The sequence below is a fragment of the Lacipirellula sp. genome (assembly GCF_965279485.1).
In the GTDB taxonomy this organism is placed as follows: Bacteria; Planctomycetota; Planctomycetia; order Pirellulales; family Lacipirellulaceae; genus Lacipirellula.
In genome coordinates this window covers 3508345-3566015 of sequence record NZ_CBDIIC010000002.1, presented here as the reverse complement: position 1 = coordinate 3566015, position 57671 = coordinate 3508345, and the positions used below count along the sequence as shown (strand labels likewise).

Here is a 57671-nt window from a genome sequence, read left to right as displayed (position 1 = left end):
CGCCGGCGCCGTGCTGGACGCCGTCGGCTTCGACGCGTCCGACCCGCCGCAACCAACCGAAAAACCAACCGCGGCCAGCGCCGCCCACATCGCAATACGCATCACTCAACTCCCATCCGTGGGTGCGAGCGCCTTCGCGGCGCTCGACGAAGATTCAGCAAGGGGGCGGGAGTGTGGCAAATGGGCCAGAACGGGTCAAGACTCGTTAGTAGCCACTGTAGCCGCGGCTCAACGAGCCGCCGGAGCGAATACAAATGGGGAATGCTGAATGGGGAATGGGGGTGATGGGCACTTCCCCATTCCACACTCCACATTCCCCATTCTTTATCGATCACCGCTCCGGCCGGTCGTTGACCGGCGGCTACGCGCCCAGGCCGCGGTCGACCGTGTGTTGGTCTTTGCGGTAGACGGCGAGCTGCGCTTCGAACGTGCTGGGCGAGATCTTCCACGACGGCGACGCGTCGGTGAACTGCTGGCAGTGGGCTGCTAGCAATCGGTAGAGGAACTTGAACAGATGCCGCGGGACGCGGAGGCCGGCGAAGGCGTCCACCAAGCGCTGATCTGTGATTGAGTCATCGAACAAGCTCCGCAGCCGGGCTGTTTTCCCCGCGGCTCCGCACGCAGCGACGCGGGCATCCGCCAGGTCGTAGAGCGATTGGCCGGTCCATTCGAGCGACGGCACCATGTTCTGCTTGTCGAGCCGAGCCCGTTGGTAGAAGTCGCGATCTTCCTTCTCAATATGCTCGGCCAGCTCGATCGGCAGCAGCAGTTTCATGCCGACGCCGGGCTGCTTAAGGAACTTGTTGTCGAGCATCGGCCAGACGAGGCCGCGCATGTTATCGACGGCGCCGTTGACCAAATGGGGCTCGTCGACGCGGTCGACGAGCACCACAATCCCCGTAAATCCTAGGGCCCGCAGCACTCCTTGGAACTTGTAGAGGAGCTCGTAGCGGTCGTCGGTCCGTTGCTTATTTGGCAGCGGTTGGTTGCGAATATCGCGGGCGAGGAACTTCGTGAAGACCTTACGCAGCGGGTTCGCATTTCGAGTGACGGACCGCAAATTCTTCGCGACGCCCCAGCCGCGGAACCACCAGGTCCAGGCCTGGGCAAGCCACGGCGCCCAGCCAAGGGCGATGATCAACCAGGGCCAAACGGTTTGCAGCCACTCGTATTTCTTGTTGTAGAGAATGACGCCCGCGACGGCCGTGGTGACGGCGACGCCGAGCAGCGCGATGCCCCAGCTGAGCCACGGCCAGTAGCCGACTTTGCGGCGGAGCTTGTACCAACGGGTGTGGAAGGTTTCGGTCAGCGAGCTGTCGTAGCAGGCCGCGAGCAGGAGCAGGTCGCGTTTTTGAAAGCGGTCGAGTTTCTTCGCAGCGTCGGCCGGGAGGCTGTTTGCTGCGGGACCGCTTGGCTGCGTAACGCCGATGAGCCGATCGACGACGCTGGTGACGCCGAGTGCGAGGATCGCGTCGATATGATCCCACAGTTTCCATTCCGCCAGCACCTTGCCGGCGTCGCGACGTTTGCGGCTGCTGAGGCGATCGGCGAAGCGGTCGAGAAACGGGTTGAAGTCATCGTATTCGATAACGAACACCCGGCCGGCGGGGTTTTTCGCGTTGTGTTCGTCGATTTGACCGGCGATCTGCAGACGGAGGGCCGTTTTGCCGGCGCCCTTTTCGCCGAAGACGATCGAAGTCGCCGGGCTGCTCGGGTCGCCGTAGATCTTGTCCCACTGCGGGTGGAAGGTGCTCGCGCGGCAACGGCCCTGGAAGACGGGGTCGGTTTGCGCGTCTTCGTCGGCGAAGGGATTGGCGGCGATGCCGTGATGGGACAGCAGATCGTGAAGTTTCATCGCAGCTCTACTTCTTTACTGTTCGTTAATACTGTTCGCTTTAATATCGGTTGACGTCCAACTATTAACCGTTGCTGGCAGCCGGACCGCCACGCGGTCCGGGCGGCGGCGGATTGGACTGGGCCATGCCGAGCGGTGCTTCAGCCCGGAGGGGGTGGCCCTCCGGCTAACAGGCTAGGGCGAGCGTGGTTCGTAACGGGAAGGTGGTTCTTGGTTGGCCGCTGGCAGCATCGCGAGGCTGGTGTGGCGCGCGGGTTGCACAATCGGTCTCCAAGTATAGGTCGTGCGGGGCCGGAGCAGCAGCCGGCGTTTGGCAGGCAAACCACAGCGGCCGGGTGAGTTTTTTGACCCGGCTTTGTCCGGCAGTTTACGATAGCGAGGTTCGCAGCGGGCGCTCGGCGGAAACGGAATCATGGATCTCCTCAAACTCAAGACCGATCCAAAGTACGGCTTCTATCCTTGGTGGCCCGAGGATGGGGATGATTGGGTCCATCCCGAAGACGTGCCGACGGCGCATGAGACGATCCCCAGCCCGCGGGTCTTTCGCCGCGATGGCGAGCATGGGCCCTTTGTCACTCTGCACTACGGCCAGCTGCAGTTGCGGGTGAAGCGGACGATGTGGCAGGAAGTGCCGTGGGAAGGGTACGAAGTCGGCGACTGGGTTGAAGTCCTCTCGCGCGGCCAGAAGAACACGCCGCGGACCGGCACGATCCGTGAAATGGAGTGGGAGCCCCGCGCGCGATCGATGCGATACTTCATCGAAGAAGCCGGCAACCCGATCCCGAACGCCTACGCAGCGGATGACTTGCGGCATGTCGAGCCGGTGCTGCCCGTTGACGATCCGGCGGCAATTACGCCGACGATCCCCGTGCCCGCTGAAGACGCGGACTCGCGCGCCCAGCTCTAGCGTGGAATGTCACGCACATTTTGTTGGCGCCAATTCGATTGCGGTCGACCGCAACGCCGGTATACTAACCCCCGAACACTGCCTGTTCGTTTCGGGTTCTCACTTGGAAGTTGTCTCTGGTCGCCGGTGCTGAGGCTGGACCGCCTCGCCGGGGGGAACACTGCGCTCGTCCCCATCCGATGAGTCTGCGATGCGAGCCTAATTTCTTAGGCGTCGACATGGACTCCGCTAGAGAGTGACTCGGCTAGAAAGTTTCGCCGCTCCCCCTACGTCGGAATCCCCGCTCTCGGTACGCGCACCGCTGGCGTCGCCTTCGCGATACGCCGGCAGGTCAGCGTCCACCATTCAACAGGACACCGCACCATGTCGCTCCGTTCTCAGTCGCTTCGTTCTCGCCTCGTTCGCTGGTCGTTGGGTTCGCTCGGTTCCGCCTCGCTACTGCTCGCCGCTCCGGCGGCGGCCGTCAACATCACCTGGATCGGCGGCAACACGCAGTGGGACGATGGCGGCACGACCGCCAGCTGGAATCCCGCCGACGAGCCCGATTCCAACGACGCGGCGATCTTCAATACGAACAACACGATCACCATGGGAACCAACAACGTGATCAACGGGCTGACGATGTCGGCAAGCTCGGAGTTGTTGCTGAACGGTCACGCGCTGACCGTCGACGGCCCCACGACGCTGAGCGGCTCCGGCACGCGGCTCGATTTGACGGGGGCGTTGTCCACGCTCGACGCCGCCGACGTGACGATCAACAGCGGGGCCACGCTATTCGTCGACGAAGGAGCGATTCAATCGCTGGCCACGGGCGTCGCGAACTCGACGGTGACAATCAACGCCGGGGGAACGTTCTCGGGCAACGGCGAGTTGTCGATGGCCGATTCCATCGCCGCGGTGACGACGCTGATCAACAACAACGGCACGATCACCGCGCTGAATCCAGCCGTCGTTTTCATTGCCCCGGGCCAGGCGACGCTGCGAATTTCGGCCGTCGACGCCGATGCTCGCATCGATCTCGACGGCTCGCTCGAAGGAGGCGTGGTCAACGTCAACCGCAATCAGACGCTCGATATCGATATGCCGCTGGCCGACATCTTTAACGGCAACATCACGATGGCGCACGAAACGAAGCTCGATATTGCGAGCGCGTGGATTCTCGGCGCCGGCGCGGTTATGAACGTCGACAATGGCGCCGTGGGCGGCATCCCGGGCGTCGCGGCGGGCAAAGCGACGATCGCCGGGGCGTCGTTCTCGCAGAACAGCGGCGCGATCAACGTGCTCGACGACGACGGCACGCTGCAGTTCGATGCGCCGCTGACGATCAACGGCGGGACGCTGGTGAACAATGGGCTGGTGATCTTCAACTCGTCGACGGTGCTCGGCGCCGCGGCGGGGATGACGCTGCCGACCGCGTCGTCGAGTTTCACCGTCGCCGCGAATCGCAACGTCGTGATCAATCAGAACAACTTTAACCTCGACGGCTTCGGGGTGCTTACGAACACGATCACGGTTGAAAGCGGCGGCGACTTGACGGTGAACACAACCGACTACGATCCCGACTCCGCTACGAACGCCTTCAACGGCACGATCAACCTCAATCGCGGCAACATCGAGGTGATTACCAGTGACGCGGAGTTCGTGATGGACGGCGTGCTCAACATGAACTCCACCGGCGCCGTCGGCGCGGAGTGGGACGGCGAATCGATCGACATCGGCAATAACGCCGGCGCCCTCAGCGCGCATCTCAACGTCACCGGCGACGGCAATATCAATTCGCAGGCGAGGTTCTTCACCAACATCGACTTCAACTCCGACGCCGACGTCAACGTCGCCGCCGGCGCTTCGCTCGCGTTCAACGAGGCCGTCAGCTTCGACACGGTCAACGGCGGCAACAATGCGAGCTTCACGGGCGGCGGTTCGATGTTCTTCAGCGGGCTGATCAACGTCAACGAAGCGGTGACGCTCAACATGGTCGGCGGCCTGGTCGATCTCGACGGCGCCGACGCCTTCGGCGAGTTCATCAACATCGATGCTCCCATGACAATCAACGTCGCGACGTTCGCCAACTTCGGCCGGGTCAACGCCGGCGGCGGCGTGAACACGCTCGACGTGAACAACAACGCCGGAACGGGCGTGCTGACCGTGAATCTGGACAACGCCAACGACGAGTGGACGCTCAACGCCCCCGGCGTCATGAACCTCGCCAACGACAACGCACCCGCGACGCTCCTCGCTGGCAGCGACGTGAACGTCAACGGCACGGTGAACGTCACCGGCGACGTGCGGACGACGGCTCGGCTCGACATCGCGGGGACCGTCAACATCAGCACGGCTGCTGAGCCTTTCCGGCTCGCGGGAGGCGACGGCGCGAGCGACATGAACACGCTTGCGGGGGGGACGATTAGCGGCAGCGGCATTCTTGCCGCGGACGCCGGCAAGGGCCTCACGGGACACGGCACGATCAACACCGCCATCGACTTCGATGGCTCCGCAGACCTTGTTGCCTCTGGCGGCACCCTGACGCTCACCAACTTCATCACGGACGTCAACACGATCCGCACCAGCGGGGCTGCGGCTGTCTTCAACTTCACGCAGCCCGTGACGACGAACGTCACCGACGACGGCATCCTGATGGAGGGGGGACTCATTCAAGGCGCCCAACTCACCGTCGCCGCCAACAGCAAGCCGCTGCGGGGAGCGGGAATCGTGACCAACCAGGTGGTTAACAACGGCTTGATCGAAGCGGTTGGCGCCAACCTCATGCTGCAAACAGCCGGCAACGACAACGACTGGGACGGCGCTGCGAACAGCGGCCAGCTGAACGCGCTCAGCGGCGACCTCGAAGTCCGCGACAACGCCACGTTCACCTTCGGCGGCACGGTAACCGCCGTCGGCGATCACAAGGTCTACACGAAGGGATTCGGATTTAATTTCAACTCCAGTTCGACCCTCAACCTCACGCAGGGAACATTGCAGGCTGACGAAACCACGACGATCAGCGGGACGGTAGTCGTCGGCGCTGGAACGGCTTCGACCATCAACGTGCAGAACAACCGCTTCCTAGATATCCAAACCGGATCCAGCACAACGCTCAACGGCAACCTGCAACTCAAGAACAATAACATCAACATCGAGGCCGGCGCGACGTTCAGCGGCGCCGGGGCGATCATTATTCCCAGCGGCAGCCACATGATCGCCGACAATCTGGCGGACATTGGGGTGTTGCTCGACATGCAGGGAACCTTCCGGCCGGGAGGCTTCAATACCATCGGCCGCGTCAATCTGTTTGATTACCAGCAAGCGAGCACAGGCCTGGTCGAAGTCGAGCTGACCGGCACGGCGCTCAACGCTTTCGATCGCCTCGTCGCCAGCGGCGACGTGTTGCTCGACGGCAGCTTGGTCATCGACATCGACGGCGCCTTCGTGCCGGCGCTGGGCAACACGTTCAACATCATCACCGGCAACACAGTGACTGGCGTTTTTGACACGATCGACGTCTCCGGCATGCCGGCGGGATTGGCGTTTCATCTGAACTACCTCGGGAACGCCGTGCAGTTGCAGGTGGTGAACAAGCCAATCTTCTCCGCCGACTTCGACGAAGACGGCGACGTCGATTCGACTGATCTCGCGATTTGGAAGAACGCCTTCAACCTCAACCAACTCGGCGACGCCGACGGCGACAACGACAGCGATGGCGCCGACTTCCTGGTTTGGCAGCAGCAGTTTGGCGGCAAGCCGGCCGTGGCGGTCAGCACGCCGGCGGCCGCAGCGGTGCCGGAACCTAGTGGATTCGCCCTGTTGGCGTTCGCGGCCGCGGGAATCGCGGCCGCCCGGCGACGGGAACTCGCCAAGTTGCTGTAATGATCGCCCCCGCGCCGCCGGGGAATTAAGATGGCTCCGGCGGCGCAGGCTCTCGTTTTCGCCTACTTGGATCGACCTCTCATGATTCAGCACTCCCTCTTGCAGGCGGGGCGTCGTCGACGCTCGGCGCTGGCGGCTGTTCTCGCGATCGGTTTTGGCGGCGGCGTTCAAGGGACGGCTTACGCGGCGGTAGCGACCATTGGCGCCGTAACGCCCGTGCCGCCGGCCGGCGGCGGTGCGATCGGCGGACCGTTCACCATCGGCGACGGAGCCTATGGATCGGTGACCGTCACGGCGAGCACTGGGCTAACGAACACGGGAACCACGACCATCGGCAACGGCGTTGCCGGAATCGGCGTGTTCAGCCTGAACGGCTACGGCGCCAACTACGAGATCCTCAACGCCGGGCTCGATTTGGTGATCGGCGACGAGGGGATCGGTTCTGTCTCCGTAGCCAATCTGGCGAAGATCATCGTCCCCGACGACACGACCATCGGCGTACAAAGCACCTCGACAGGCAAGCTTGTCGTCTCCGGGCTGGGAACGACGTACTTCAACGGCGACGACATGACGGTCGGCGTCAGCGGCACGGGGTCGGTCGAGATCCTGTCCGGCGGATCAATCGATTGCAACGAGTTGATCATCGGTGACAACGCCACAGCGGACGGATCGGTGTTGGTGAACGGCGATCTCTCGATCTGGCAAGCTGACGGCGTCGCCGTCGCTGATGCCGGGACGGGCCGACTGGAAGTCACCGGCGGCGGGCGTTTCAACGCGTTGCAGCCGATGCTGATCGGTACGCAAGCGACGTCGCATGGTACGGTGATCGTTGACGGAATCGGCTCGCGGCTGATGATTACCGGCAACCTGAGCACTGGCCTAGGCGACTCGCTGATCACGCTTTCCAACGGGGGAACCCTCACGACAACAGCGCCATCGCAACTCTCGACGACAAGCCGCGTCACGCTGGCCGGCGGGAGATGGGCCTCCTCGACGACGACTACGGTTGCCGGACTGCTACAAGGCTTTGGGACGCTCGACGTGCAAGGCGTCACCGTGAGCGGCGGGGCGTCGCCTGGCCGCCTGCAGACCAAGACAGGCGATCATTTGCTGCTCACCGGCTCGCTAACGAACTCAGGCCTCGTCGATCTCGCCGGCGGCGAACTCGAAGTCCGTGGCGTCATTACCAATAACGGCGATATCGACGCCCGCAACGGCGCGACGCTGCGCGTCGGCGGGGCTGGGCTCGACAACAACTCCGGCTCGCAGCTTGCGATCACCGGCGGCACAGTCGACGTGTTTGGGGCCGTCGACAACAACCTGGGAGCGGAGATCGCCGTTGCTGGCGGCGCGACCGGCGTCTTTCATGATGCGGTAGCGAACAGCGGCAAGATTTACGTCTCGGCATCGAGCGAAATCGTAATGCTTGAGAACCTCAGCTTCGTGCCATCGTCGTCGCTGGCCCTGCAGGTGGCAAACCTCGAAGCGGGCGACGGCCCGACCGATGCGTTTGGCATGGTGAGCGTCGGTGGCTCGTCGACGCTGGCCGGGGCGCTCGCCGTCTCGCTGGCGCCAGGCTTCGCGCCGACGCTGGGCGAAACGTTCACCATCCTCACCGCGGCCAACGGCATCAGCGGGACTTTCGCGTCGGAGTCGCTGCCGGCGCTCAGCGGCGGGCTGTCGTTCGACGTGCAGTACACGCCCAACGCGGTGATGCTCGCGGTGGTCGGCGGCAGCTTCTTGGCGGCCGACTTTGACAAGGACGGCGACGTCGATTCGCAGGACCTCACGATCTGGAAGGGAGCGTTCGGCGCGACCGCGCTCGGCGACGCCAACGGCGACGCGAAGACCGACGGCGCCGACTACCTCGTGTGGCAACGTCAGTACGGCAAGTTCCCCGCCGTCGCATCAGCAGCCGCCGTCCCCGAGCCAGCCGCCGCACTGCTCGCCCTCCTCGCCGCCCCGATAGCGCTAAAGCGCCGCAAGTAGCCGCCGGTCAACGACCGGCCGGAGCGGCACAGCAAACGGCCGCAATTTCAATCGCGCAACAGTGCGGCTGAACATGTCGGCGCTCCGCGACGACATGCCACCCTCCTGAGTGCTCCTAGCCCTGGGCTCCGCCCGGGGGTGGCCCACCGTACGACTGCGCCCAACGGTCTGGAAACTCACCCCCGGGCAGAGCCCGGGGCTAGGAAGACATCGTGCTGCGCTCGAAAAATTCTCTTGACGCGCCCGCCGCGTTTTGTATTATTGAATTAATACAAGACACCAACTGACTGCTCCGGCGGTTTCCAGTCGCAGCCCTCGTCATGCAACTCCACATCACCACCGCCGACGGCGTGCCGATCTACCAGCAGATCGTCAATCAGGTGAAGTACCTAGTCGCCTCGGGGCGGTTGTCGCCGGGCGACGAGATGCCGCCGATTCGCGTGCTGGCGGAGCAGCTCATCGTCAATCCGAACACCGTCGCCCGCGCGTATCGCGAACTCGAAACGGCCGGCATCGTTGAGAAACGCCGCACGGCCGGCACGTATGTTTCCGAACAAGGCTCGCCGCTGGCGCGGAAGGAGCGAATGAAGATTCTTACCGAGCGCGTCGATGCGCTGCTCGCCGAAGCTCGGCAGATGGATGTTTCTTTCCATGATTTGGCGAAGTTGTTGGAAAAACGGAATGAGTCAATGACTCCTCCGAGTGGGTGACGCGATTCACCCTCGGTTTGAAGAACCGGGGGGCTAAAACGTTGTTTGCGTTGATGCCAAATTTAAAACTCGTTCGAGAACTCCCCATGAACGACGCTTATCCTTCCTCGGCGCCGCCGTGCATTGAAGTCAACCGCCTCACGCGGATGTTCGGCGCCAAGACGGCGCTCAACGACGTTTCGCTCACCGTGCCCACCGGCGGCGTGTTCGGCCTCATCGGCGGCAACGGCGCCGGCAAGACGACGCTCATTAAGCACCTGCTCGGCATGTTGCGAGCGGAGCAGGGAAGCGTCCGGGTTTTTGGGCAAGACCCGATCGCGAACCCTGTCGGCGTGCTCGGCCGCATCGGCTATCTGTCCGAAGATCGCGACCTGCCCGACTGGATGCGGGTCCGCGAACTGATGAACTACACGCAGGCGTTCTTCCCCAACTGGGACGAGCATTACGCCGAGGAATTGCGCGAGGCGTTCGACCTCAATTCCGACGCACGCATCAAAACGTTGTCGCGCGGTCAGCGAGCGCGAGCCGGGTTACTGGCGGCGCTCGCTCATCGGCCGCCGCTGCTGGTACTCGATGAACCGTCGTCGGGGCTCGATCCGGTGGTGCGTCGCGACATCTTGAGCGCGATCATCCGCACGATCGCCGACGAGGGACGCACCGTGCTGTTCTCATCGCATCTACTCGATGAAGTGGAAAGAGTAGCTGACCGCGTCGCGATCATCCATCAAGGGCGCGTGGTGCTAACGGCGTCGATGGAAGACATGAAAGATCGGCATCGTCGCGTGACGCTGCGGTTCAACGAACCGCACGAACGACCGCCGGCGCTGGTGGGAGCGTTTTCGCACTCGGGGGGCGGGTTCGAGTGGACCTATCTCTGCAATGGCGACAGCGACCAACTGCGGAGCGCCGCAGCGACGCTGGGGGCGACGGTCGTGGGGGATGCGGCGCTGTCGCTCGACGAGATTTTTGTGTCGCAGGTGAGCGGGTGACGTTAAGTGGATGCAGCGCGGTGCAACCCCCGGCTTAAAAAACCGGCGGCTAAAAAAAGACTCGTGCAAGTGGAGGGTGCGATGCGATCGATTGCCGGGGCAATGGCTTGGGAACTGGTGACTCGTGGGCGCTGGCAAATCTTGGGCTCGGCACTCGGGATGTTTGCGTTTCCGATACTCATCCTGGCATCGATAGGCCCGGTCGGATCTCAACTGGGCAAGAACGGCGACATGTCCAATCAAGTGCTCGGCTTCTGCCTCGTGCAGGCGAACATCTTGGCCATCGTGATTCCGTTGCTCGCTCTCTGCCTGTCGTTGCGGGGGCGGGTCTACGCATACCCGGCGACGACACCCACGCTAGTCTACGGATGGACGCTGCCAGCAGCGGCGATCGCCGCGATTGACCTCATCGTCTGGACCGCCGCAATGAATGCGATGTTTCGTTTGCAGTGGCCAGTGCTCGAACCGGCGATGTTCGCTGCGGCGATTACCATCGTCACCTTTTCAGCGGTGTGGCTGACATTTCAATCGCGTTGGATGGTGGTCGCGCTGTCGGTCGTCGCCGGGACGTTCTGCTTTTGGTTAAAATCGCACTTCGGTCCGATATTCGGCGAGATGACTCATCCCTGGCAGCCGATGACGGGGATTGAAGTCGGTTTGCTGCTAGCCGTTACGACAATCTCCTATCGGATTGGCATCCGCGGGTTCGCGCGGAGCCGTCGCGGCGAGCGGCCGTTCTCCACTGGCCTAGTCAACTGGCTTGAAGCATTCAGCGAGCGTCGCAGGAAAACCACGGTGAAGTTCGCCACGCCGCTGGCGGCGCAAACGTGGTACTTCCAGCAACGAAGCTGGGTGGCGCCGGCCATCGTGCTGTCGGTGAGCGCGTTCTCAATCATCCTTTGGATGTTCGTGAATCGCGACGTGGGCGATTTGGTTGAAGCATATGCATTCAGTGGCGGCGCGGTCTCGATCGCGACGGCCATCGGAGGACTCTTCTTGGGGTCGTTGGGCTCGAAAGACCAAACAAGCATCGGACAGTTTCTGGCGACTCGGCCAATTACTTCCGTAGATCTGGCGCGTCGACTGCTCGTAGTAGCCGCGAAGAGCTTTCTGCAGACTTGGACCTGCTGGGGCGTGATTTTTCTGCTGATATTCCTCCTCGCCCAAGTAACGGGAAACGCGCCAATGGAGCGTCTTCCTAATGCTCACCGATGGGAGCTGCTCATCGGCGCCGTGCTACTTTCGTGGGCTGCGATGGCGACGACCATTGTCTTGGCGCTGGCAGATCGTGGACGACTAATCTTCCGCGTCATCACTGGCGTCAGCTTCAGCTGCATCGGTTTGATTTTGCTGAACGATCTCCTCATCCACCGCTTCGGCAGGGATGAAATCGTGCACACGTTCGGCGCGCTCTTCGGCGTGGCCGCGACGGCGGCGACGGTCGCCGCGTTTTACTATGCCTTCCATCAGGGACTGCTGCAGATTCGCGTTGCGATGGCGGCGGTTGGCGTGTGGGTGATTCTACTAGCGGCGGGAGCGAGCATGCTTCCTGCAATGGAGCCGCAGGATCGCACGATTCCTAGGATGACATTTCTTGACGTGACAAGCAGAGCGCTTGTCCTCGGCTCGCTGTCGCTGGTAGTGGCGCCGATTGCGGCGACGCCGTTGGCGCTGGCTTGGAATCGAACTCGGTAGGGGCGGCGTTTTGGCGGTTGGGCATTACGGCGATCGGCGATCGCCGCTTTATACGCGGTGAACGGGCGTCCGTGCCGTTAGCTTGTTGAACATCGATTGCTGCACGAATTTGGCGGCGGTGCGCATCTTCATGTCGCTGCCTTCTAACTGACGTTCAAGACGCTCGCTTCCTAGTGCTCCGTGAAGTTCTGTCAGGAGAAACGAATGATTCTGCGCCCATGCTATGCGCTCATTGTGACGGCGATCGTCGCCTCCGCCGCACCAGCCCATGCCGCCAATATCGCTGACTTTGTCGACTTTTCACTGCGCACGCCGCGAGGAAATGTTGTCATGCCTGGGCGGCTGTATGCTCCGCCCGAGGCGTCGCCCGCCCATCCGGTTCCGCTAGTCGTTTACCTCCACGGCAGCGGGGCCAGCGGGACGAACAATACGTTGCAGATCGAGCAAACGCCCGACATGCTCGCCGCCGAGGCGAAGCGCCGCGGTGCGATGCTCTACGTGCCGCAAACAAACCTGGGTTGGACGGGGACAAGCGTCACCGACTGGGTGATGACGATGATCGACCGCGCCGTGAACGAGCTGCGCGCCGATCCTCACCGTTTGTATGTCACCGGCTATTCGATGGGAGGCGGCGGGACGTGGAACATGCTGAGTCGCTACCCCGGGCGCTTCGCGGCAGGCCTAGTGGTTAGTCCAGCGTTGCAAGGAACCGACTTCAAAGCGGCGAACCTCACGGACACGCCCATCATCGCGGTCCACGCTCGCGATGATGCGACGACGCCGGTTTCGAACAGCCGCAACGTCGTGAATCAGATTCTCGCCGCCGCCGGCGAACCGGCGCCAACTTACCCTACTGCACAGAGCTCGAAATATTTCCTGGCCGCGAATCTTGCCGTGCCGTTTCATCAAGAGATCGTCTACTCGGAGCCGCCGGGGAGCACGACCAACTATTTCATCTCGCGGCCTGATCTCGACCTCATGTACTACGAGCAACCGACGGGCGACCATACCGGAGTGCTGGGGGTTTACTACTCGGAGGGGATTTACGATTGGATGTTCTCGCACGCGTTGCCAGCGCCCGAACCTTCGAGTTTCGTATTGCTGGCGTTCTGCGGAGCGGCAATTGGCGGGCGGCGACGCGGCTGGATTTCGCAAGCGTAACGGCGTGCGCTGGCAATTTTGCGCGACCGTGCCATCTGCCGGCCGCCGCCAATTGGCACTGCCCAATCCTTGGGCATTTGCAGCCGCGAGCGCGTGGTCGCGATCGCGGCGTCGCGCTAAAAACGAGTCGATTCGCGCAACGCTGTGAAGATGGGGTGAAGTTGGCCGCGTGCGTATCGACGTTTCCCCGCAATTTGCGCTGCTGTCACTTCACGCAACGTGGGTTCGGCACGCCCATTGCTCCAGTATGCTTTCGATGAAGTTGCGTCGATGCGACGAAGCTTCACATCCCCCTCACCGTCGGTCGTCATACTTCACTCGCCCCGTGCGAGCGAAGCGCTGTCGATCACACGGCCCGCCTACCAAAAGCCGGCGACTCACCCCGAGAGCCTGCCGCTTTCCCGCCTACAAATCGGCAAGTCTTACCCGCGCGGCGCATGATGCGATCGCCGTCGGCTTGCCTTCACGTTTTTTCGACTACGGAGCAATCCCATGACTATCGGTACGCGCAAAGGCTTCCTCATCGACATGGATGGGGTCATTTATCGCAGCCACGAACTTATCCCCGGCGCCGCGGAATTCATCGCCGGGCTACGGCGATCGAAGATTCCGTTCATGTTCCTCACAAACAACAGCCAGCGGACCCGCCGCGACGTGGCGATGAAGCTCACTCGCATGGGCATCCCGGTCGAAGACAAGCACATCTTCACCTGTGCGATGGCGACGGCGCGGTTCCTCGCCTCGCAAAAGCCGCATGGCACGGCCTACGTCATCGGCGAAGGGGGTCTGCTGAACGCCCTCCACTCGAACGGCTATGCCATCGTCGACCGCTCGCCCGATTACGTCGTCGTCGGCGAAGGGCGGACGCTATCGTTCGAAATGCTCGAACAAGCGGTGCAAATGGTGCTCGACGGAGCGAAGCTGATCGCCACGAATCTCGACCCCAATTGCCCGACAAATAGCGGCACGCGGCCCGGCTGCGGGGCGATCGTCTCGCTCATTGAGAAAGCAACCGGCATCCAGGCCTTCAGCGTCGGCAAGCCGAGCCCCGTGATGATGCGAATGGCCCGCAAGGAACTCGGCATGGCCACCAGCGAAACGATCATGATCGGCGACACGATGGAGACCGATATCCAGGGCGGCGTCCAGATGGGCTATAAGACGATCCTAGTCTTGAGCGGCGGATCGAAGCGCGAGGATCTCACGAAGTTCGCGTACCAGCCCGACTTGGTGATCGATTCGGTGGCCGACCTCGATGCCGAGGCCGGCCTGCTGCATAGCATCCTGCCGACAATGAACCGCGAAGACGACACGCCGCACGATTTGCGCGAGTGGGCAATGGCACACGCGTAAGCCGTAGCCGAGGGTCAACGACCCGCCGGAGCGTCACTCGAACATCGTCAACTTGAAACCTCACACGGCCCGCGTCCATGGTTCGCCATGCACGCGGGCCGTCGTCGTTCCAAATGACAGCACCAACTTTTTGAAAGTCATCCTTCGCGACAAAGCGGATACGAATTGCGCACATTTCGCATCGCGAAGGCGCCTGCAAGCCCCACTAAGTGATATTCCTTAAAGGAATGACAATCCATTGCATGCCATTTTGATAGAATTGCCCCCAGTCGACGAGACATTCACTTTTCTACTCTCGGGCGACGTTCTTATTTCAAGACTTCACATCAGCAATCGGCGGTTTGCGGTGGGGCAGGGGGCGGAATGATCTTCCGCCCAGGCGAGGCCGATTGCGTCGCACTCGCTAGTTGGTAGGACATCTTATGAGACGCAAGTTGCTCCTCTGGAGCTGGGCGGCGATCGCGCTGTACGGTACGCCCGCCTCGGCTGCTACTACGACCGAAGCTACGCGCGGCGCTGGCGCCGCCGAGCTCGATGGGCTCATCGCCACGAACGATCTCCTTACTGGACTGATCGCGACGGAACTCCCTGGCGATCATGGTTGGCATCCCGGCAACCCGGCGTCGGGCAACTCGGCGAACCCCAACGGACTCGCCGCATTCACCGACGGCGACGGCTACCTCTCCGGCGTCACCGGGCTCCTCAACGACTTCCCGCCAACGGGCACGCCGACGAAAAAGCTGCAATACAATCTGCCCGGGCCGACCAACATCCAGCAGATCGGCATCCTCTCGGGCAATCTCAACAACGCCGACGGGCGGATCTTCAGCACCTCCGTCATCCGCTACTCAACAAACGGCGGTTCGAGCTTCTCGCTCCTCGGCTATTTTGAGTCGACGCCACTCGGCTCGATCAACAACGAAACGGGCGTCCCAGGTGCGACCGAAGACCACGCCATCTACCTAAAGATCTTTGACGACGCTTCCGAGGTGCTCGTCGCGGGCGTCACGAACTTGCAGGTTGATCTCTACGCCGTCGACAACACCGGCGGGCAGTATCGCGACCCGTTCGACGGGGTGAATCCGTTCACTTCAATTAACGACGGACTCACTGCCGCGTTCGTCGCGCCGCTGATCTGGGAAATCGACGTCATCGGCGCCGCGGCCACGGTGAACTCGGCCGACTTCGACGGCAACAACGTCGTCGACGGCAAAGATTTTCTTGTCTGGCAGCGCGGGTTCGGCGCTGTGGGAACCGGCTCGCTCGCCACCGGCGATGCGAACGGCGATCACGACGTCGACGGCGACGACCTCATGGTTTGGAAGAACCAGTTCGGAACGGCGGGGATTGCCGCGGTTCCGGAGCCTTCGGCGTTGGCGCTCACTTGTTGCGGGTTGTTAGCGCCGATCTCGCGACGGAGAAATCGAGCACGGGCATCAGTCTAAAAAGACTTGCAAGTTGCCCGCGTTCACGCGAAGCAACTTGCGTACTTAACACGCCTCGCCCCTGGAGGGAGAGGCTCGGTGCGGGGTGGAGGATTCGTTAATCCCTCCCCTAGCCCCTCCCTTCCAGGGAGGGGGAGATAGCAACTCTTCTTGAACTCTTTTTCAACAATGGAGAGCGACTAATGAAGATCGCAACTTGGTTTCTTGCTGCAGCGGCGACCACGTTCCTCGGCATGCCGGCCTGGGGAGCGCCAACGGCAGTGACGACGCATGGCCCGGCGAACACCAGCCTCGCGGCGCTGATCTCAACCAACGACCTCATCGCGGGGCAAATCGGCGTCGAGCTCGCCGGCGACATGGGTTGGCATCCGGCGAATCCCGCGGCGCCTAACTCGCTGCTACCTGAGGGATTGCCGACGTTCACCGATGGCGTCAACAACACCGGCCTCTACGGCTTGCTCAACGATCTTCCCGCGGCGGGAACTCCGGTAAAGCGCGTGCAGTACACGCTCGGCGGCGCGAAGACGATCAACGAGATCCAAATCCTCACCGGCAACAACGGTAAGGATGGCCGCGTCTTCTCGACGACGGTGATCAGCACGTCGACCAACGGCGGCGGCAGCTTCTCGACGCTTGGTTACTTTCAATCCGATCTCTCCGGCACGATCAACACGGGGCAATGGGGTTCGACGCTGGTGGAGATCACCAACGGCGGCGGCGGGCCGCTCGCGAGCGGCGTGACGAACGTCATTTTCGATTTCTACGCGGTAGACAACACCCAAGGCGAGTTGCGTGATCCGTTCGTGGGCGTGAACCCGTTCACGGGCATCGACGATGGTTTCAATGCACCGATCGCGTCGCCGCTCGTTTGGGAAATCGACGTCATCGGCGTGCCCGAACCGGCGACGGGGCTGTTGGCGGCAGTGGCTGCGATCGGCATCGTCGTACAACGCCGACGCCAACGCCGAACTTAGTGCGGTAGGTCAATTGGGGTGCCACTGGCATCTTGCCAGTGAGAAGTGGCAAACGAGCTCTCCACTTCAGCACTGGCAAGATGCCAGTGGCACCCCCACTTTCCATACATAGGACGGAAGCAGGCAAAACCATGAGTCGTCGCATCACCTTCGCACGAGCCAGCGGATTCACGCTCGTCGAATTGCTCGTCGTGATCGCCATCATCGGCGTCTTGGTGGCGCTGCTGTTGCCGGCCGTACAGGCGGCGCGCGAAGCGAGCCGTATGTCTTCTTGTCGCAACAACATCAAGCAGTTGTCGCTAGCGATGGCGATGCATGAAAGCGCCCATAATACGCTTCCCTCTGCGGGTTGGATGGGCGATTGGACCGGCGACCCCAATCGAGGGGCCGGCACGGGACAACCGGGCGGCTGGGTCTACAATATCTTGCCGTACATTGAGCAGAGCGCGATCCATCAAATCGGCAAGGGGATGACTGGAGTCGATCTTAAGAAGGAACTCGCGCGACGCGACGCGATGCCGATCGCGTTTCTCAACTGCCCCACGCGGCGTCCGTCGATCGCGTATCCCAATCCCACCCCGACCAACGTCGCCCTCAACGGACGCTACGCCGAGTTCCACGCCCGCTCCGACTACGCTGCGAACGGCGGCGATATTCGCGAACTAGAAACTTGGTGCAAGTTGCACGCCCCGAGAGACGAAAAACTCGCTCAGCAATCTTACTGGCGGCCGAACATCGATTGGCATAGCGGCATCGGTTACTGCGGGGCGATCATCCAGTTCCGCCACATCACTGACGGCACGTCGAACACCTACGCCGTCGGCGAGCGTTTTCTCGAACCCGAGGCTTCGCTCCGCGGCGAAGCGAAGGCGGATGATTGGCCGATGTATAACGGCTTTCAGGACGACCTGATGCGCAGCGTTTACTACGACCCGGCATTCCCCGATGACGCGCAAATTCCGAAGCCCGACGTCGATGGCGTAAAGGATTCGTACCGCTTCGGCAGTTCGCACCCGAGCGGCCTCAACATGGGGATGTGCGACGGTTCAGTGACGACGATCTCGTTCGACATCGATCCGGAAGTTCATCGCCGCAACGGGCACCGCTCCGACGAAGGAGGTGCACGGCAGCCGGACCACGACCCCAACCTGCCGTAGCGAAACTTCATACAATGCAAAAACGGCCGTCGCTGATCGAGACCAGCGACGGCCGTTTGGTTTGTCACTCAAGGCAGCGGGCGCCTTGCGTTACTTCGTGCAGTTGCCGCCGATGCAGGGGCAATCGCCCGATTCGGGGCACTCGCCGGTGCATTCGGGAGCGGTTTCAGCGGCGTCGATCGTCGTGCTGACGGGCGACTTGCTGCATTGGCCGCTCGGGCACTTCGCTGCCTTGCAACCGCCTTGGCTGCACTTGGCTGCGGGCTTTGCTTCCGTCGAAACCGGTTCAACGGCTGACGCGGGCACCACGCCCGCTTCGCTCTGCTCGCGAGCCTCAGTCTTCTTCAGTCCCGCGATCCGCATCTCTTGGATCAGCGTCGCAATTTTGTCATGATTCTTCTTCGTCTGAGCGATGACGAGCGAGCCGTTGCGCTCGAAGGGCCGAATCTGCGCACTCTCTTCGCCTTGCGAGTCCGCTAACCACGAGTCGCAGTCGACCGACGACTTGAGGTAGTCGACCAATAGGTCGGCGTCGAATTCCACGCCATCCGGGCGGACCTTCCAAACTTGCAGATCGGCCACTGGGTAAACTTGCACGACAATCGGTTCGTCAACCACGTCGGCCAGCAACTCTTCTTCGTACACGCGTTGCTGTTCACTCTCGAAAGCAGCGCGATGGACTTTCGCAGTTTCGACGGCCGGCGATTCGACCGCAGTCACCGTGACGACGGCGAAGACTTGGATGTCCTCGACGACTTCGGTGGTCGTTTCCTTCTCGCCGCCGACTACCGCGGGGGTCGTGCGGCGAACGGCTTGCACGCGTTGCTCGCAGGCGCTCGACAGCACGAACGGCGTGCCGAGTTCGGCCACCAGGCTCGAATCCCATTGATTGGCTGACAGGGCAGGGCACGGGGCAGGGCCGCAATTGCCGGTCACTTTGCTGATTTCAGAGCGGATATCGACTTGAACTTTGCCATTGCCGATGGTCTTCGCGAGCAGGTCGATCTTCGTGCCAAATTCTTTGAAGTGGGTCCGCCCGTCAGCGTCAGTCACGGGGAATTCGCCGCCGGTACGAAATCCCGCCATGCGGCCGCTGGGGCACACGATTGTTGGATTCGCAATGACTTTCGCCAAATTATTCTTCTGCAGCGACGTCAGGAAGTCGGGCGACTTCTCGATCGTCTCGTTCAAGTCGGTCACCATGTGCGGCGACGTGACGTCGAACGAGAACCCGAGCTTGCGGCACTTCGAAATGTTGACCTCCACTAGCTTGACGTTGACCGTCAGCTGTTCCGGCGTGCCAGCGCTCTGACGAAGTTCTTCGACTTCACGCTGCAATTCAGCGAGGGCGGCAAGCTTCGCATCGAGTTCGCTCTGCTTGGTTCCGCATTTTTCGATCTTGCAAACCTTCGTGCAGGTTGCGGCGGAGCTCGCTTGCGTGGTGCACTCAACGGCGACGCCGCTATCGCTCTGGCAACTATCGGCGGTGCACTTCTCGGCTGAACAGGCGAGCGTGCCGCAGGTTGATTCGCTGCACTCGGCGACGCATTCCTGACTGCACTCGCCGGCGCACTTCGCGGAGCACTCGCTGCCGCACGACTTCGTGCACGTCGAAACCTGCGTGCACTCTTCAGCCGCGACGGCGACTTCCACGGGCGTGCCGGGCCAAGTCTTCGAGGTGGTGATCGTGAACTCACCGCCGTTGAGGGTGAGGCAAGCTTCGACGGCGCACTTCAGGCCGTCGCAGACTTCGGTCGAGCAGGCAGCGCTGCATTCGCCGGCAGAGCAGTTGCCTTCGAAGCAGAACGATGTGTCGCACGGTTCAGCAGCGCTGACAACCGTCGAGCACTCGCTGCCGCACGACTTGCCGGAGCAGGCCGTCTTGCTGCAGGTCTTACCGCTGCATTCGCTCTTGTTCTTCGAGCAAGTTCCGCCGCTGCATGTGGCGGTGAATTCCTGCTTCGCAGCGTCGACGATCGCGCACTTCAGCGTCTCGCACATCGAGCCGACGCCGGCAGTCAAACTACAAGCGCCGTCGCCGCAGCTGCCCGCGGTGCATTGGCTGAGGTTGCACGCGCCGGCAGTGCAGGCCGTCTTGCTGCAGGCAGAACCTTTGCAAGCCGAGCCCGAGCACTTTTCGGCCGAGCACGCCGAGCACTTCTTCTTCTCGCAGCATTCTTCATCCTTGACGAGCGCGACCTTGAGTTCATCGCTCGCGGCCGACTTGTCGCACTTGCACGCGCTGCATTTCTCTGCACTGCACTTCGCATCTTGGCAGGTTGCCGCCGTACACTTTTCAACGGAGCATTCTCCGGTCGAGCATTTTTTCTTTTCGCAGCACTCTTCGTCTTTCACCACGGCGACTTTCAGATCGTCGCTGGTCGACTTTTGGCACTTGCACGCGGTGCACTCTTCGCCGCTGCATTCTTCGCAGCCGCAAGTTTCGGCGCTGCATTTTTCTGCGTTCGACGCCGTCGAGCACTTGCCCGACTTGTCACACTTGCCGTCAGGGCATTCGCCCTGCAGCGTCGTGCCGCAGCAAATCAGAATCGCCGCTGCTGCCAAGAAAACCTTCGCGACCATCGCAACGCCTCCAGTGCGTGAAATTATCGTAGGGCCGCTCGAGAGTGAGCGCGAGACCCATCACGGGCCGCGGACAGTACGCGGGTATGATGGCGGCGGTCAAGAGAAACCAGGCAGGCGCCAGCACCGCAGCAGCCGCGGGTCAACGACCCGCCGGAGCGGCGCTCAAACGATTTTAGTCGATGTTTCGCTGGCAATTCGTGCAATTACGACGAGTGATTACCGCTGGCATGAAGTCAGCGGCTCGCCTTTTCCATTGCGAACGCGAGCCTTGTTGCTATCGCCGGGGTTAGAAGGTGAACCTCGCGATAACACTCGCGCGGCTTCCCGCCCGCCTCCCGCCGACGCGCCCTACCCAAATGACCAATACTTCCCGTCGTGCCGCGTTCACCCTGGTCGAACTGCTGGTCGTCATTGCGATCATCGGCGTCCTCGTCGCGTTGATCTTGCCCGCGGTTCAGGCCGCGCGCGAAGCGGCCCGTCGCACGCAGTGCCAGAACAACCTCCGCCAGATCGGGCTCGCCTTGCAGCTTCACCACGATGCAAAGAGTCGTTTCCCCGCCGCCAGCCACGGCTCGACCGCTCACCCGTCGGGAACTGATCAATACGCCGTCTCGTGGGCGTTCGAGTTGCTGCCGTATATGGAACAGCAGGCGAGCTACGCCGCTCACAATCCTGCAGCCCGCGCTGACGACGACGTGAACAGCACGGCCATGCGGACGCCGGTGTCGGCCTTCTACTGCCCCACGCGTCGCGGCCCCGTTGCTGATCGCGACTTCGACAATGACGACGCCCCGTCGACGAAACGCGGCGTCGCGGCCGGCAGCGACTACGCCGCCAACTCGGGCACCAGCACGCAGCATGGCATGCCGGGGCGCGACGAATTCGATACGACCGAACTCGGCCCCATCTATGTGATGTCGAAAATTTCGGCCCGGCAGGTGACCGACGGGCTATCGATGACGTATGCAGTGGGCGAGAAGTACCTGCCGCCGATCGACGAGTCAGCCGATCCCGCGCTGCAACATGTGCGGCAGGGCGATGCGGCGATCTTCAGCGGCGACGCGCGGCACTCGATCGTCCGTCGCAGTTCCGCCGGCTTCCCAGAGAGCGAGACCGACGACTACCCCGGCAAGTTCGGCAGCCTCCACAACGGCGTCAGCCACTTCGCGTTCCTCGACGGCAGCGTGCACACGATTGAGCACTCGCTCGACGTGGCTACGCTGGTGATGCTGTCGGCCATCGGCGACGGCGGCGACGTGCCAGACGGGGTGTTTGCGGATTAGCGGGCCATGCGTCGATCAACGTCGAAAGAATGCGCCGCGGCGAGCGAGCATCGGCGCTACCGCTAGCGCCAGTAGCACAGCCGCAGCCGGTTCTGGGATGGCGACGGCGTTCGAGACGAAGATCCCTTCGGAACCATCGGTGAATCGTGCATGAAAAGCGATCTGCCCCCGATCATTCAGCGACCATTTTCGATCGCCGAACAAATCGACGTACGACACCATTCTAAGATCCGGATTCGAGGCGTCGTCGCTGACATCAAGCATGTCGCCTAGGCGGACGATCAGTTTCAAGTTCTGGTTGACGTCCTGAGCCCAAATCCCGGCATTATTCGACGAATCGACGCCCGGCCCGGCGAGTCGTGAATAGAACGCCGTTTGACCACGCTCGTTGAAAGCCAATCCCCAAAACGTTTGCAGGCCGGCAAACACAATCGACGGCCCTGTCCCTGGCGCCAGGTCGCCAGTCCTGGTGATTTTTTGCAGCCCATTGCCGCCGACATCACTGTAGACGCCGACTTGATTGGTTTCAGTGACTCCCGTCCCTTCGAGCGCTCCAATGAACGCAACCTGGCCCGCGTCATTGAACGACACCGAACCGGTTCCGCCGCTGGGGAGGTAGCCAAACACAACGCCCGGAAGGGCGCCTGGAACCTGCTGACCATCCCGCATGATGAGTTCCAAACCAGAACCGTTACGGTCGGACCAGATGGCGCCTCGGTTGTTGTCCATTCCGGCTTGAATCAGCGACTTCCCTGCATTGTTGATGTAAGTCGCCGAGAAATTCTTAAAAACGCGTCCTGGCAAGCCTGGAGCCGGGTCTCCGCCGCGTGCGAACAGTGAGAGACCGTTCGCATCGTATCGCCACAGCGAGTTTTCGTTGACCGCCGTGATTCCGCTTCCGGCAAGCCGTGCGCTAATGAAGCCTTCGCTGAAGTCGTTGATATCGGCGCTGCCGATGCCTTGAACGGTAATCCCCGCGCCAAGCGGCGTCACGCCGTCATTATAGATGGGTATTGCCACTTTTGCGGCGTCCTCGATCCATGGACCGATCGCATAGGGGGAAACGCCATCGCCCGTCACCATCGCGAGGAACGATGCATGCCCGAGCGAATTGATGCCACTCAGGGCGAGAACATATCCGACGTTCCGGTTCGACGGCCCCTTCGGCGCCGGCTCGTTCTGAAGGGCGATCAGTTGGAAACTACCATCTGCGAGGTTGCGTCCGACGATCGAGCGTGATGCGAGGGCTTCGTCTAGGACAAAGGTGGAGAAAACGGTCGCTGCATTGACTGCGTAAGCCCGCGTATAGCCGACGTCCGCGTAAGCGAGGTTAGGTTGCGCGGCGATCGGGGCGGCGCCCTCACGCGCGACCACTCGCAAACCCGCGCCGCCCACTTCGCTGAAGATCGCCGTGTCATCGCCGTCACTAACGCCAGCCCCTTGAAGGGTAGCAGGGAAAGCGGTCCAACCTTGGCTGGCGTTAATCGTTGCGTTCTGGAACGACTGGAACGTCACGCCGGCGCTTAACCCTGGGACTGGCTTGCCTGACAACGCCACCGTGCGCAACGTCCCAGAACCGTGTACGACGCCAGACCACGTCCAAGAGCCAACCATCGCGAGCATCAGTAGACCAATGCGCACACAATTTAGATGGCTCCCAATCCATCTTGGAGATGAATGGAAACGACAATCTCCGTTGGCCATTAGCGATCTCTTAGTATGTACTTCAGAGTTGCGACGCGAGTTATTCACGATCGCCAGGGTAGCCAAAGGCTAAAAAGAACGAAGGCGATCTGAATTGCATACTGTAAGAGCAGCCCGACGCCAATTCAAGCATTTTCAGAGAGTGGTTCTCGACGAGACGCCAAAACTGCTGTGATGCAGCGTTAGCAAATCGTCGGCCAGCGGACCTTGCATAGTCCCGCGGTCGGGAAATTAAATTGCCCGCGTCCCAATGAGTTCGCCCAGCGCCTCGCGGTGCACTTCCTCGCCCGCCTCGCGCATCACGCCCCACTTGCTTGCTTGCCAGATCTCGCCGGTCGTGCGGTCAAGCGCCGTTAGCCAGCCGTAGCGCCAGCAGGCGGTGTCGATGCAGGCGGCGAAGCCGAGGTCGAGAATTTCGCCGTTACGCTGTTCGGTATGGCCAACCGTCACGCGCTTGCCCGAGAAGTGGGGCCGAACCTCTTGCGGCTCGAACAGGGTCCACCGCAGTTCGTGCGGCGGCTGCTCGCTCATCGGGAGTTCGGGTAGGTAGTTCGCGTGAGTGAAGATGTCGTCGGCCGTCTCGTAGTACGGCACGCACGACTCGATGAGTTGCCAGTGAGCGTCGGGAATGTCTTTCAGCCGACCGGGAAAGTGATACGACGTCAGCGTCACCGCGCCGCCGCAGTTCATCCAGTAGTTGAGGTCGGCCTCGTTCGCGCGGGCTCGCAGCATCATCTCTTCGTGGTTCCCCTCGATGAGAACCACGCGGCACTGCTGCTGGAGCTTGAGAATGCGGTCGAGGACTTCCTTCGACTCGCGGCCATTGTCGATCATGTCGCCGAGCAGCACGATCTGGTCGGCGGCGGTCGGCGCGATCGCGTCGAGCACGGCGTCAAGCGCATGGACGCAGCCATGGACGTCGCCAATGGCGATCACCCGGCCTGTGGAAGAACTCATCGTTGCGCTGCCCCGGCTGCCGTTCTAGAGGTGAGACAAGGACGCCAGTTGGCGTCTGGTCTCTGTAGGATAGGCGGCGGCGCATGAAGACGCCATCGCTGCGCGAACGCGGCGATGGCGTGGTGGTCGATTGAGCTCGAAGAGTAGGCAGCATGGAGGCTGCATTGGACGGGTCGCTTAAGCGACCAGTCCGAAGTAGCGTGCGGTTTCCACTCCGTGGGCGAAACCTTACTTCACGACGCCAGCTTCGATGTAGATCGCTTGTTGAGCGCCTTGGCCTGCGGCCGCGGCGTCCATCGTCCCCATCGGGCTCACCACGTGGCCGCCCACTGGCACAACGGCGCTGGCTTGCTGAATGTAGCGCGACGGCTGCAACGACGCCGGAGCGGCGGACGGTTTTGCTTGGACGCTGCTGGGCTGAACCATCGCAGTGCGCGTCGGCGCGAGTGCCGGCGGCAGGGCCGGAGCAGCGACGACTGCTTGGCCGACCGGCGAGCGAATGCCCGACAGCCGTTGGAGCGCCGGCGGTAGCGCCGGCGGTGCGTCTTCGCCGCGGAGGTTCGGGCCGTCGAGCACCGGTTCGATATTGTCGACCGGTTGCACGACCTCGCTGCCCGCATGGCCTCCGGCCTGCTGAACGTACGGTAGTTGCACGAGCTCACCCGCCGCCGGATTGGTCATCGTTTGCGACAACCACGGCGGCGCCGGCGGCGCGGCGCCGAACGGATCAAGCATGTTGGACCCGCCACCTTCTGGTTGGGTGCCGGCAGGAGCCGGCTGACCAGCCGGGCCGATCGGCAATCCACCCGCAGGCGCGGGAGCTGGCCCGCCAACTGGCCCGGCAGGCGCCGGCGCGGCGTCCCCCGGTCCTGGCAGCGGCGGCAGACCAGGCAGGTTGCGGATGTCTTCATTAGGATCGGGAACAGGCCCCCCTTCAGCGGCCGGTTGCCCAGCGCGCTTCGGCCGTTCCCGAGTAATGGTTCCTTCCTGTGCGGGCGTTGGCGTCCGCGGACCGGTCATCGACTCCGCCTGCTCGTCCTTCTCTTCTTGCTTCTTCATTTCATCGGGAGTTACTCCCTTGGCATCGCCCGGGAACGTCCGCCACCGCGTTTGGTACCAGCCGTACGTGGGGATGTTCGGCACGCACACCCCGTCTGGTCCGCACGGCGGCGGCGTTTGCGGACGGCCTGCGCCATTCCCGACATGCCCGACGGCGCCAACGGGAGTCGCAAGACCGGCACTCCACAGAGCGCCAGCCAGGAGCAACGGCTTGGCGGCAGATTGAAGGTTCAACCGAGGAGACATGGCGTCGCTTCCTGTGGATCACGGAGAAAACGTTGAGCAGCGAGTTGCCGCTTCCCGTCAGACTCTCCGCTAGTCGATTGCCGTAGTGATGAGTTCAGTTCAAACAGTGCAGGGCTCAGAGCCTGTCGTCCCCTCGCGGGGCGGCAGCTTAGAACGTGTTGCCCAAGCCGAAGCGGACAATGCGGTTCAACATCGAGGTGCCGAGTGAGACGAAGCCGAAGATACGTTCAAACGGATTGAGCACCTTGTTGACGACCGTGTTGAAGTTCGTCAGGCGGTCTTGAGCGATAAACAACCGGTCGCCAGGCATGAGCTGGTAGTTCGTCGCGGTCGAGGCGCCCTGAGCAATGTCGTTCCACTGAATCGGCAAGATCTGTTCGCAGCCGACGCCGTTGGGGGCGGGGCGGGCAATCCACATCTTGGTCGAAGAGACCTGCGAAATACCGCCCAGGGCAGCCACGGCGTCGATCACCGTTTCATTGCCGGTGATCGGCTGCCGGGTGACGTCGTCGCCCAAACCGGCGCCTTGCGTGATGATGTAGTAGACCTTGCTGTTGTAGGCGAGCACGTCGACGAAGACTTCCGGAGCTTCCAAACGTTCGCCAAGCTTCAGCTCGATCGCGGCGCGGGCTTCTTCCAGAGTCATCCCCGCGACGTAAACCGAACCGTAAGTGCCTAGGTTGATGCGGCCATCCATCGCGACCAGATGCTGGCCGGTGATTGCCTGAGCACCCGCGGAGGCGACGAGCGACACGGAGACGTCGACGTCGGTAAGGACTTTCGACAGTTGGTCGCGTATTTCGTCTTCGGCTTCCTCGATCGTCTGACCGACGACGGCGATGCGCCCGTAGGTGGGACCGAGGTTGACGGTGCCGTCGGCGTCGACGTTGTACGTGTTATCGATCGGCTGTTCCGGGAAGGCGCCGATCACGCGGATCAGCAGCACGTCGAAGGTTTCAATGCGATGCGGCGACTTCGGCACGAGCTTGACGCCTTCGACCAATAGAATGTCCGGCGGTTCGATGACGTAGCGCGGGAGAGTGACTTTCTCAAGTTCGCGCGGCACGGGGCTCGTCGGCGGAGCCTCGGGCGCGGTCACCGGAATCGGGTTGCGGGGCTCCATGAACGCCGTGCAGCCGGTGAGGGCCGCCTGGTAGGCGATCAGCAGCCAAGCGATGCCGCGTCGAGTTCGGTGGCAAGCCATCATTGGTCGGTTCCCGCAAAGAAAAGATCGCTGGCGGCGACGGCTCCCGCGGTCGTCCACGCAAAGGACGAACCGCGGCACGGCGCCGCTTACGTGACAGTTACAATGCATATAATCGGAAGAGCTTCACACCGACTTTGCCCTCATTGGCGGAAATCTGGCAGGAAGTAGCGATTTTGCCGATTGCGGGGTGACAGCAGTGCCAGCAAAGAACGCCGAAACCACGATGAACGCGGATAAGAAGTGGGCGCTAAACGTCTTTCCTGTTCACCTGCGTCGCTCCGCGGTTCTATCTCAGCGACCGCGGCGACAGGTGAATCAGTCCCGAAATCGGAGCCGTCGCGCCGCTGCGAACGGCACGATCGGCGCGACCCACACCGCGTCGTAAGTCCCTTATATTTCAAGGGGATAACGAGCGAGAGCAGAGGCGCCGGAGATTTGACACTTCTGCAGAACCCGCGTATTTTGGGTTCTAGAGCGCGAACTTATTTTCGATGCAGTTCACGACCGGCGGGCGACGTTCGTCGCAAGGATGGGGCAAGTTTCCAGCCGGTTTTCGCGTCGATTGCGTCGCTCATTCTGAAGCCCGGACTTTCCAGCGGTCGCTGAGAAGTCTCCTTATTACACGAATCAATCCAGCGACATTTTGGCTATGAGCACCGCTGCTTCGCGAAACCTGAATCCCCGCGGCAATTTCAGCGAATTCGACTACGACGACGCACAGCCCCTGTCGTCGAGCGACGCCCAGACCGCCTGGATCACTTTCGGCGTCTTGGTAGTCGCGTTGGTCGCCGCTTACGAGAACATGCTCCGCTTCACCGCAACGTTCTGGGTGAAGGACATGTACTCGCACGGGTACATCATTCCGTTCTTCGCCGCGTACTTGTTTTGGATTCGCAAGCGGCCGCTGAAGGAAGCGGCCCCGCTGGAACGCTGGATTGGCGTCGGCGTGCTCGCCGCCAGCCTGGGACTTCGGGTTTTCTCGGCGTACTTCGACTTCAATAACTTCGAGCGGCTCAGCTTTATCTGTGCTTTGCTCGGCGTTTGCCTGATTATCGGCGGTAAATCGATGTTCCGCTGGGCGTGGCTGCCGATTGCGTTCCTGCTGTTCATGTACCCGCTGCCGTCGATCGTGGAAAACACGCTGCTGATGAAGTTGCAGACCTGGGCGTCGATTCTCAGCACTTGGACGCTGCAAACGCTCGGCGTCAGCGCTTCGCGGATGGGCAACACCATTTCGGTCGACACGCTGAAAGAACCGCTGGAAGTGGCCGAAGCGTGCAGCGGCCTGCGGATGCTGACGATCTTCCTAGCGATGAGCGTGGCTCTGGTCATGATCATTGATCGGCCCTGGTGGGATAAAGGGCTTATGCTGCTGAGCGCGATTCCGATTGCACTCGCTAGCAACGTCATCCGCATCGTCTCGACCGCGCTGCTGTACATCGCCTTCGGGCAAGACACCCCCTGGCTGAGCAATATCATTCACGATTGGGCCGGTCTGGCGATGATGCCAATCGGGTTGGGATTGTTGTGGATTGAATTGACCATCCTCTCGCACATTACTATCCCGATCGATGACGACGCTTTCGCCTCGTACGGAGCGGCGACCGCGTAGCACGGCTCGGGCGGAACGTTGCATTTGGGCAACTTCGCGTTGCCCGGAAACAACTGCCGACGTTCCCCAACACGCGAGAACTGGCTGATTTCCCGGAAGAGAATCGTTTTCGTCCTCAGTGGTCCGCCGATTGCTTCAGCGGTGAGGACGCAACGCAGTGACGCAAGCAAACGCCGCCGAACAATATTCCGGTTCGTGGCGTTGGTTGAATGACGGCTTTTCTGCATCGCCCCCGAATCTTCGCTCAACGTCGGTATCGTTTTTAGAGAGGCACTCGATGGCTAGAGATGGCGCAGATATTTCCGAGTCCGAGGTGATCTATCCTCCCGCCGCCGAGGCTTCGCCGTCGCGGGCCTTGGTCGCGTCGCCGGTCCCCAGCAACGTCCCGGCGACGTTCGGCGGTTTTGCCCCGCGCGGCCCGGAGATCCTCACCGGCGGGTTCAACCAAACCTGGATGACCCACTGCCTTCGCCGGCGGTGGCTCATGGCCATCCTGATGGGCCTCATCGTCGGCGCCGGCGCCGCGGGCGCGCTGTGGTGGGCCTTCCCAGAAACCTCGACCATCACGGCCTACTTGAAGGTCCGTTCGAAGCTCGGCAGCGACGTCTTCGACAATCAATCCGAGCGATTGACGCCGCAGGACGTGCAACGCCAAGCGATGAACCATCTCACGCTGCTCAAAAGTCCGCTCGTCCTCGACGCCGTGCTGCAGCAGGCCGACATCGCCAATCTCGACGCCGTTCGCGCTCACCAGGGCCAGGAAATCAACTGGCTCACCGACGAACTTCGCGTGACGTTCCCGGGCGACGGCGAAATTCTCGAAGTCCGTTACGCGGGCGAAGAGAACGCCGACCAGATGGTTAAGGTGGTCGACGCCGTCGTGAAGGCGTATCAGGAGAAGGTTCTGTTGCAGGATCGCCTGCTTTCAGCCAGCACGCAGGCGGACTTGCGTCAGGTGCTCAGCGACACGAACAAGCGGCTGGAAACGCGGCTCAACGACCTCAAAGAGCAATCCGCGAAAATGGGCACGCTGCGGGAAGACGTCGAAATTCCGCAGCTGATGAACGAGATCAAGAATCTCGAGAATCTCCTCGTGAAAGCGCAAGACGACAAGGTCAACCTGGAAGTCTTCAAGCAGCTCGCCGTTGAAGGCGCTAACAGCCGGACGCTCGTCGATCAGGCGGTCGCCATGGAGCTGGAGAAGGATCCTTCGATCAATATGTACAAGGAGAAGCTGTTCCAATTGCAGTCGGACCTGCAATCGAAGCTTTCGACTTCCAAGAATCCGGCTAGCTCGCAAATCAAACAGCTACGGGCCAATATCCAGCAGATCGAAGCCCAGATGGCTCAACAGCAAGCCGAAGCGGAGCGCGTGCTGCGAGACAAGATCTCGAAGATGCCCAACGAAGCGCTGCGGTCGGCCATCGTTGAGTACAACATTCGCTCGAAGTCGATCGAAACCAGCCTCGCCAAATACCAGAAAGACCTGGATGCGGCTCGCACCAAGCTCCTCGCTCTGGGTGTTCGCGACCCCCAACATGAAATGCTCGAAGCGAACATCGACAGTGAAAAGCTAATCGCCGGCAACCTGCAAGAGAGAGTTCTGCAGTGGCAAGTCATGAACGAAGCTCGCGAACGCCAAGAACGGGCGGGCGGCGTTTCCGATTTCGACAAAGTGACGGTCATGCAGAAGGCGACTCGTCTCCCCAGCGGTAACAAGCTGCAACGCGTGGCGATCGCCGGCATGGGCGGATTGGTCGCCATGGCGCTGACTTGCTACGGCGTCGCACTGCTCGACTTCCGCCATCGCCGCCTGAACGGCGCCGCTGACATCGACGAAGGTCTCGGCGTCCGCGTCCTCGGTATCCTGCCAACGACCTCGCTGAAGGCCCTCACCGGCTCCAGCCTCGTTGCCACGCAAGTCGCTGAAGCAATTGACAACGTTCGCGCCACGCTCATGCATGACGCCGCGGCCGTTGGCCGACAGGTGATCATGGTGACGAGTTCCGGGACGATGGAAGGCAACACGGTTGTCGCCAGCAGCCTCGCCTTGAGCTTTGCTCGGGCCGGACGCCGGACGCTGCTTGTTGACGGCGACCTGCGGGCGCCGGCTCTTCACAAGCTGTTCGGCATGCCGATCGAAGACGGCTTTAGCGAAGTCCTTCGCTCGGAAATCGACTTGGTCGATGCCATCAAGCCGACGAACAACGAAGGCCTGTACCTGCTGACTGCGGGCGTCTGCAACGCCGACGCAATCCACGCCTTGGCGACCGAACAGCCGCAAGCGATCTTCGAGAAGCTTCGCGACCAGTTCGATTTCATCGTCATCGACGCCCCGCCGGTCCTGGGCATCAGCGACGCCTTGTCGCTTGGCCAGTACATCGACGGAGCGATTCTCACCGTGCTGCGTGACCACAGCGAGATTCGCAAGGTCTATAAGGCGGTCGAGATGCTCAAGGGGATGGGGGTGCGGGTCCTCGGTTCGGTGGTCAATGGTGTGCCGCTGAAGGCCGACCGCCGCGTAGTTCGCCTCCACCAAACCGGCGCCTACAGCTCGGCTCCGCGGTTGACGGTCAAGAACGAGATTTAAAGCTCAGACGCCAACCGTCGCAGGATAATTTTCGAGGCGCCGAGTCGATTCAGTTCGACTCGGCGCCTTTTTTCGTTGCGATACGCTGCGAGATTTCTAGCCCCGGGCTCCGAAGCTTACCCAAGGGCGAGCTCTACTATCTTAAAAGTTCCGGCTCCCTCCCCCCTTGAGGGGAGGGCTGGGGAGGGGGGGAACGCTGGTACACGCTCCTATCACCCCTCCCTAACCCTCCCCCTCAAGGGTAGGGAACCTGAGAATTTCATTTTCCTCATGCTTCCGGCCAATCGCTGCAGAACGAAACGCTCCGCCAAAAACTGCAGCAGGAGCGAGAAGCGCCAACTTACTATTGAGGAAAGCGCACCCGAATCACTTCCGCATACTCACGCCCAAATTCGTCTTCCAGGTGATCGCGCAAGAAGCCCTGCACCGCGCGAGCATTAAAGGGCCGCTGCTGAGGATCCTTGGCCAACAGCTGCATCATCAGGTGCTCCAGCCACTCGGGACACTCGATCCCTTGCTCACGCAGGCTCGCCGGCACGGCGCGTAAGTGCTGATCCCAAATCTGCGCGAAGTTCGCCCCCTTGAACGGCGGCTTGCCCGACAGCATTTCGTAGAGCACGCAACCGAGCGCGTAGAGATCAGCCTTGCCCGTGATTTCGCCGTCGGCGCAAATCTGCTCGGGCGACATGTAAGCGTAGGTGCCGACGGTGCGGCCGGGATCGGTCCCGTCGGCGTCATGGGTATCGCGGGCGATGCCGAAGTCGCCCAAGATCACGCGACCGTCGTCGCCGAAGAAGAGGTTTGTCGGCTTGAGGTCGCGGTGAATGATCCCGTGGTTGTGGGCGTGCTGCAGGGCCGAGGCGATCTGCGCCGTGTACAGCGCTGCGAGCGGCCAGGGGAGGGGACCGGTGCGTTTGATGAGGTCGCTGAGCGAACCGTTCTTCAGTAACTCCATCGCGTAAAAGAACCGACCATCCATCATGCCGCCGCCGTAGTGGCGGACGATGTGGGGGTGGTTCAGCCGCTCCATGATGACAATTTCACGCTGAAAGCGGTCAACGACCGTGTCGTCGTGGGCGATATGAGGGTGCAGCACCTTCACAGCCGCCGGGGAGGGGACGTCGTCGCTTTCGGCCCGATAGACGGTCCCTACGGCGCCCACGCCCAAGGGCTCGCCAAGCCGGAAGGTGGCGGCAGTCGGTATGAACTTCAGGCGGCGGGGTTCTGGAGCCGACATGAGGCGTCTGCAGCGAGCGAATGAACAACGATTAATGTTTGAATTGACGGAATAGCCATCCGCCCCGCCAGCCGGCGATGCCTAGTGCCAGGGCACCGATTGCCGCCCGGCTGGGCAAAGCGACCTTCGGCCAATCCACCTGCCCGCGGAAGCAATCATCCTAACCGATTCTGAACCATTACTTTACGTCGAACAGCCAGGGGAAGGCAAGAATTGGCGCAGCGCTTGCTTTAGCCCCCTTCGGCTAAATACCGCGCATGCCGCGGTTCGGCCGAGATGCGATAGGCGGACCATCCATTCTGTAAATGTTTCCCCACCCGCTTGGCCGGGTTTAGGGGTGCAGCGCGGTCGTGTTTGCTTGTCGAGCCGTGCGTTGTTCACGACCTGTTTCGTGGGCGCTTCGCTGCTGGAAAATCGCGATCTACCTAACGGGGAACCCCTCGTTCGGCGCCTAGCGAGCCGCAGTTGAACGCCGTACGATGTTGAGTCTTGGCAGCGACGGCGCGGTCGCTCTCGAAGCAGATTCCCGAGTCAAAATGCCGTCGTCAGCGCAAACGCCTTCGGGCGTTCGGATGGATGACGCTTACTTTTAGTGGATGGATGCCCGTCAGAAGTCCCCAGTCATCGTGAGGAGCGAGTTTAGGAAATGGCCTACAAACTTGAGTACCTGTGGTTGGACGGTTACAAGCCCGAGCCGAACCTGCGCAGCAAGACGAAGATCGTCGACAGCGAGCCGAAGACCCCCGAGGAATGCCCGGGTTGGAACTTCGACGGCTCCAGCACCCAACAAGCTGAAGGCCGCTCCTCCGACTGCCTGCTGAAGCCAGTCCGCATCGTCAAGGATCCGCTCCGCAAGAACGCTTCGCTCGTGATGTGCGAAGTCCTCTCGCCGGATGGCTCGATTCACCCGAGCAACCTCCGCGGCAGCTTCGAAGACGACAGCGACCTGTGGCTCGGCTTCGAGCAAGAATACACGCTGACCAAGGACGGCAAGCCCCTCGGCTTCCCCAAGGACGGCTACCCGGCCCCCCAAGGTCCGTACTACTGCTCGGTCGGCATCAAGAACTGCGTCGGCCGCGACCTGGTCGAAGAGCACCTCGACGCCTGCCTGGAAGCGGGCCTGTCGGTCACCGGCATCAACGCCGAAGTGATGAAGGGTCAGTGGGAATACCAGCTGTTCGGCAAGGGCGCCAAGAAGGCCTGCGACGACGCCTGGATTGCTCGCTACCTGCTCCAACGCATTGCCGAGAAGTACGACATCGTCGTTGAACTTCACCCGAAGCCCGTCAAGGGCGACTGGAACGGCAGCGGCATGCACACCAACTTCTCGAACACCCCGATCCGCGAACAAGGCGGCGAGGAGTTCATCAAGAGCATCTGCGAGAAGTTCCGCGGTCAACACGAATCGCACATCGCTTCGTACGGTTCGGACAACGACCAACGCCTCACCGGTCTGCACGAAACGCAGTCGATCAACAAGTTCAGCTACGGCGTGAGCGATCGCGGCTCGTCGATCCGCATTCCGATCGTCACGGCCCAGAATGGCTGGAAGGGTTACCTCGAAGATCGTCGTCCGGCCTCGAACGCCGACCCGTACAAGGTCACGGCCCGCATCCTGGCGACGCTCCGCTCGTAAATGGCCGTCGGCTGTCAGCTAACGGCTGTTGGCCATGCCCATGACCTTAACGTTTTGAAATGATCGGCCCCGCTTCGCCCTAGTGGCGAAGCGGGGTTTATTTTTTATGTCGCCCAGAGTTTATTCAGGCCTGTAAGGCCGCGCTGCGGAAGCCCAGGGCGCAGCCCTGGGTAGCCAATCCAGCCCCCGATTCCTAGCCCTGGAAGGGCGCGCTAATCTCGCCCCGTCAGGGCTAAAGGTCAAACTGATCGATGCACTCCCAGGGCTGCGCCCTGGGCTATCATAGCGCGGCCCGTTGGGCCTGATTAGCCGGCGAAATACTATCCCGGCTGCTCACAGCTCATAACGTAGAATATCTTAACGGCCCTAATTTTGGTCGAACGTACTACCGTTGCGGCAAATCAAACGGACGTTCTACTCATTGCTCAAATCGCTCCGCCAATCGTAAACTTATCCAACTCGTTGGCCCTCCGGCCGATAGCCGATAGCCCCCGCAGGAACTGCGATGATGACCCCGCAAGACGTCTTAGCCCTCTGCCGTGAACGTGGCGTCAAAGCCGTCGATCTCCGGTTTATGGACTTCCCGGGACTCTGGCAACACTTCACCATTCCGGTGAGCAAGCTTGAGATGGAAGTCTTCGAAGACGGCCTCGGCTTCGACGGCTCGAGCATCCGCGGCTGGCAGGCGATCAACGAAAGCGACATGCTCCTCGTGCCGCAGGCCGAGACGGCGATCATCGATCCGTTCGTGCAGTTGCCGACCCTCTCGATGATCTGCAACATCCAGGACCCGATCACCCGCGAGGATTACTCCCGCGATCCGCGCAATGTCGCACGCAAAGCGGTCAACTACCTGAAGAGCACCGGCGTCGCCGACACCTGCTACATCGGCCCCGAGGCCGAGTTCTTCATCTTCGACGATATCCGCTTCGACCAAACGCCGAACTGCGGGTTCTTCTTCATCGATAGCGCCGAAGGCGAATGGAACCGCGGGACCGACGAGAACCCGAACCTCGGTTACAAGCTGCGGCACAAGGAAGGCTACTTCCCGTGCCCGCCGGCGGACCAGTTGATGGACATCCGCAACGAGATGATGCAGACGATGATCGACTGCGGCATGGACGTCGAAGCCCAGCATCACGAAGTCGCCACCGCCGGCCAGTCGGAGATCGACCTGAAGTACAACGATCTGCTGACGATGGCCGACAACATGTGCATGTACAAGTACATCGTCAAGAACGTCGCCCGCCGGCACGGCAAGACGGTCACCTTCATGCCGAAGCCGCTCTTCAGCGACAACGGTTCAGGGATGCACACGCACATCTCTTTCTGGAAGGGCGACCACCCGCTGTTCGCCGGCAACGGCTACGCGGGCCTCAGCGACGAAGCGATCTACGCGATCGGCGGCATTCTGGCCCACGCCCCGGCGCTGCTCGCGTTCGCCTGCCCGACGACCAACAGCTACAAGCGGCTCGTTCCCGGCTTCGAAGCGCCGGTGAACCTCGCCTACTCGCAGCGCAACCGCTCGGCCGCCTGCCGCATCCCGATGTACAGCCCGAGTCCGAAGGCGAAGCGCATCGAGTTCCGCTGCCCCGACCCGAGCAGCAACCCGTACCTCGCGTTCTCCGCGCTGATGATGGCCGCACTCGACGGCATCCAAAACAAGATCCACCCCGGCGATCCGCTCGATAAGGACATCTACGACCTCGAGCCGGAAGAACTCGCCAAGGTGCCGACGACGCCGGGTTCGCTCGGCGAAGCGCTCGACGCGCTGGCGAAAGACCACGAGTTCCTGCTACGCGGCGATGTCTTCACGCAGGACGTGATCAACACCTGGATCTGGTACAAAAAGAAGAACGAAGTGCAGGCCCTGGCGCTGCGGCCGCACCCATACGAGTTCTGCTTGTACTACGATATCTAGCAGTCGATTTTCACGACGACGCCGATCCTACCAATGAAATGAGCCGCCCTTGCAAAGGGCGGCTCATTTCGTTTTAGCGGTATGCGACTGACGCCTGCTCAGGCTTTGCTGGCGTAGACAACCAAGCCTCCGGCCACGACGAATGCGATCCCCGCATACCGCAGGATCGTCGACGTCGTCTTCGGCGACTCGATTCGCCCGTCAAGCTCGTCGGCGAGCTCCTTCAGCTCCGCCTTGACCTTTTCGAACTCGGCTTCCAACTCCGCTGCGTTAGAGCCGCCGTGCATACTCGGCTTTTCTTTGGCAGCGGCGACTTGAGTAACAAGCGTGTGTGCTCGCCCTTTAAGCTCGGACATCCGCAAGCTTTTTTCTTCCGTCCAACCAGCAGAAGCGGGGAAAATTGTCCCCCAGGCGAAGCTGGTTAACAGCAGCACCATTCCGACGACGACAGCGATTGTCGATAATGTTGATTTCATCGATCCATCCTTCGTGGGGCTCGTTCGACACTACTGCGCAATCGTCAGACCGTCGTTGATGCAAATCATTGTCGCCAGCACGACGACGTCAATTTCGTCGCTCAGCCAATGAATGCTGCCATCGACGTGGGCCGAGTTGACGCCGCCCGGATGCAAGCTTCGCGGTGCAGCAGTCCCCCATGATTCGCCGGTTATCTGACAAGGCATGCGTTCGATGTCGGCGCCGGCGGAATCCGAACAAATCCTCAGCTGATCCGCGTTGAAGATATCAGCTCCCCCGCGCTGATTCGGCGGATTAGCGCGCGACGTGAACTCGGTCGTCGATCCGGGAATGTAGGGAACGTCGGGCTTCGAAGTGTTCCAGCTATTGTTAATGCCAAGATTGGCGCTGTGCAGATCAAGCGTGATGATACTTGCGCCTCCTCCCCAACCAAGCGCCCAGGCTCCGCGCTGGTCGTCGCCGACGTCTCTAGTGCGCACTTCGGTAAGCATGATCGTCTGCGAGGTTCCGTCTTCGATTCGACGCAACTCCTGCCCCCCGTCGACGATTGCTCCAGAGAACACTCTGGAGGAATTCAGATGCTCTGGCCCGGCATAGCAAACGTAATTTCCTTTGGCCAATCTCTTGCTGTTGGTGAACTCAGATTGATAAAAGCGACCAGCCGCTGAATCGCTCGGGCACAGCATCACCGAAGGCTGAGCGCTCTCGGGCGCCGTCTGCGCGTTTTGCGTGAAAATCGTGAGTTTCTGATCGAACTGCGAGTAGAGACTCTGCAGTTCCATGTAGGGCAATATTTGCACAGTCCAACTGAATTGCCCGCCACTGTAAGGAGAATACACGTAGGTGGTGCCGTTTCGTTCCGTAAGCGCCGTAATGGCATTTGACGAAGCGGGCAATTTTTTGCGCGCGTTCTCATAATTAATCACCGCCAGCGCAAAGTTCTTCTGATTGCTCTGGCAGTTCATCCGCCGCGCCGCTTCACGCGCCGCTTGGACCGCTGGCAGCAGTAGGGAAACCAACACGCCGATGATGGCGATCACCACCAACAGTTCAACCAGAGTGAACGCCTGAGTGGCGCAGCGATGCGGGGCGCGCGCCGGCGCGGCAGAGCGAGGCATGGCAGTACGAGTCCTTTTCGTGGTAGGCAAAGCAGTTGCCGCCGAGGAGGGTGACCCTGATTTCAATGCAACGTAGCTCTCGCCGCTCTCGATCGCCTGCCGGGGCGACCGCGGGCGGCGCGGGTCGACTAGTGCCTGGACCCGTTTATTGTAATCTTTCAGTGTAAACACGAAGTGCGCCGTCGCGCAGGAAAATATGCGCAGTACGCATATCGCAGCCGTTCCCCGCGTCCGCTGACTATCTATTCACGCGAGCCGGCTGCAGCCGACGCCAGCGTCGCCAGGTTTGCCGCGGAATTCCCGGCCTGCACGTGCAGCCGCCGCCAAATGAAGTAAATCAGGAACGGCGGCCACAAAACGTGCACAATCTGCACGACCTGCACCGCCTGCCAACGGACCGGCAACTCCTTGCTCGGCGCCACCAAATGCCACAACGCGGCGACGCCGCCGCCAATGACGATCGGCATCAAAATGAGCACGAACGCCCCCAGGCCCAACTGAAAGCGATGCGTCAGGGTTGAATCGTCCACCGTCGCGGCAAGCCTCGTGTCGCTCCCTTGCCGCGACGCCTCAAGCTCGAGCGTGACGCCCATTTGCCGCACGACAAGACGATTGTCGGCGATCCGTTCGACTCGCGTCTGCGGGGTGATGAGTTGCCCCCGCTGCAGCAGCGAGTCGATCGTTTCACCCGGCTGGCGGCCTTTTACGATCGATTCGAAACGCCGCGGGTTCTCCGCCGCGGCCAGCTTGCGATAGAGGCCGATCGCTGTCAGCCAAAACAAGACGCCGACGCATCCGCCGGCGGCGATGACCATTTTGGCGGTTTGCTCGTCCATGGTCTCAGCGCGAAAGAGATGGGGAGAGGTTGTGCGTTGCGAAAAACTATCTTAGCGACTTCTTTTCATCACTGCCGCGCTTAACTTGAGACAGGCAATGAGTGCCTCTCGCATTCCAAGTCCATTCGCTTTGTAGCACCGCTACCAAAAAATCTTCTGGCTCCCTCCCCCTTGAGGGGAGGGCTGGGGAGGGGTGGAACGCTGGTACACGCTGCGACCACCCCTCCCTAACCCTCCCCCTCAAGGGGAGGGAACCGCAAGACCTTTCTCCTGGGAGCCGACCCGCCGATGCCGCTCGCGGAACTGCCGCAGTTGCCTGCGAACCAACGCCATCGGCACGACGTCGCCCGCCACATGAAAACCGACCGCCCCTGCCAAACCAAGCGGACTGAAAAGCAAGGCGACCGCGACGGCAAAGAACGGCACATGCAGCAGCATCGACCGCCAGCCCTGATACCAATGGTTGCCAATATTCACCAAGAGCCCCACGGCAATCGGCAACCAAGGAGATCCCAGCACCAGCGACGTTTGGTAAACCAACACGCCGCGGAACAGCAGTTCTTCGATAACAGGATTAAAGAGACAGAACGCAATCCAAGTCATCGCCTTCTGAGTCCGCCCGCGGGGAACGAGAGCCGCCATCGTGCTCACAGATCCGTCGAGAAACCTACCGGGGTCGCCGCAGACGTGGATCACGCCAGTCAAAATCGCGACCAGTGCTCCGTAGGCGAGCATCCCGACGATCGCACTGACAGCGAGGGAGACTCCAGTTTTCAGTCCCACCGTCGGCCACGTCCATTGCTCTGGGTAGGCGAGCGCAAGCCAGCCGCTGAGCATCACCTGCCACCAGAGGGCGCGAAATCCAGCGCGTCGCTGGGCTCGTCGCAGCTTCGGCCGGCCCGCAACCGTCGTTGGCGCGCTTGAGGCGAAACGCCGCCGTCGCGCCGCCAAAAGTCCGCCGGCAAAGAAGAGCGCGCCGAGCACGAGCACAGCGAGCGTCATCCGCAGAGCGCCCGGCGGAACCTCCGAGTCAGCCACGCGCAGGAATTGCGTGTGCGGGTCGGCCCCCGCAGCGATCCCGAAACCGAGGGTTGCTCCAATGGCCAGCCGCAACAACACGCTGCCCGCGGTCGAACTCTTCGCCGCGCCGCTCACTGCTGCACCACCGTCCTTTGCATCATCTCCGCTAGCTTCGCCAGCGCACGGCTCTTGTCGTGCTCGTCGAGAATCACATGCAGAATGCTCGGCCCGCTGCGGTCGTTCCACGCCGCGGTAAGCGCCGCGTCGAACTCGCCTTCCGTCCGCACCAGGTATCCAGTCCCGCCGTTCAACACTTCCGGCAGCTTCTCGTACTGCCAGCCGTGGACGTCGTTGAACTCGAACTCGCCCGGATGGAGCAGCCGTTCAGTGCCGTAGCCGCCGTTGTTCAGGATGATGACGATCACCGGCTGCTTGCGACGCACGATTGTCGACAATTCCATGCCGGTCATCTGGAAGGCGCCGTCGCCGACGATCGCCAGCACGCGAGCGTTCGGCCGGGCCGTTTGAGCGCCCAGCGCCGCCGGCACGGCAAATCCCATCGACGTGTAGTAGGCCGGCGCGATGAACTCCGTGCGATTGTGCGTCGTGAGTTCCGTCGAAGCAAACAGCGAGTCGCCGACGTCGGCGATGACGATTGTCCCTTCGTCGAGCTGCTCGTCGATCCGCCGCATCAGCCGCGTGATGCTGATCGGCGCCTGCGGCTGCAGTTTGAACGGCTCGGGTTTCCAGTCAGTCGGCGCCGGCGGCTGCGGCTTCTGCCGTTTGATGCCGCGCTCGACGAGCCGCTTGATGAAATCCTCAAGCTTCACGTCACGGTAATGATGATGGCGAATTCGCAGCTGCTCGCTCGTCGCGTAGATGCAATCGCCGATGTCGAGTTCCGCCGTGTAGATGCCAAGGTTGATATCGGTCATGAACGTGCCAAGCATCACGACGCAGTCGCTCGCTTCGACGTACTGCGTGATCTCCGGCCGGCCGATGCCCCCTTCATACAGGCCCATGTAAAGCGGGTGCGTCTCTTCAACGACGCCCTTGCCGAGCATCGTTGCCGCGATTGGAATCTTCGCCTGCTCGGCCAGCTTGATCGCCAAGTCCTGCAACCCGAAGCGGTGGATCTCCACGCCCAGCAGCAACACCGGTTGCCGGGCCTTTTCAATACGGGCCGCCGCTTCCTCAACCGCTTCGTCGAGCGCCCGCGGATCACTCGGTGGAATCGGGCTCGAATACAGCGGCCGCACCTCTGGCCGCACATGGACCATGTCGCGCGGAATCTCAATATACACCGGCCGCTTGAACCGTTGGCACGCCGCCAGCACGCGATCGATCTCACGGAACGCCGTTTCAGGATCGTCGAGTTCCGTCCCCGCAACGGTCAGCTTCTCGAACACGTCGTACTGCGTGCGGAAGTTCCGCACCATGTGGTGGAGCAGGGGGTTGTGAATCCGCTCCCGTAGCCCCGGCGAGCCAGTGATCATCACCACCGGCGATTTCTCGGCGTAGGCGCCGGCGATCGAGTTGCAGACGCTCAACCCGCCGACGCAGTAGGTGACGCACAGCGCGCTCATCCCGCTCACACGCGCGTAAGCATCGGCGGCGAACCCCGCGCAATCTTCGCGCGTGCAGCCGATCGCATTGATCGGGCTCTCTTCGAGCATCGCGTAAAACGACAAGATGTAGTCGCCCGGAATGCCGAAACAATCGGCGATGCCGTAATCTTGAAGTCGTTGGAGAAGGTACTCGCCGATCGAAGGGCGGTCGGCGTCATTTGCGGGGGAAGCGTTCGTCGGCATGCGAGTTCTCCATCCGGCGTTCTTCCTCGCGCTGCGGACGCCGAACGAAAAAGTAGATGAGGGCACCAAGTCCGTTGGCCAGCACGATCACCAACACCCAGATAAGCTTATCATTTCCCTCGCTCGATTCATTGGTCAAACAGTCGACCAGCATCCAGATCCAAAACGCCGTCGCGGCAATGCCGAGGAACATGAACGGCAGGACGCACAAGAATTCCATTTTTTAATCTCCGGGCTGGTTGTATCCGCTATCACGGATTCGCCAGCGGAAGGCAAGAATTGCCGCGATTCCGGCCAATTGCAGCGATCTGCACCGGCGCGATTGCAGCGACTAGAATTGAGCTTGGGCGTCTCGGAATGTTTTAGAGCCCCGCCACGTCGCGAGTGCCAAGTCATGTCGTCTTCAGCGCAGGACCTTCTGAAATCATTCGATATTCTGCCGGAAGCCGAGCAGCGGCTGGTGGCGGGAGAGATTTTTCGCCGTACGTCGCAGTGGGAAACGGCGCCACTGGCCGACGAAGAGCTGACGCTTGCCGCCGAGGCCACGTTCCTGTCGCTAGACGAACGCGAGGAGCAAGATGCCGAGCGTCCAACGCGGTGAAATCTGGCTCGTCGATCTCGGCTATGCCGCCAAGGTTCGCCCTTGCTTGGCGTTAAGCGTGCCCGCAGACGATGCCGACCGGGCGCTGGTCACGCTCGTCGCTCATACCACGTCGCCGCGGAACTCTTGATTCGAAGTGCCGTCCCGCGTCAGTTTTCTCAAACTTGGCGTATTCGACGCGCAGAATTTGGTGACGATCTCGACGGTGAAGCTGTTGCGCCGCCTAGGTGGGCTTCCCGCAGATCAGCTGCGGGAGGTCGAAAACGCCGTGCTGGCGTGGCTAGGGTTCCGCCAGTTGGACGCTGGCTGACCTTGACGCGCTCGCTATTTTGGGCCATGACGGGAGGGTAAACATCCCGCCATTTGGGCCCATTCTCCGGGCCGCCTCAACGCTTTCCCTGGGGCTCGACCTTCCGATGAACAGCAACGCCACCGCCTTCGACTCAAGCCCGTCGCATGGCTCCACCTGGAAACTGGTCCTCGGCTACGCCCTGATGATCGGCGGCACCTTCGGGTTGTTCCTCATTGTGCGGCACTTCGGCGAAGCGTTGGCGCCCCCCGAAACCGCCGCCGTGACCGGCAAAGCGGTCGGAGCGAAGCCGCACGCGATTGTGCATGTGCTGATCGCGCTGGCGGCCATCATCGTCGCCGGCAACGCGCTCGGGTGGCTCTTCCGCTACTTTGGCCAACCGCAGGTCATCGGCGAGATGGTTGCCGGCATCATGCTCGGCCCGTCGCTGTTGGGGCGAATTTCGCCCGATGCGATGCAATTCGTCCTACCCGCCGAAGTCGGCCCGTACTTGGGAATCATCGCTCAGCTGGGCGTCATTCTCTACATGTTTCTGGTCGGCCTGGAATTGAACTCCGGCCTTCTCCGCTCGCACGCTCACTCCACCGTGGCGATCTCGCACGCTAGCATCGTCGCGCCGTTCTGCCTGGGGTCGATCCTAGCCCTGTTCTTATTCCGCAGCCTCGCCCCGGCCAACGTGCCGTTTACCAGCTTCGCGCTCTTCATGGGCATCGCGATGTCGATCACCGCGTTCCCTGTGCTGGCGCGCATTCTCACCGATCGTAAGATGGAGAAGACCGACCTCGGCGTCGTCGCGCTCAGTTGCGCGGCGACCGACGACGTCACCGCGTGGTGTCTCTTGGCGTTCGTTGTCGGCATCGCCCAGTCGGCTGTCGGCGGCGCCGTGCAAACGGTGGCGATGGCGCTTGGTTACATTGCCGTCATGTTCATCGTCGTTCGCCCGCTGGCGACGCGGTTCCTCGGGCAATCCACCGGCCAGGCGCCGAAGCAAGGCCTGACGGTCTGCGTGTTGATCGCGCTGCTGATGTCGGCAATCGCGGCCGAGTGGATCGGCATTCACGCGATCTTCGGCGCCTTCCTCCTCGGCGCCATCATTCCGCACGAAAGCGACGTCGCCCGCGACTTGCAGCACAAGATGGAAGACATGGTCAAAATCTTGCTGCTCCCCGCGTTCTTCGCCTTCACCGGCATGCGGACAGAAATCGGCCTCGTGCAGGGCTGGAACGACTGGCTCGTCTGCGGCGGCATCATCCTGATCGCCACCCTCGGCAAGTTCGGCGGCACGCTCGCCGCCGCGAAGCTGACCGGCCTCAACTGGAAAATGGCCTCGGCCCTTGGCATCTTGATGAACACCCGCGGCTTGATGGAACTCGTGGTACTCAACATCGGCCTGGAGATGGGCGTCATTTCGCCGACGCTGTTCGCAATGATGGTGATCATGGCCCTCGTCACCACGATCGCCACGACGCCGATCCTGCACCTCATCACCGGCGGCAACTACGACATGAAGCCGCAGCCGGCGGCGGCTTAACAAGCCAACCACGAAGAAGATTGAACCGCCGATGCGATTCACTTCGGCTTGAACACGCCCCGCTCCGTGACGATCGCTCGAATCAGGCGATAGGGCGTCACATCAAACGCTGGGTTGTACACCCGCACGCCAGCAGGCGCCGTGCGGCGACCGAAGCCTTCGGTCACCTCTTCCGCGGCGCGTTCTTCGATCGGAATCTCCGCGCCCGTGGCGAGCGTCATGTCGATCGTGCTCGTCGGCGCCACGACGTACAGCGGAATACCATGCGCCTCGGCCAGCACGGCGACGCCATAGGTGCCGATCTTGTTGGCCGCGTCGCCGTTGGCAGCAATGCGATCGGCGCCGACGAAGATCGCCTGCACCTTGCCGGCACGCATCACATGGGCCGCCATCGAATCGCAAATGAGCGTGCAGTCGATGCCGCGCTGCACTAGCTCCCACGCCGTGAGCCGCGCCCCTTGCAGCAGCGGCCGCGTTTCGTCGACCCACACATGCGGCCGCTTGCCGCGACGGGCCAGTTCGAACACCGGCGACAGCCCGCTCCCATCGCCGCCGGTCGCGAGCGCCCCGGCGTTGCAGTGGGTGAGAATCCCCGCGCCCTCGGGCAACTCCGCGACCATATCGGCCCCATGCCGTCCCATCGCCGCGCACATCTCACGATCTTCGTCGTGAATCGCACGAGCTTCAGCGAGCAACGCCTCCGCGAGCGCCGGGCCGCTCGTTGCATTCGCCGCTTCGGCCACGCGCCGCATCCGCGACAGAGCCCAAAACAAATTCACCGCCGTCGGCCGACTAGTCGCCAGATACCGGCACGCTTCGACGACGTCGTAGACCGCCGCTTCGCCGTTCTTGATGCTCAAGCAAACGCCGTACGCCGCCGCCACGCCAATCGCTGGGGCGCCGCGCACGACGAGTCGCTTGATCGCATCCCACGCCTCTTCCACCGTGCGGCAAGGAACCTCGACCACCTCCAGCGGCAGTCGCGTCTGGTCGAGCAGCATCAAATGGCCGTCGACTCCGCCTTCCCAGCGCAGCGTGGCAGGAACTTCGCTCATAGACATGGACACCAAGAACCAGGCGGGCAGGGGCTCGGCGCCCCAAGAGCGAAGATTATACCCCCGCCACACACATCGGTCGCGTCGCACCCTAGCCCCGGGCTCCGCCCGGGGGTCGCTCACCATTCCGATCGACATCGTCGCGCGTCACGCCACCCCCGGGCAGAGCCCGGGGCTAAAGAAGAACGCAAGCAACGTTCGAACAACGCTTACGGCAGAAAGCGATTGCTGTAAGGAATCGCAAACGTCTCGGCCACCGGCCGATTCGTCACCTCGCCCGCGAACATATTCACGGCCCGAGCAATCGGCCGCAGCGAGTGAGCCGCATCCTCGATCCCGCGCTGGGCAATCTCGATCACCCACGGCAACGTCACGTTGCACAACGCAAACGTGCTCGTCCGTCCCACGGCGCCCGGCATGTTCGTCACGCAGTAGTGGAGCACGTCGTCGACAATGTAGGTCGGCTCGCTGTGCGTGGTCGGCCGGCTCGTGGCGATGCAACCGCCCTGGTCGATCGCGACGTCGATGATCACCGAGCCTTGCTTCATTTCCTTCAGCTGCTCGCGTTCGATCAACCGTGGCGCCTTGGCGCCTGGGATCAGCACGGCGCCGATCACGAGATCAGCCAACCGCAGCTGCTCGCGAATGATGTGGCGATCGCTGAACAACACGTCGACGTTCGGCGGCATCACGTCCGAGAGGTACCGCAACCGATCCATGTTGATGTCGAGAATCGCCACGTTAGCGTTGAAGCCTGCGGCAATCTTCGCGGCGTTGGCGCCCACAATGCCGCCGCCGAGGATGAGGATGTTCGCCGGCGCCACGCCCGGCACGCCGCCCAGCAAAATGCCGCGGCCTTGCTGCGGACGCTCCAAATACTTGGCGCCTTCCTGTACGCTCATCCGGCCGGCCACTTCGCTCATCGGCGTCAGCAGCGGCAACCGGCCTTGGTCGTCGGCCAGCGTCTCGTACGCCACCGCGGCGGCGCCCGAGTTGATCATCGCTTCGGTCAGCTCACGATCCGCGGCGAAGTGGAAGTAGGTGAAAACCGTTTGACCCTTGCGGATCATCGGCCATTCGCTCGCTTGCGGCTCCTTCACCTTCACGATCATGTCGGCGCGAGCGAAGATCTCAGTCGCTTCGAGCACCAACTCAGCCCCGGCGGCGGCGTATTCGGTGTCGGGAAGACCCGAACCAATCCCCGCGCCAACTTCGATCAGCACCTTGTGCCCGCGGCGGGTCAACTCTTCGACGCCAACCGGCAGCATGGCGACGCGGTACTCATCCAACTTCACTTCTTTCGGGACGCCGATAATCATCTCAACTCAGCCTTGGCAAATAACGATTCAGGGAAGGGCGGTGGTGGGGTAGAATCACGCCGCAGGGACTCGCCCCTCGCGTCCGCCGAGAAAGCGGGGCATGCCCGCGGCTCGCTCATCTTCAGCCGAGTGTACTCGGAGGTCGTGACTGCTTAAATCTCGAATTGCGCAGGTCTTTAACGTAATAGCGCTTTTGCGCTAATCCGAAGACCTCCGCCGCAGGAGACAAGCCCTAGCTATGGGAGGCGCCTCGGACGCCGAAACCGCTCACCACCGCACGCCGCCCAGTACCACGCAGCCGCATCGGGGTCGGAGACCCCTCCCACAACCCCTCCGGCCAAGCCGCCTTATGCAGCACGAACCCACCAACCGCCGCCTCCTGTGGTATATCGTGGCCGGCCTGGTCGCCTGGGGAGGCCTGCTGGCCCTGGGGGCGTACCTCGGCCTCGACCCGCAAACCCCTGACCGTGACTACCGCCGACTGTGGGTCGTCGTAGCGATGACCGGGGGATTTCTGACGCTTTGGCTCGGCGCGCTCGCCCTCCGCGGCCGAAAATAGCACGTACGTTCCAGGAGAACACAGGGCTCACCCCTCCTTCTTCCTGAACCCCGAACCCAGCCACCTGAACCCTAAAAATGGTCCACTTGCCCCCTTGGGGGGACGCTGGTAAATTGAGCGATTCTCCAAAGTCGCTGCGCCTCGGCTAAGCGGCTCGAACGACAGTTTTCGACACGTATTTGCGGAAAGTATTCGTCCCATGACCACCTACATGGCCAAAGCTGGCACGTTCGAGCAGAAGTGGCTGCTAGTCGACGCCACCGATAAGATCGTGGGCCGCCTGGCCAGCGAAATTGCCGTCATCCTGATGGGCAAGCACCGCCCGACCTACACCCCTCACGTCGACACCGGCGATTTCATCGTCGTCGTCAACTGCGAGAAGGTGCACTTCACGGGCAAGAAGTGGGACCAGAAGAAGTATGCCTGGTATACCGGCTACACCCGCCAACGCACGATCGGTGCCGCCGACCGCTTGGAAAAGTCGCCTGAGCTGATCCTTCAGGAAGCCGTCCGCCGCATGCTGCCGAAGAACAAGCTCGGCGCCGCGATGCTGTCGAAGCTCAAGATCTACAAGGGTGCCGACCACCCCCACCAGGCCCAACAGCCTGAGCCGACCGAGCTCGCCTCGATCGCCTAACCCCATATATTTCAAATACTTAGCCGCGGGCCATCCCGCGATGATTTAACAGAGGAACCTCCTCCATGTCAGCAGTCGCTTCTCTAGAAGCCCTCGGCACCGGCCGTCGCAAGACCTCCGTCGCCCGCGTCCGCATTAAGCCGGGCAGCGGCAAGATCACCGTCAACGGCCGCGAACTCACCGAGTTCTTCCGCATCGTGCAAGACCAGAACGCCGTCACCGGCCCGCTGTCGCACTGCGAACTCCTCGACAAGGTCGACGTGCGGATCCGCGTCGCTGGCGGCGGCACCACCGGCCAAGCCGGCGCCTGCACCCAGGGCATCGCCCGCGCCTTGCTGAAGCACGACAGCGAGCTGATCGAAAAGCTTCGCGAGAAGAACTACATGTCGCGCGATTCCCGCATGAAGGAACGCAAGAAGTACGGCCTCCACGGCGCCCGCCGCGGAACGCAGTTCTCGAAGCGTTAATCGCCTTCGCGACTACCAGAACGACGAAAAAGCCGCCTTCAACCGAAGGCGGCTTTTTTATTGCGCCAACGTCGTCCCCGACTCCTACAAAGCCGCGACCGCCGGTCGCGGTCCCTCATCGTCGCGCACGCTTCACACTGACGCGGTACATTAAGGACACGCTCACCTAATTCACCCATCGCCGAAAACCACGCCCATGCCCATCACCAATAAAACCATGGCCGCCTACCCCTTCCTCGCCGAGATGTACGAGGACGACTATTTCCCCAACGCCTTGGTCGACAAAGGGAAGGCGATTCTCGTTCGGCTGTGCGAACAAATCGAAGTCGACCAGCCAGAATCGCTCGACGACCTCTATGCACTGACGCACGCCGCCACCGACGAGTTCAACGACCTCGCTGTCGAGTTTGAAGAAGAAGATAGCGAGATCGAAACCGGCGCTCGCGACGCCATCGGCGGCGACTTCGCCGCAATCGCAAGGGCCTACGTATACGACGCCGACATCGAAGAATTGATCGCCACGCGAGATTGGTAGCGACAGACGGGTGGCCCTGGTTGGCGTACTCGCCTACCAGGGCGGCGCAGTCGCAGGAGACCGCGTCACTGCCTGCCGCCGCGAGCGCCATGCTTCAGACGCCAACGCACCACTAGGCATCAACTTAAATGAACTACAACGACAGAATCGCGGCTGGAACGCGTGACTTGGCCGACGTGCGTCAGTTCCTAGAGTTGTTTCCGCATGCAGAGCATGCCATCGTTCAATCCAAACACGACTTTCCGCCGGGCGGATGGCAGCTGGTGCAGGAGTGGATTTCTCGAACCAGTCTGTTCGATCGGTACGTGCTGTGGCTCGCCATCCCCGTCGAGTTTACTGCCGAAGGAACCGCTTCTGAACTGGATCGCCCTGCCATTTATGTCACAGAGGTTGAGAAGGTCGTCAAAGGTCGACAGGAGCAGGGCGGCCCAAAATGGGAGTGCGGGTTTGGTCAAATCGAAGAAGATGATTGGCTCGAACTCGTTCAGGTACGCGGCGACTTTGACGCCGCAGGAGCAGACTTGACCAAGGACGATCCAGTCGAGGGATTCGCCACGTTCTGGCGAGACACATGCCCGCCGCCAGACGCTCGAGCGCCGGAAGACATCACCTTACGCGCCCCTCTCCGTTTTGTTCTATAAATAACTACCGTGTCTGAAACTAACTCCAACACGAGCGACGACTCGCCGCAATTTCACGGCCATCCCATCGCTTACTGGCTGGAGAAGCGATTGAGCGGAGATGACGAAGAGCGTTGGGAAGTAATCGACGCTATCCGTCACCTCTGCTATCCCGCGACGAGCATCCCGCTGTTCTTAGCGACGTTGCGCGAAGACTCCTATTCGCGTGCCCGAGCACTAGCCGCTCATGCAATCTTCGACCTGGTCATCGACCCATCGGACCATGACTTCGTGCTCACGCTCCTGCCGCCTCTCAGTGAATTCGCGAACGATCCGTCGCCGGAGGTTTGCGAGCAGATCTCGCAAACCATCGCATTGATCGAAAACTGAGAAAGCTAACAAGCAGCGTCGACCCCCGAACTTCGGCCAGCAACAATCCCCGAACTTTTCTGTCGAAACTGGGCCACCCACTCTGCTAGGCTCAAGTTCGCATCGCGTCGCACTCTGCAACGACTTAGCCGGAGGGCCACGCCCTCCGGGCCGCGGCGCGATCGATCCGCCATCGCCAACGAACCGCCCCCGGACCGCGTAGCGGTCCGGCTAGTTTGCTGCGCGATCCATTCCACACTTGAGGGAGGCTGTCGATGAGTCCAAATCCACTATCGCGACAGAATGTCGCCCCAACGCCGCCCACAACCGCAGTCCTAGCAACAACTTAAGATTTATGTCGCCAAAAACGCGATCACGCGACAAAAAGCGACGCGACAGGACCAACGGGTAGCCTAGGTTGGCGTACTCGCCAACCTGGGCGGCGCAGCCGCAAGAAGCCCCGATGAAACAGCACCGAGATCATCTCGCAACCAAAAGGTGGAGACCGTGATCTAGGTGGACTAGGTGATCTCGTAGAAAACAGCCGGTACGGCGAATGCACTGCAAACCGCCCTCGGCTGGCTGTCGGGTTGAAAGCCCAACCTACGGCGAAACTTGCCGCGAAACGCCGGTGTTGAATCTCCGGAACCCAGGGCGCTGAAAAACACCACCAGCGGATATGCTGGAAGAGAGCCGCGCCCGCCAGCAGATTTGCCAAACCAGATCAGGCCACGGACGCCTCACGAAGGTCTCGCCTAAAGATGCCAAGTCGCCGCCTAGCGAAGATTTTGAGCCTGACCATCGCCTGGCTCGCAATGGCAGCCACCTCGGTCCACGCCGGCCCGCGGCAGGAGCCCGAAGCCGTTGCGAAGCAAGTCGACGCCTCGCTCGCTGCGGAGCTCTTCAAGTCCCAAACCGAACTCGCCCCCGCCTGCGACGACGCGACCTTCCTCCGTCGCGTCTGGCTCGACCTCGTCGGCGACATCCCGACGCCCGAGCATGTGATCGCCTTCACGCTCGATCCCTCGGCCGACAAACGCGAGCGGGTGGTCCGCGAACTCCTCGCCGATCCACAGTACGGTCTTAACTGGGCCCGCTACTGGCGCGACGTCATCTTCTATCGCCGCATCGAAGACCGCGCCCTCATCGCCGCCAACGCGCTCGAGGCCGACCTCAGCGACAAACTGAACAAAAACGTCCCTTGGGACGAAATCGCCGCGGCGTTCGTCACCGCCACTGGCGACGTTCGCGACAACGGCTCGACCGCGATCATCATGGCCCAAGAGGGCCGCACGGAAGAGACGACAGCCGAGGTCTCGCGCATCTTCCTCGGCATGCAAATTCAGTGCGCCCAGTGCCACGACCACCCGTACGATCGCTGGAAGCGCGAGCAGTTCCACGAACTCGCCGCGTTCTTCCCGCGCATCGGCGTCCGGCCAGTCCGCACGGCGACGTCACGTTCATTCCAAGTCGTTGCCAGCGACCGTCAGTTCAAGTTCGCCAAAGCGGACGACGGCAACCGCCCGATGCCCGAGCACTTCATGCCCGATCTGCTCGATCCCTCGGCGCCCGGCACGCAAATGCAGCCGAAGTTCTTCCTCACGACCGCGAAGCTGCCGTACGGCACAGTCGATTCGCAGCGGCGCGAGATGCTCGCCAAGTACCTCACTCGCAACGAGTGGTTCGCCGTCGCGATGGTGAATCGGCTCTGGTCCGAAATGGTCGGCCGCGGGTTCTACGAACCGGTCGACGACGTCGGCCCCGACCGCACGGCCGTCGCCCCGGAAACGCTGGAGATCTTCGCGAAGGGCTTCCGCGACGCCGACTATGACGTGAAGTGGCTGTTCGAAACGATCGCCGCGACCGAGGCGTACCAACGCCAATCGCGGCCGCGCGGCGGCGAGGAGGACGAATCGCCGTTCGCCGCCAACGTGCCGCAACCGCTGCGGGCCGATCAGCTGTACAACGCGATCCTCTCGGCGCTCGACGTCCCCGAAGCAGAACCAAAACGCCCTGGCCGTGGCGGCGGAGGGCTCGGCGGCCAGCAACGCGACCCGCGGACGCAGTTCAACCAGACGTTCGGCTTCGACCCCAGCGAGCCGCGCGAATCGATCAGCGGTTCGATCCCGCAATCGCTTGCGATGATGAACTCCAGCCAGGTCGCCGGCAGATTGCGAGCCAATCAGGGCATCCTGAGCGGCTTGGTCGCCGAAATCAAAGACAACGACGAACTCGTCGCCGAGCTTTACTTGCGCACACTCAGCCGAGAGCCGACAGAGGAAGAGCTGACTCGCGCGAAGGCGTACTTCCGCGAAGTCGGCAATCGGAAACAAGCGGTCGAGGACTTTGCTTGGGCGCTAGTGAACTCGGCGGAGTTCCGACATCGCCGATAGTAGCCTCTCGCCTAGAACGATAAAAACGCGACCGCGGATTTCGCGGATTACACGGATAAGAAAGTAGGAGACAGATCGGCAAATTCTCTAAAGCCACTTTCAAATCACTGCTTACCTCCTCATCAGCGAAATCTGTGAAATCCGCGGTTCAATTAATTCAAAGCACTTAAGACAGATATCTCGATGGCATTCTCACTGCAACACCACACGCACGTCTCTCTCCGCGGCAGCCGCGTCGTGCGGCGGCGTGATTTCCTGAAAGCTTCGGCCGCGTTCGGCGCTGCGGCCGGTGCGCTCAGCTGGACCGACGTGCTAGCCGCCCGTGCCGACGAGCTTCGCGACCGCGGCATGTCGTGCATCCTCCTCTGGATGAGCGGCGGCCCCTCGCAATTCGAAACCTTCAGCCCCAAGCCGGGCCACGCGAACGGCGGCGAGACGAAGGCGATCGACACCAGCGTCGCCGGCATTCAAATTGCCGAGAACCTCCCCCACATGGCGAAGATCGCCGACGAGCTCGCGATCATCCGTTCGATGACGAGCAAGGAAGGCAACCACCAACGGGCGACCTACCTTCTGCACCACGGCTACCTGCCGATGGCGAGCGTCAAGCATCCGACGCTTGGCGCTAACGTCGCCGACCAAATCGGCAACGCCGCCAGCGAATTGCCGAGCTTCGTACAAATCGGCGGCCGGCTCCCGAACTCTGGCGGCGGCGGATTGCTCGGCGTCGATTACGATCCGCTCATTATCCAATCGGCATCGAAGCCGCCGCAGAACACGACGCCGTCGTCGGAAGCCACTCGCTTCGCTCGGCGGATGCAGCTGCTCGAGTCGATGCAAGGCGACTTCGCCGCGGCGGGCGGCGCCCAAGTGGTCGCCGATCAACTGAAGGTTGCCAAGCGGGCGACCGACATGATTCACAGCCCGCGGATGGCAGTCTTCGACATCGAACGCGAGCCGGAACAGGTTCGCGAGTCGTACGGCAGCGGCGAGTTTGCCGCGGGCTGCCTGATGGCCCGCCGATTGGTGGAGCAGGGGGTCACCTTCGTCGAAGTCCACGCCCGTGGCTGGGACACGCATCAAGACAACTTCGCCGCCGTGCGAAATCTGTGCGGCAACGTCGATCAACCGTCGGCCCGCCTGATCGCCGATCTGAAAGAGCGCGGCATGCTCGACAAAACGCTCGTCCTCTGGATGGGCGAGTTTGGTCGCACGCCGCAGATCAATCCCCGCGGGGGCCGCGATCACTTCCCGAAGGCGTTCAACGTCGCCCTCGCCGGCGGCGGCGTCCGCGGCGGCCAAGTCATCGGCGCCACCAACGACGCCGGCACGGAAGTGACCGACCGCCCTGTGCTGATCCCCGACCTGTTCCGCTCGGTCTACCACACGCTCGGCATCGACGCCGACTACGAAAACATGAGCGGCGGCGGCCGGCCAATCAAAATCGTCGACGGCGGGGAAGTGGTTGAAGAACTATTTAGTTAGCCGCTAGAAGGCACGAAGGACGCAAGAAGAAGTCTCTCGCAGAGGCGCGGAGTCGCAGAGAAGGAACAGTTCAGACGAAGCGAATCGCCCGCCAAACAACAACCACTAAGTCCTATTTAACGAAGACCAGCAGCTACACTCTGCTTACGCCCTCTGCGTCTCCGCGCCTCTGCGAGAGACCTTTTTCGCGTCTTCTGTGCTTCTTCGCGGCTAAAAATTAGGGAGCAAGAATCTTGAGCGTCTTCGCATCAGCGTCGACCTCGACCTCCCCCCCCAGCGGCACGGTACAGTTCTGCGGGTAGTGACCGATCGGGAAGTTCACGAGCACCGGCACGCCGAGGTCTTCGAAGTATTGTCGCAACACGCCGGTCGTGTCGAAGCGTTGGTCGTCGGTGAGTTTGTCTTCGCGAACGAAGTCCTCGGTGAACTTACCGAGCACGGCGCCCTTGATGTGGTCGAGCTTGCCGGCCAGCTTCAGTTGCTGAATCATCCGGTCGATCCGATAGGGCGCCTCGTTGACGTCTTCGATCACCAGAATCGCACCGTCCGTATCGATCGCATACGGCGTCCCTTCGAGGGCCGAGATCAGCGACAGATTGCCGCCGACGAGCCGACCGGTCGCCTTGCCTTTGCCGAACGAGTCAACTTCGGAAACATCCTTCGGCACCTCGACCGTGTACGGACCGGCCGGCGATTCGGGCGTGGCTTCGACGGCATGCAGCACGTACTTGCCGGTGAACTCCGTCGGCCCCTTCTCGCTGCCGAGCCCCGACGCCGGGCCCGGGCCGTGAAAGCTGACAATCCCCACCTTATTCATCCCGGCATGCAGCGCCGTGATATCGCTGTAGCCGAGCAGCAGCTTGGGGTTCTTCTTCACCACATCCCAATCGATGAGCGGCATCATCCGCATGCAGCCGTAGCCGCCGCGCACCGCGAGCACGCCGTCGACCTCGGGATCGGCGAACGCTTCGTTGAACTCCTCGGCCCGCCGCTTGTCGCTGCCGGCAAGGTAACCCTCGACGTTGAACATGTCCTCGCGGAGCTTCACCTTGTAGCCGCGCTGCTCAACGTGGTTCTTAAAGCGCATCACCTGCTCACGATCCGGCGGCCCCGCCGGGGCAATGAGCGCAATCGTATCGCCAGGCGCCAACCGCTTCGGCCAAACCAACTTCTGCGGCTCGGCGGCAGAACAAACCGCGCTCACTGCTGTAACGACGACCGCCATGCTCAAGACCAACTGCGTCTTCACTCGATGAATCATTGCTGCTCTTCGCTGGGTGCGCTTTAGAATTTGAACCGCCACTTACGCCTTCGTGCGTTTCTTCGTGTCCGTCGTGCCTTTGTGGTTCAGCCCCACCAACAAGCACGTATTCAACTCTAACCGCCCCGCAAGTCGGCCGGCAACTCGCTTTCGAGTTTCGTGCGCGAAGCCTCGGAACCACTGCGCGTTTGGAAGAGCCCGACCGCCTTCAACCTATCTTTTTCGAGCGAATCGCCGCCCCCATCATGCCGCCGCCCAGACTGGCGAAGAGCAGTCCCATGATCGCCTTGAACGCCAGAAGGCCGGTGCGCAGATCGCGAAAGAGAACTGCGTGGCGCGGGTCGTCGGGATCGACGAAGCAGCGGAATGCTCCGCCCGCCTCTAACGCCGCGTCGAGTTCCGCGGCGCGATCGCGTTGAAAACTACCGAACGTATCGAAGCCTTCGTAGAGCGCGACTCGATCGCTTGAGTACGACTCGCCGTCGACCGTGTATCGATAAGTCGCCGTGGCTTTGAACGTGGCGTCTCCGTCGCCTTCGGTATCGACGCCGAGCTTCGCATGCTCGATCGTCGCCGGGCGTTCCGTCCACCGCTGCACTTCCGACCACTCCCAAACATCGCTAGCCGCGCTAGCCATGCCGCCGACGCCGATCGCTAAAAACGGAATGGCAAAGATGATCAAACAGCCGGTGTCCGACCAGAACGAGCCGAGCGTCTGTTCCTTCGCAGCGTCATCGTCGTGGGCGTCATCACCCATGTCACTCACCCGCGCGAGTAGCGTTGACGCCAATCGACGCCAGCCTGACAGCGGCAGATCACACGTTAAATAAGAAGTGGCAAACGTCACTATCTTGCATTACGTAGTTCTTCCCTTCGACGCGCATCTTGCCCGCTTCGCGGATCGCCTTTTCGCTTTTGTACTGTTCGAGATCAGCGACCGAGTACGTTTCGCAGCGAATGAACCCTCGTTCGAAGTCGGTGTGAATGACGCCGGCCGCCTGCGGGGCGGTGGCGCCGACGGGGATCGTCCAGGCGCGGACTTCTTTCTCGCCGGCGGTGAAGTAGCTTTGCAGGCCAAGGAGCTTGTAGGCAGCGCGGGCAAGCGCGGCGAGGGCTGGCTCGGAAAGGCCCATGCTCTCGAGCATTTCCTGCCGCTCGGCGTCGTCGAGTTCGACGAGCTCCGATTCGAGGCGAGCGCAAACGGGGACGACCGTGCCACCTTCGACCGCGGCCCGTTCGCGAAGTTTCTTCACGTGGGCGCTCTCGCCGGCGAGGTCGTCTTCGTTGACGTTCGCCACGTAGAGGACTGGCTTGGTGGTGAGCAGCTGCAGTTCGGACAAGATGTGCGCCCGCGTCTCATCCTCGTATACCAATCCACGGACCGGCTTGCCGGCGGCGAGCAGGGCGTTGCACTCTTCGAGAATCTCGACGCGTTGCTTCGCGTCTTTATCGCCGGTGCGGGCGGTCCGCTTCGCGCGGTCGAGCATCGTTTCAACCGACTGCAGGTCGGCGAGCATCAGCTCGGTGTCGATCGTCTCCACGTCGCGAATTGGATCGACGCTCCCTTCAACGTGGACGACGTCGCCATCTTCAAAGCAGCGGACGACGTGCAGGATCGCATCGACCGTGCGGATGTGGGCGAGGAACTTGTTGCCGAGGCCTTCGCCCTCCGACGCGCCGCGGACGATGCCGGCGATATCGACGAGCTTCAGCATCGCCGGAATGATCTTCTGCGTCTTGATGAGCGCGCTGATGCGGCCCAAGCGCGGATCGGGCACGGCGACGGCGCCGACGTTCGGCTCAATCGTGCAGAAGGGGTAATTCTCGCTGGCGATCCCCGCCGCCGTGAGGGCGTTGAACAGCGTGCTTTTGCCGACGTTGGGGAGCCCGACGATGCCTGCTTCCATTGAACTACAATCCTGACGCGGTGAAATCGTGACGCGGTGGGGGGCGGCTTGGCGCCTGTCAGCCTTGCAAACGGCTGGCGAAACCCCGAATTCTAGCGGGTTTCGGCGGCTGGCGACAGCGGCAGCGAGGTGGAGCCCCAACGGGGTCGGGAGCCTTTTGCCACTGGGTGCGCCCTGTCCAAAGCAACGCCGCGGGTGGCAGAAAGCTCCCGACCCCCTCGCGGCATCAAGTATTCGAAATCTTCGGCGCCCACCGCACCGGCTCGGGCGGCGGGGCAGGGGAGGGCGCCGGCTCGGGGCCCGGCGGGTCGAGGTGGAGATCGAGCTGCGGGAACGGGATCGAAATCCGGGCTTCGTCGAGCCCCAGCTTCACCGCTCGGATGATTGCCTGCTTCGCGGCGCCGAACGATTCCCGCTTCGCCCAACCGCGGACCTGCCAGTTGACGCTCGAGGCGCCGAGGTCGGTGAGAATCACCTCCGGCGCCGGCGTCGCGACCACGTCGGCGACGCTGCGGACCGCCGCTTCGAGCACGGCCCGCGTTTGATCGATGTCGTCGGCGTAGCCGGTGCCGACGTTGACGTCGGCCCGCCGCACCGCGTGGTAGGTGATGTTCTCGATAACGGCGCCGAAGATCGAACTGTTGGGGACGATGATCCGGCGGTTATCGCTCGTGTCGATCGCAGTGGTGAAGAGCTCGATCTCCGCGACCTTGCCGGTGTAGCTGGCGACGTTCACGGTGTCGCCGACTTTGTAGGGGCGGAAGATGAGGAGCATCGCTCCAGCGGCGAAGTTCGAGAGCGTCCCCTGAAAGGCGAGGCCGATCGCCAAGCCAGCGGCGCCGATGAGCGCGGCGAAGCTAGTCGTTTGGACGCCGAAGTAGCTGAGGCACGAGAGCGCCGCGAGCAGCAAAATTGTCCAACGCATGAGCGTCGACAGAAACAGAGTGAGCGTCTCGTCGAACTTCACGCGCGTCAGCGTGGCGCGAACGACCGACGCCGCCCAACTGGAAAGTGTCCAAGCAAGCGTGAGCAGAACGAGCACATAGACGGCACGCAAGCCAAGTTGGTAGGCCGCGTATTCCCACTCGGCGCGGTTCATTTGGCTGAATTGCAACGTAAAGAGTTCATCTAGCGCGTTCTTCTTCCACTGCGGCGTGCCGACCGGGTACTCGACCTTGGGGGCGGGCGTCGTGGTAGCTGCGGCGTCGGCCGCTTGGGCGAGC

The 57671-nt window shown here is 61.9% G+C and carries 48 protein-coding genes (2 of these 48 only partly in view); 28 read left to right on the top strand and 20 right to left on the bottom strand.

The genetic code is table 11. The features are described 5' to 3' along the window. Window positions 1-102, bottom strand: the 5' end (the start) of a protein-coding gene (locus ACQY7R_RS21890; protein WP_428307677.1) for a hypothetical protein. 534 nt of this gene lie to the left of the window's left edge; the window shows 102 of its 636 coding nt (coding positions 1-102); the start codon lies at window positions 100-102; its stop codon lies off the left edge, out of view. A gap of 259 nt (window positions 103-361) precedes the next feature. Then, window positions 362-1855, bottom strand: coding sequence for a hypothetical protein (locus ACQY7R_RS21885; RefSeq protein WP_428307676.1), 1494 nt, complete (start codon window positions 1853-1855; stop codon window positions 362-364). Between the two features lie 412 nt (window positions 1856-2267). Between ACQY7R_RS21885 and ACQY7R_RS21880 the strand changes: the two genes are divergently transcribed. From ACQY7R_RS21880 to ACQY7R_RS21830, 11 genes are all read left to right on the top strand, one after another. After that, window positions 2268-2762: a DUF6960 family protein gene (locus tag ACQY7R_RS21880; RefSeq protein ID WP_428307675.1), complete on the top strand. Its 495-nt coding sequence runs from the start codon at window positions 2268-2270 to the stop codon at window positions 2760-2762. A 363-nt stretch (window positions 2763-3125) separates the two neighbouring features. Then, window positions 3126-6626 (top strand): beta strand repeat-containing protein, encoded by a 3501-nt coding sequence (locus ACQY7R_RS21875; protein ID WP_428307674.1) that lies wholly within the window; start codon window positions 3126-3128, stop codon window positions 6624-6626. 81 nt (window positions 6627-6707) lie between these two features. After that, window positions 6708-8615: a hypothetical protein gene (locus tag ACQY7R_RS21870; RefSeq protein WP_428307673.1), complete on the top strand. Its 1908-nt coding sequence runs from the start codon at window positions 6708-6710 to the stop codon at window positions 8613-8615. 320 nt (window positions 8616-8935) lie between these two features. Beyond that, the gene (locus ACQY7R_RS21865; RefSeq protein ID WP_428307672.1) at window positions 8936-9325 is read left to right on the top strand and encodes a GntR family transcriptional regulator; all 390 of its coding nucleotides are present in this window, start codon (window positions 8936-8938) and stop codon (window positions 9323-9325) included. An 86-nt stretch (window positions 9326-9411) separates the two neighbouring features. Then, window positions 9412-10314 (top strand): ABC transporter ATP-binding protein, encoded by a 903-nt coding sequence (locus ACQY7R_RS21860; RefSeq protein WP_428307671.1) that lies wholly within the window; start codon window positions 9412-9414, stop codon window positions 10312-10314. Window positions 10315-10545: 231 nt separating this feature from the next. Then, entirely contained in the window at window positions 10546-12009 is a 1464-nt protein-coding gene (locus ACQY7R_RS21855; protein ID WP_428307670.1) for a hypothetical protein, read from the top strand. A 204-nt stretch (window positions 12010-12213) separates the two neighbouring features. Beyond that, window positions 12214-13170 carry a dienelactone hydrolase family protein gene (locus tag ACQY7R_RS21850; RefSeq protein WP_428307669.1) on the top strand — a complete coding sequence of 319 codons (957 nt, stop codon included), beginning with the start codon at window positions 12214-12216 and terminating at the stop codon, window positions 13168-13170. A gap of 492 nt (window positions 13171-13662) precedes the next feature. Beyond that, on the top strand, window positions 13663-14523 hold the full coding sequence (locus ACQY7R_RS21845; RefSeq protein ID WP_428307668.1) for an HAD-IIA family hydrolase: 861 nt from the start codon (window positions 13663-13665) through the stop codon (window positions 14521-14523). 422 nt (window positions 14524-14945) lie between these two features. After that, window positions 14946-15968, top strand: a complete 1023-nt coding sequence (locus ACQY7R_RS21840; protein ID WP_428307667.1) for a hypothetical protein — start codon at window positions 14946-14948, stop codon at window positions 15966-15968. Window positions 15969-16150: 182 nt separating this feature from the next. Further along, entirely contained in the window at window positions 16151-16942 is a 792-nt protein-coding gene (locus ACQY7R_RS21835) for a PEP-CTERM sorting domain-containing protein (protein ID WP_428307666.1), read from the top strand. A gap of 131 nt (window positions 16943-17073) precedes the next feature. Further along, on the top strand, window positions 17074-18099 hold the full coding sequence (locus tag ACQY7R_RS21830; RefSeq protein WP_428307665.1) for a DUF1559 domain-containing protein: 1026 nt from the start codon (window positions 17074-17076) through the stop codon (window positions 18097-18099). Between the two features lie 90 nt (window positions 18100-18189). Here ACQY7R_RS21830 and ACQY7R_RS21825 read toward each other — a convergent pair whose 3' ends face one another. Next, the gene (locus ACQY7R_RS21825) at window positions 18190-20682 is read right to left on the bottom strand and encodes a hypothetical protein (protein WP_428307664.1); all 2493 of its coding nucleotides are present in this window, start codon (window positions 20680-20682) and stop codon (window positions 18190-18192) included. A gap of 359 nt (window positions 20683-21041) precedes the next feature. Between ACQY7R_RS21825 and ACQY7R_RS21820 the strand changes: the two genes are divergently transcribed. Beyond that, entirely contained in the window at window positions 21042-21968 is a 927-nt protein-coding gene (locus ACQY7R_RS21820; RefSeq protein WP_428307663.1) for a DUF1559 domain-containing protein, read from the top strand. Between the two features lie 15 nt (window positions 21969-21983). Here ACQY7R_RS21820 and ACQY7R_RS21815 read toward each other — a convergent pair whose 3' ends face one another. From ACQY7R_RS21815 to ACQY7R_RS21800, 4 genes are all read right to left on the bottom strand, one after another. After that, window positions 21984-23582, bottom strand: a complete 1599-nt coding sequence (locus ACQY7R_RS21815; RefSeq protein ID WP_428307662.1) for a DUF7453 family protein — start codon at window positions 23580-23582, stop codon at window positions 21984-21986. Between the two features lie 321 nt (window positions 23583-23903). After that, window positions 23904-24629 (bottom strand): metallophosphoesterase family protein, encoded by a 726-nt coding sequence (locus ACQY7R_RS21810; RefSeq protein ID WP_428307661.1) that lies wholly within the window; start codon window positions 24627-24629, stop codon window positions 23904-23906. 228 nt (window positions 24630-24857) lie between these two features. Then, the gene (locus ACQY7R_RS21805) at window positions 24858-25934 is read right to left on the bottom strand and encodes a hypothetical protein (protein WP_428307660.1); all 1077 of its coding nucleotides are present in this window, start codon (window positions 25932-25934) and stop codon (window positions 24858-24860) included. Between the two features lie 148 nt (window positions 25935-26082). Then, window positions 26083-27138: a polysaccharide biosynthesis/export family protein gene (locus ACQY7R_RS21800; RefSeq protein ID WP_428307659.1), complete on the bottom strand. Its 1056-nt coding sequence runs from the start codon at window positions 27136-27138 to the stop codon at window positions 26083-26085. A gap of 652 nt (window positions 27139-27790) precedes the next feature. On the opposite strand from ACQY7R_RS21800, the gene ACQY7R_RS21795 reads away from it, so the two are divergent. Then, the gene (locus ACQY7R_RS21795) at window positions 27791-28753 is read left to right on the top strand and encodes an exosortase/archaeosortase family protein (RefSeq protein WP_428307658.1); all 963 of its coding nucleotides are present in this window, start codon (window positions 27791-27793) and stop codon (window positions 28751-28753) included. Between the two features lie 277 nt (window positions 28754-29030). Continuing rightward, window positions 29031-31343, top strand: coding sequence for a polysaccharide biosynthesis tyrosine autokinase (locus ACQY7R_RS21790; protein WP_428307657.1), 2313 nt, complete (start codon window positions 29031-29033; stop codon window positions 31341-31343). 343 nt (window positions 31344-31686) lie between these two features. Here the strand turns inward: ACQY7R_RS21790 and ACQY7R_RS21785 are convergent, their stop codons facing one another. Beyond that, window positions 31687-32580: a serine/threonine protein kinase gene (locus ACQY7R_RS21785; protein WP_428307656.1), complete on the bottom strand. Its 894-nt coding sequence runs from the start codon at window positions 32578-32580 to the stop codon at window positions 31687-31689. A gap of 646 nt (window positions 32581-33226) precedes the next feature. Here ACQY7R_RS21785 and ACQY7R_RS21780 point away from each other — a divergent pair. Together ACQY7R_RS21780 and glnA are read left to right on the top strand one after the other, a co-directional pair. Beyond that, window positions 33227-34216, top strand: a complete 990-nt coding sequence (locus ACQY7R_RS21780) for a glutamine synthetase beta-grasp domain-containing protein (protein ID WP_152097009.1) — start codon at window positions 33227-33229, stop codon at window positions 34214-34216. Between the two features lie 505 nt (window positions 34217-34721). Then, window positions 34722-36137, top strand: a complete 1416-nt coding sequence (gene glnA, locus ACQY7R_RS21775) for a type I glutamate--ammonia ligase (protein ID WP_275939689.1) — start codon at window positions 34722-34724, stop codon at window positions 36135-36137. 98 nt (window positions 36138-36235) lie between these two features. Here glnA and ACQY7R_RS21770 read toward each other — a convergent pair whose 3' ends face one another. The 6 genes from ACQY7R_RS21770 to ACQY7R_RS21745 all read right to left on the bottom strand — a co-directional run bounded on the left by ACQY7R_RS21770 (window position 36236) and on the right by ACQY7R_RS21745 (window position 41619). Next, complete coding sequence (locus ACQY7R_RS21770) at window positions 36236-36613, bottom strand: hypothetical protein (protein WP_428307655.1); 378 nt, start codon at window positions 36611-36613, stop codon at window positions 36236-36238. Window positions 36614-36643: 30 nt separating this feature from the next. Next, on the bottom strand, window positions 36644-37732 hold the full coding sequence (locus ACQY7R_RS21765) for a DUF1559 domain-containing protein (protein ID WP_428307654.1): 1089 nt from the start codon (window positions 37730-37732) through the stop codon (window positions 36644-36646). 242 nt (window positions 37733-37974) lie between these two features. Next, window positions 37975-38568, bottom strand: coding sequence for a hypothetical protein (locus ACQY7R_RS21760; RefSeq protein WP_428307653.1), 594 nt, complete (start codon window positions 38566-38568; stop codon window positions 37975-37977). Window positions 38569-38808: 240 nt separating this feature from the next. Further along, window positions 38809-39606, bottom strand: a complete 798-nt coding sequence (locus ACQY7R_RS21755) for a CPBP family glutamic-type intramembrane protease (RefSeq protein WP_428307652.1) — start codon at window positions 39604-39606, stop codon at window positions 38809-38811. Window positions 39607-39719: 113 nt separating this feature from the next. Beyond that, complete coding sequence (locus ACQY7R_RS21750; RefSeq protein ID WP_428307651.1) at window positions 39720-41399, bottom strand: alpha-keto acid decarboxylase family protein; 1680 nt, start codon at window positions 41397-41399, stop codon at window positions 39720-39722. After that, window positions 41371-41619, bottom strand: coding sequence for a PLDc N-terminal domain-containing protein (locus tag ACQY7R_RS21745; RefSeq protein ID WP_428307650.1), 249 nt, complete (start codon window positions 41617-41619; stop codon window positions 41371-41373). The genes ACQY7R_RS21750 and ACQY7R_RS21745 overlap by 29 nt, the downstream gene beginning before the upstream one ends. Window positions 41620-41793: 174 nt before the next feature. Between ACQY7R_RS21745 and ACQY7R_RS21740 the strand changes: the two genes are divergently transcribed. The 4 genes from ACQY7R_RS21740 (at window position 41794) to ACQY7R_RS21725 (ending at window position 43841) form a co-directional block, all read left to right on the top strand. Continuing rightward, the gene (locus tag ACQY7R_RS21740) at window positions 41794-42000 is read left to right on the top strand and encodes a hypothetical protein (protein WP_428307649.1); all 207 of its coding nucleotides are present in this window, start codon (window positions 41794-41796) and stop codon (window positions 41998-42000) included. Then, window positions 41978-42130, top strand: coding sequence for a hypothetical protein (locus tag ACQY7R_RS21735; protein WP_428307648.1), 153 nt, complete (start codon window positions 41978-41980; stop codon window positions 42128-42130). The genes ACQY7R_RS21740 and ACQY7R_RS21735 overlap by 23 nt, the downstream gene beginning before the upstream one ends. Window positions 42131-42136: 6 nt before the next feature. Then, a complete protein-coding gene (locus tag ACQY7R_RS21730; RefSeq protein WP_428307647.1) occupies window positions 42137-42310 on the top strand; it encodes a hypothetical protein in 174 nt (57 codons plus the stop codon). 106 nt (window positions 42311-42416) lie between these two features. After that, the gene (locus ACQY7R_RS21725; RefSeq protein ID WP_428307646.1) at window positions 42417-43841 is read left to right on the top strand and encodes a cation:proton antiporter; all 1425 of its coding nucleotides are present in this window, start codon (window positions 42417-42419) and stop codon (window positions 43839-43841) included. Window positions 43842-43879: 38 nt separating this feature from the next. Here ACQY7R_RS21725 and mtnA read toward each other — a convergent pair whose 3' ends face one another. Both mtnA and ald read right to left on the bottom strand, forming a co-directional pair. Further along, window positions 43880-44896: an S-methyl-5-thioribose-1-phosphate isomerase gene (gene mtnA, locus ACQY7R_RS21720; protein ID WP_428307645.1), complete on the bottom strand. Its 1017-nt coding sequence runs from the start codon at window positions 44894-44896 to the stop codon at window positions 43880-43882. Window positions 44897-45105: 209 nt separating this feature from the next. Then, the gene (gene ald / locus ACQY7R_RS21715; protein WP_152097000.1) at window positions 45106-46215 is read right to left on the bottom strand and encodes an alanine dehydrogenase; all 1110 of its coding nucleotides are present in this window, start codon (window positions 46213-46215) and stop codon (window positions 45106-45108) included. Between the two features lie 349 nt (window positions 46216-46564). Here ald and ACQY7R_RS21710 point away from each other — a divergent pair, with 349 nt between their 5' ends. The 8 genes from ACQY7R_RS21710 (at window position 46565) to ACQY7R_RS21675 (ending at window position 53280) form a co-directional block, all read left to right on the top strand. After that, window positions 46565-46774, top strand: coding sequence for a hypothetical protein (locus tag ACQY7R_RS21710; RefSeq protein WP_428307644.1), 210 nt, complete (start codon window positions 46565-46567; stop codon window positions 46772-46774). A 199-nt stretch (window positions 46775-46973) separates the two neighbouring features. Continuing rightward, the gene (rplM, locus tag ACQY7R_RS21705; protein ID WP_198421829.1) at window positions 46974-47411 is read left to right on the top strand and encodes a 50S ribosomal protein L13; all 438 of its coding nucleotides are present in this window, start codon (window positions 46974-46976) and stop codon (window positions 47409-47411) included. Window positions 47412-47476: 65 nt separating this feature from the next. Beyond that, window positions 47477-47878: a 30S ribosomal protein S9 gene (rpsI, locus tag ACQY7R_RS21700; protein ID WP_428307643.1), complete on the top strand. Its 402-nt coding sequence runs from the start codon at window positions 47477-47479 to the stop codon at window positions 47876-47878. Between the two features lie 217 nt (window positions 47879-48095). Next, the gene (locus ACQY7R_RS21695) at window positions 48096-48413 is read left to right on the top strand and encodes a DUF5713 family protein (protein ID WP_428307642.1); all 318 of its coding nucleotides are present in this window, start codon (window positions 48096-48098) and stop codon (window positions 48411-48413) included. Window positions 48414-48541: 128 nt separating this feature from the next. Next, the gene (locus ACQY7R_RS21690) at window positions 48542-49054 is read left to right on the top strand and encodes a hypothetical protein (RefSeq protein WP_428307641.1); all 513 of its coding nucleotides are present in this window, start codon (window positions 48542-48544) and stop codon (window positions 49052-49054) included. Between the two features lie 9 nt (window positions 49055-49063). After that, window positions 49064-49423 carry a hypothetical protein gene (locus ACQY7R_RS21685; RefSeq protein ID WP_428307640.1) on the top strand — a complete coding sequence of 120 codons (360 nt, stop codon included), beginning with the start codon at window positions 49064-49066 and terminating at the stop codon, window positions 49421-49423. A gap of 794 nt (window positions 49424-50217) precedes the next feature. Then, window positions 50218-51795: a DUF1549 domain-containing protein gene (locus ACQY7R_RS21680; RefSeq protein WP_428307639.1), complete on the top strand. Its 1578-nt coding sequence runs from the start codon at window positions 50218-50220 to the stop codon at window positions 51793-51795. Between the two features lie 183 nt (window positions 51796-51978). Next, window positions 51979-53280 (top strand): DUF1501 domain-containing protein, encoded by a 1302-nt coding sequence (locus ACQY7R_RS21675; RefSeq protein WP_428307638.1) that lies wholly within the window; start codon window positions 51979-51981, stop codon window positions 53278-53280. A 217-nt stretch (window positions 53281-53497) separates the two neighbouring features. On the opposite strand, the gene ACQY7R_RS21670 is transcribed toward ACQY7R_RS21675, so the two are convergent. From ACQY7R_RS21670 to ACQY7R_RS21655, 4 genes are all read right to left on the bottom strand, one after another. Continuing rightward, entirely contained in the window at window positions 53498-54541 is a 1044-nt protein-coding gene (locus ACQY7R_RS21670; RefSeq protein WP_428307637.1) for a S66 peptidase family protein, read from the bottom strand. Window positions 54542-54749: 208 nt separating this feature from the next. Next, window positions 54750-55298, bottom strand: coding sequence for a DUF3592 domain-containing protein (locus tag ACQY7R_RS21665; RefSeq protein WP_428307636.1), 549 nt, complete (start codon window positions 55296-55298; stop codon window positions 54750-54752). 58 nt (window positions 55299-55356) lie between these two features. After that, entirely contained in the window at window positions 55357-56448 is a 1092-nt protein-coding gene (gene ychF, locus ACQY7R_RS21660; RefSeq protein ID WP_428307635.1) for a redox-regulated ATPase YchF, read from the bottom strand. A gap of 226 nt (window positions 56449-56674) precedes the next feature. Beyond that, on the bottom strand, window positions 56675-57671 hold the 3' portion of the coding sequence (locus ACQY7R_RS21655) for a mechanosensitive ion channel family protein (protein WP_428307634.1). 14 nt of this gene lie beyond the right edge of the window; only the last 997 of its 1011 coding nucleotides appear in the window; its start codon lies beyond the right edge, outside the window; it ends in the stop codon at window positions 56675-56677.

Bases quoted from the DNA above. Each gene is read 5' to 3' on its own strand.
- ACQY7R_RS21820 (WP_428307663.1), top strand. From the start codon at position 21,042: ATGACCAATACTTCCCGTCGTGCCGCGTTCACCCTGGTCGAACTGCTG.
- ACQY7R_RS21845 (WP_428307668.1), top strand. From the start codon at position 13,663: ATGACTATCGGTACGCGCAAAGGCTTCCTCATCGACATGGATGGGGTC.
- ACQY7R_RS21885 (WP_428307676.1), bottom strand. From the start codon at position 1,855: ATGAAACTTCACGATCTGCTGTCCCATCACGGCATCGCCGCCAATCCC.
- ACQY7R_RS21735 (WP_428307648.1), top strand. From the start codon at position 41,978: ATGCCGAGCGTCCAACGCGGTGAAATCTGGCTCGTCGATCTCGGCTAT.
- ACQY7R_RS21675 (WP_428307638.1), top strand. From the start codon at position 51,979: ATGGCATTCTCACTGCAACACCACACGCACGTCTCTCTCCGCGGCAGC.
- ACQY7R_RS21695 (WP_428307642.1), top strand. From the start codon at position 48,096: ATGGCCGCCTACCCCTTCCTCGCCGAGATGTACGAGGACGACTATTTC.
- ACQY7R_RS21680 (WP_428307639.1), top strand. From the start codon at position 50,218: ATGGCAGCCACCTCGGTCCACGCCGGCCCGCGGCAGGAGCCCGAAGCC.
- rplM (WP_198421829.1), top strand. From the start codon at position 46,974: ATGACCACCTACATGGCCAAAGCTGGCACGTTCGAGCAGAAGTGGCTG.
- ACQY7R_RS21825 (WP_428307664.1), bottom strand. From the start codon at position 20,682: ATGGTCGCGAAGGTTTTCTTGGCAGCAGCGGCGATTCTGATTTGCTGC.
- ACQY7R_RS21840 (WP_428307667.1), top strand. From the start codon at position 14,946: ATGAGACGCAAGTTGCTCCTCTGGAGCTGGGCGGCGATCGCGCTGTAC.
- ACQY7R_RS21760 (WP_428307653.1), bottom strand. From the start codon at position 38,568: ATGGACGAGCAAACCGCCAAAATGGTCATCGCCGCCGGCGGATGCGTC.
- mtnA (WP_428307645.1), bottom strand. From the start codon at position 44,896: ATGAGCGAAGTTCCTGCCACGCTGCGCTGGGAAGGCGGAGTCGACGGC.
- ACQY7R_RS21835 (WP_428307666.1), top strand. From the start codon at position 16,151: ATGAAGATCGCAACTTGGTTTCTTGCTGCAGCGGCGACCACGTTCCTC.
- ACQY7R_RS21790 (WP_428307657.1), top strand. From the start codon at position 29,031: ATGGCTAGAGATGGCGCAGATATTTCCGAGTCCGAGGTGATCTATCCT.
- ACQY7R_RS21785 (WP_428307656.1), bottom strand. From the start codon at position 32,580: ATGTCGGCTCCAGAACCCCGCCGCCTGAAGTTCATACCGACTGCCGCC.
- ACQY7R_RS21805 (WP_428307660.1), bottom strand. From the start codon at position 25,934: ATGTCTCCTCGGTTGAACCTTCAATCTGCCGCCAAGCCGTTGCTCCTG.
- ACQY7R_RS21880 (WP_428307675.1), top strand. From the start codon at position 2,268: ATGGATCTCCTCAAACTCAAGACCGATCCAAAGTACGGCTTCTATCCT.
- ACQY7R_RS21665 (WP_428307636.1), bottom strand. From the start codon at position 55,298: ATGGGTGATGACGCCCACGACGATGACGCTGCGAAGGAACAGACGCTC.
- ACQY7R_RS21745 (WP_428307650.1), bottom strand. From the start codon at position 41,619: ATGGAATTCTTGTGCGTCCTGCCGTTCATGTTCCTCGGCATTGCCGCG.
- ACQY7R_RS21815 (WP_428307662.1), bottom strand. From the start codon at position 23,582: ATGGTTGGCTCTTGGACGTGGTCTGGCGTCGTACACGGTTCTGGGACG.
- ACQY7R_RS21810 (WP_428307661.1), bottom strand. From the start codon at position 24,629: ATGAGTTCTTCCACAGGCCGGGTGATCGCCATTGGCGACGTCCATGGC.
- ACQY7R_RS21860 (WP_428307671.1), top strand. From the start codon at position 9,412: ATGAACGACGCTTATCCTTCCTCGGCGCCGCCGTGCATTGAAGTCAAC.
- ACQY7R_RS21780 (WP_152097009.1), top strand. From the start codon at position 33,227: ATGGCCTACAAACTTGAGTACCTGTGGTTGGACGGTTACAAGCCCGAG.
- ACQY7R_RS21670 (WP_428307637.1), bottom strand. From the start codon at position 54,541: ATGATTCATCGAGTGAAGACGCAGTTGGTCTTGAGCATGGCGGTCGTC.
- ACQY7R_RS21855 (WP_428307670.1), top strand. From the start codon at position 10,546: ATGTCCAATCAAGTGCTCGGCTTCTGCCTCGTGCAGGCGAACATCTTG.
- ACQY7R_RS21710 (WP_428307644.1), top strand. From the start codon at position 46,565: ATGCAGCACGAACCCACCAACCGCCGCCTCCTGTGGTATATCGTGGCC.
- ychF (WP_428307635.1), bottom strand. From the start codon at position 56,448: ATGGAAGCAGGCATCGTCGGGCTCCCCAACGTCGGCAAAAGCACGCTG.
- ACQY7R_RS21830 (WP_428307665.1), top strand. From the start codon at position 17,074: ATGAGTCGTCGCATCACCTTCGCACGAGCCAGCGGATTCACGCTCGTC.
- ACQY7R_RS21740 (WP_428307649.1), top strand. From the start codon at position 41,794: ATGTCGTCTTCAGCGCAGGACCTTCTGAAATCATTCGATATTCTGCCG.
- glnA (WP_275939689.1), top strand. From the start codon at position 34,722: ATGATGACCCCGCAAGACGTCTTAGCCCTCTGCCGTGAACGTGGCGTC.
- ACQY7R_RS21800 (WP_428307659.1), bottom strand. From the start codon at position 27,138: ATGGCTTGCCACCGAACTCGACGCGGCATCGCTTGGCTGCTGATCGCC.
- ACQY7R_RS21865 (WP_428307672.1), top strand. From the start codon at position 8,936: ATGCAACTCCACATCACCACCGCCGACGGCGTGCCGATCTACCAGCAG.
- ACQY7R_RS21765 (WP_428307654.1), bottom strand. From the start codon at position 37,732: ATGCCTCGCTCTGCCGCGCCGGCGCGCGCCCCGCATCGCTGCGCCACT.
- ACQY7R_RS21770 (WP_428307655.1), bottom strand. From the start codon at position 36,613: ATGAAATCAACATTATCGACAATCGCTGTCGTCGTCGGAATGGTGCTG.
- ACQY7R_RS21875 (WP_428307674.1), top strand. From the start codon at position 3,126: ATGTCGCTCCGTTCTCAGTCGCTTCGTTCTCGCCTCGTTCGCTGGTCG.
- ACQY7R_RS21870 (WP_428307673.1), top strand. From the start codon at position 6,708: ATGATTCAGCACTCCCTCTTGCAGGCGGGGCGTCGTCGACGCTCGGCG.
- ACQY7R_RS21850 (WP_428307669.1), top strand. From the start codon at position 12,214: ATGATTCTGCGCCCATGCTATGCGCTCATTGTGACGGCGATCGTCGCC.
- ald (WP_152097000.1), bottom strand. From the start codon at position 46,215: ATGATTATCGGCGTCCCGAAAGAAGTGAAGTTGGATGAGTACCGCGTC.
- rpsI (WP_428307643.1), top strand. From the start codon at position 47,477: ATGTCAGCAGTCGCTTCTCTAGAAGCCCTCGGCACCGGCCGTCGCAAG.
- ACQY7R_RS21690 (WP_428307641.1), top strand. From the start codon at position 48,542: ATGAACTACAACGACAGAATCGCGGCTGGAACGCGTGACTTGGCCGAC.
- ACQY7R_RS21725 (WP_428307646.1), top strand. From the start codon at position 42,417: ATGAACAGCAACGCCACCGCCTTCGACTCAAGCCCGTCGCATGGCTCC.
- ACQY7R_RS21795 (WP_428307658.1), top strand. From the start codon at position 27,791: ATGAGCACCGCTGCTTCGCGAAACCTGAATCCCCGCGGCAATTTCAGC.
- ACQY7R_RS21750 (WP_428307651.1), bottom strand. From the start codon at position 41,399: ATGCCGACGAACGCTTCCCCCGCAAATGACGCCGACCGCCCTTCGATC.